The 57,671-nt window shown below is 45.0% G+C and carries 53 protein-coding genes and 4 pseudogenes (2 of these 57 cut by a window edge); 15 read left to right on the top strand and 42 right to left on the bottom strand.

The features are described 5' to 3' along the window. The 5 genes in view from QA442_RS05935 to mnhG are tightly spaced (at most 5 nt apart) and all read left to right on the top strand, a layout consistent with a single transcriptional unit that may run on beyond the window. Nucleotides 1-159, top strand: the end of a protein-coding gene (locus QA442_RS05935) for a Na(+)/H(+) antiporter subunit C (RefSeq protein ID WP_003220730.1). 183 nt of this gene lie to the left of the window's left edge; only the last 159 of its 342 coding nucleotides appear in the window; its start codon lies off the left edge, out of view; it ends in the stop codon at nt 157-159. Then, nucleotides 152-1,633 (top strand): Na+/H+ antiporter subunit D, encoded by a 1,482-nt coding sequence (locus tag QA442_RS05930; RefSeq protein WP_095431803.1) that lies wholly within the window; start codon nt 152-154, stop codon nt 1,631-1,633. Before QA442_RS05935 ends, QA442_RS05930 begins: the two co-directional genes overlap by 8 nt. A gap of 5 nt (nt 1,634-1,638) precedes the next feature. After that, nucleotides 1,639-2,115, top strand: coding sequence for a Na+/H+ antiporter subunit E (locus QA442_RS05925; protein ID WP_014665187.1), 477 nt, complete (start codon nt 1,639-1,641; stop codon nt 2,113-2,115). After that, nucleotides 2,115-2,399, top strand: coding sequence for a Na(+)/H(+) antiporter subunit F1 (locus QA442_RS05920; protein ID WP_003228814.1), 285 nt, complete (start codon nt 2,115-2,117; stop codon nt 2,397-2,399). The genes QA442_RS05925 and QA442_RS05920 overlap by 1 nt, the downstream gene beginning before the upstream one ends. Continuing rightward, nucleotides 2,383-2,757, top strand: coding sequence for a monovalent cation/H(+) antiporter subunit G (mnhG, locus tag QA442_RS05915; RefSeq protein ID WP_014665188.1), 375 nt, complete (start codon nt 2,383-2,385; stop codon nt 2,755-2,757). The genes QA442_RS05920 and mnhG overlap by 17 nt, the downstream gene beginning before the upstream one ends. A gap of 38 nt (nt 2,758-2,795) precedes the next feature. On the opposite strand, the gene QA442_RS05910 is transcribed toward mnhG, so the two are convergent. From QA442_RS05910 to degQ, 6 genes are all read right to left on the bottom strand, one after another. After that, on the bottom strand, nt 2,796-3,176 hold the full coding sequence (locus QA442_RS05910) for a hotdog fold thioesterase (protein ID WP_040081970.1): 381 nt from the start codon (nt 3,174-3,176) through the stop codon (nt 2,796-2,798). Nucleotides 3,177-3,194: 18 nt separating this feature from the next. Further along, nucleotides 3,195-3,839 carry a two-component system response regulator ComA gene (gene comA / locus QA442_RS05905; RefSeq protein ID WP_003220716.1) on the bottom strand — a complete coding sequence of 215 codons (645 nt, stop codon included), beginning with the start codon at nt 3,837-3,839 and terminating at the stop codon, nt 3,195-3,197. Nucleotides 3,840-3,919: 80 nt separating this feature from the next. Further along, nucleotides 3,920-6,220, bottom strand: coding sequence for a histidine kinase (locus tag QA442_RS05900; RefSeq protein WP_251198651.1), 2,301 nt, complete (start codon nt 6,218-6,220; stop codon nt 3,920-3,922). 11 nt (nt 6,221-6,231) lie between these two features. Next, nucleotides 6,232-6,396 carry a competence pheromone ComX gene (gene comX / locus QA442_RS05895; RefSeq protein WP_014665191.1) on the bottom strand — a complete coding sequence of 55 codons (165 nt, stop codon included), beginning with the start codon at nt 6,394-6,396 and terminating at the stop codon, nt 6,232-6,234. A gap of 12 nt (nt 6,397-6,408) precedes the next feature. Beyond that, a complete protein-coding gene (locus QA442_RS05890; protein WP_095431805.1) occupies nt 6,409-7,269 on the bottom strand; it encodes a polyprenyl synthetase family protein in 861 nt (286 codons plus the stop codon). Nucleotides 7,270-7,452: 183 nt separating this feature from the next. Further along, nucleotides 7,453-7,593: a degradation enzyme regulation protein DegQ gene (degQ, locus tag QA442_RS05885; protein WP_003220708.1), complete on the bottom strand. Its 141-nt coding sequence runs from the start codon at nt 7,591-7,593 to the stop codon at nt 7,453-7,455. 221 nt (nt 7,594-7,814) lie between these two features. Here degQ and QA442_RS05880 point away from each other — a divergent pair, with 221 nt between their 5' ends. Then, nucleotides 7,815-7,940: a hypothetical protein gene (locus QA442_RS05880; protein ID WP_128422565.1), complete on the top strand. Its 126-nt coding sequence runs from the start codon at nt 7,815-7,817 to the stop codon at nt 7,938-7,940. A 114-nt stretch (nt 7,941-8,054) separates the two neighbouring features. Then, nucleotides 8,055-8,423, top strand: coding sequence for a YuzC family spore coat inner layer protein (locus QA442_RS05875; protein ID WP_014665193.1), 369 nt, complete (start codon nt 8,055-8,057; stop codon nt 8,421-8,423). Here the strand turns inward: QA442_RS05875 and pdeH are convergent. From pdeH to QA442_RS05840, 7 genes and pseudogenes are all read right to left on the bottom strand, one after another. Then, nucleotides 8,399-9,628 carry a cyclic di-GMP phosphodiesterase gene (pdeH, locus tag QA442_RS05870; protein ID WP_014665194.1) on the bottom strand — a complete coding sequence of 410 codons (1,230 nt, stop codon included), beginning with the start codon at nt 9,626-9,628 and terminating at the stop codon, nt 8,399-8,401. The genes QA442_RS05875 and pdeH overlap by 25 nt on opposite strands. Before the next feature lie 135 nt (nt 9,629-9,763). Continuing rightward, on the bottom strand, nt 9,764-11,236 hold the full coding sequence (locus tag QA442_RS05865) for a nicotinate phosphoribosyltransferase (protein ID WP_095431806.1): 1,473 nt from the start codon (nt 11,234-11,236) through the stop codon (nt 9,764-9,766). A gap of 15 nt (nt 11,237-11,251) precedes the next feature. Then, nucleotides 11,252-11,803 carry a cysteine hydrolase family protein gene (locus QA442_RS05860; protein WP_095431807.1) on the bottom strand — a complete coding sequence of 184 codons (552 nt, stop codon included), beginning with the start codon at nt 11,801-11,803 and terminating at the stop codon, nt 11,252-11,254. Between the two features lie 96 nt (nt 11,804-11,899). Further along, the gene (locus QA442_RS05855; RefSeq protein WP_095431808.1) at nt 11,900-12,298 is read right to left on the bottom strand and encodes a YueI family protein; all 399 of its coding nucleotides are present in this window, start codon (nt 12,296-12,298) and stop codon (nt 11,900-11,902) included. Nucleotides 12,299-12,369: 71 nt separating this feature from the next. After that, nucleotides 12,370-12,616, bottom strand: a pseudogene (locus QA442_RS05850) (YueH family protein). 72 nt (nt 12,617-12,688) lie between these two features. Then, nucleotides 12,689-12,910, bottom strand: coding sequence for a spore germination protein (locus QA442_RS05845; protein ID WP_040082522.1), 222 nt, complete (start codon nt 12,908-12,910; stop codon nt 12,689-12,691). Nucleotides 12,911-12,969: 59 nt separating this feature from the next. Further along, nucleotides 12,970-14,079, bottom strand: coding sequence for an AI-2E family transporter (locus tag QA442_RS05840; RefSeq protein ID WP_279473831.1), 1,110 nt, complete (start codon nt 14,077-14,079; stop codon nt 12,970-12,972). Between the two features lie 114 nt (nt 14,080-14,193). On the opposite strand from QA442_RS05840, the pseudogene QA442_RS05835 reads away from it, so the two are divergent. Continuing rightward, nucleotides 14,194-14,584 (top strand): annotated as a pseudogene (locus QA442_RS05835) (DUF2283 domain-containing protein). Between the two features lie 40 nt (nt 14,585-14,624). Here the strand turns inward: QA442_RS05835 and QA442_RS05830 are convergent. The 9 genes from QA442_RS05830 to QA442_RS05790 all read right to left on the bottom strand — a co-directional run bounded on the left by QA442_RS05830 (nt 14,625) and on the right by QA442_RS05790 (nt 26,816). Continuing rightward, nucleotides 14,625-14,861 carry a YuzF family protein gene (locus tag QA442_RS05830; protein WP_003220677.1) on the bottom strand — a complete coding sequence of 79 codons (237 nt, stop codon included), beginning with the start codon at nt 14,859-14,861 and terminating at the stop codon, nt 14,625-14,627. Nucleotides 14,862-15,038: 177 nt separating this feature from the next. Further along, complete coding sequence (locus QA442_RS05825; RefSeq protein WP_003244444.1) at nt 15,039-15,569, bottom strand: HD domain-containing protein; 531 nt, start codon at nt 15,567-15,569, stop codon at nt 15,039-15,041. A gap of 197 nt (nt 15,570-15,766) precedes the next feature. Next, the gene (locus QA442_RS05820) at nt 15,767-16,498 is read right to left on the bottom strand and encodes a (S)-benzoin forming benzil reductase (RefSeq protein WP_095431810.1); all 732 of its coding nucleotides are present in this window, start codon (nt 16,496-16,498) and stop codon (nt 15,767-15,769) included. 62 nt (nt 16,499-16,560) lie between these two features. Further along, on the bottom strand, nt 16,561-17,016 hold the full coding sequence (gene essA, locus QA442_RS05815; protein WP_095432020.1) for a type VII secretion protein EssA: 456 nt from the start codon (nt 17,014-17,016) through the stop codon (nt 16,561-16,563). Between the two features lie 31 nt (nt 17,017-17,047). Further along, on the bottom strand, nt 17,048-20,254 hold the full coding sequence (gene esaA, locus QA442_RS05810; RefSeq protein ID WP_095431811.1) for a type VII secretion protein EsaA: 3,207 nt from the start codon (nt 20,252-20,254) through the stop codon (nt 17,048-17,050). Beyond that, complete coding sequence (gene essC / locus QA442_RS05805) at nt 20,251-24,738, bottom strand: type VII secretion protein EssC (RefSeq protein ID WP_095431812.1); 4,488 nt, start codon at nt 24,736-24,738, stop codon at nt 20,251-20,253. Before essC ends, esaA begins: the two co-directional genes overlap by 4 nt. A gap of 60 nt (nt 24,739-24,798) precedes the next feature. Beyond that, on the bottom strand, nt 24,799-26,199 hold the full coding sequence (gene essB / locus QA442_RS05800) for a type VII secretion protein EssB (protein WP_095431813.1): 1,401 nt from the start codon (nt 26,197-26,199) through the stop codon (nt 24,799-24,801). A gap of 14 nt (nt 26,200-26,213) precedes the next feature. Further along, nucleotides 26,214-26,453, bottom strand: a complete 240-nt coding sequence (gene yukD / locus QA442_RS05795; RefSeq protein ID WP_014665210.1) for an ESX secretion system protein YukD — start codon at nt 26,451-26,453, stop codon at nt 26,214-26,216. Nucleotides 26,454-26,522: 69 nt separating this feature from the next. After that, nucleotides 26,523-26,816 carry a WXG100 family type VII secretion target gene (locus tag QA442_RS05790; RefSeq protein ID WP_003220661.1) on the bottom strand — a complete coding sequence of 98 codons (294 nt, stop codon included), beginning with the start codon at nt 26,814-26,816 and terminating at the stop codon, nt 26,523-26,525. A 508-nt stretch (nt 26,817-27,324) separates the two neighbouring features. Here QA442_RS05790 and adeR point away from each other — a divergent pair. The 3 genes and pseudogenes from adeR (at nt 27,325) to QA442_RS05775 (ending at nt 30,621) form a co-directional block, all read left to right on the top strand. After that, nucleotides 27,325-28,594 (top strand): annotated as a pseudogene (gene adeR / locus QA442_RS05785) (sporulation transcriptional activator AdeR). Nucleotides 28,595-28,695: 101 nt separating this feature from the next. Next, nucleotides 28,696-29,832 carry an alanine dehydrogenase gene (ald, locus tag QA442_RS05780; RefSeq protein WP_095431815.1) on the top strand — a complete coding sequence of 379 codons (1,137 nt, stop codon included), beginning with the start codon at nt 28,696-28,698 and terminating at the stop codon, nt 29,830-29,832. A 111-nt stretch (nt 29,833-29,943) separates the two neighbouring features. Continuing rightward, the gene (locus QA442_RS05775) at nt 29,944-30,621 is read left to right on the top strand and encodes a YukJ family protein (RefSeq protein WP_069840251.1); all 678 of its coding nucleotides are present in this window, start codon (nt 29,944-29,946) and stop codon (nt 30,619-30,621) included. Nucleotides 30,622-30,664: 43 nt separating this feature from the next. On the opposite strand, the gene QA442_RS05770 is transcribed toward QA442_RS05775, so the two are convergent. The 8 genes and pseudogenes from QA442_RS05770 to QA442_RS05735 all read right to left on the bottom strand — a co-directional run bounded on the left by QA442_RS05770 (nt 30,665) and on the right by QA442_RS05735 (nt 44,535). Beyond that, a complete protein-coding gene (locus QA442_RS05770; protein WP_095431816.1) occupies nt 30,665-30,874 on the bottom strand; it encodes an MbtH family protein in 210 nt (69 codons plus the stop codon). A 14-nt stretch (nt 30,875-30,888) separates the two neighbouring features. Beyond that, nucleotides 30,889-38,025, bottom strand: coding sequence for a non-ribosomal peptide synthetase DhbF (dhbF, locus tag QA442_RS05765; protein ID WP_095431817.1), 7,137 nt, complete (start codon nt 38,023-38,025; stop codon nt 30,889-30,891). Nucleotides 38,026-38,044: 19 nt separating this feature from the next. Next, complete coding sequence (locus QA442_RS05760) at nt 38,045-38,983, bottom strand: isochorismatase (protein WP_095431818.1); 939 nt, start codon at nt 38,981-38,983, stop codon at nt 38,045-38,047. Between the two features lie 27 nt (nt 38,984-39,010). After that, entirely contained in the window at nt 39,011-40,630 is a 1,620-nt protein-coding gene (locus QA442_RS05755; RefSeq protein ID WP_095431819.1) for a (2,3-dihydroxybenzoyl)adenylate synthase, read from the bottom strand. Between the two features lie 28 nt (nt 40,631-40,658). Further along, nucleotides 40,659-41,854: pseudogene (gene dhbC, locus QA442_RS05750) on the bottom strand (isochorismate synthase DhbC). Nucleotides 41,855-41,879: 25 nt separating this feature from the next. Then, a complete protein-coding gene (locus QA442_RS05745) occupies nt 41,880-42,665 on the bottom strand; it encodes a 2,3-dihydro-2,3-dihydroxybenzoate dehydrogenase (protein WP_040081956.1) in 786 nt (261 codons plus the stop codon). Nucleotides 42,666-42,856: 191 nt separating this feature from the next. Next, nucleotides 42,857-43,726 carry a ferri-bacillibactin esterase BesA gene (besA, locus tag QA442_RS05740; protein WP_095431821.1) on the bottom strand — a complete coding sequence of 290 codons (870 nt, stop codon included), beginning with the start codon at nt 43,724-43,726 and terminating at the stop codon, nt 42,857-42,859. 212 nt (nt 43,727-43,938) lie between these two features. After that, nucleotides 43,939-44,535, bottom strand: coding sequence for a sulfite oxidase-like oxidoreductase (locus QA442_RS05735; protein WP_014665221.1), 597 nt, complete (start codon nt 44,533-44,535; stop codon nt 43,939-43,941). Between the two features lie 101 nt (nt 44,536-44,636). Here QA442_RS05735 and QA442_RS05730 point away from each other — a divergent pair, with 101 nt between their 5' ends. Beyond that, nucleotides 44,637-45,239: a biotin transporter BioY gene (locus QA442_RS05730; RefSeq protein ID WP_040081953.1), complete on the top strand. Its 603-nt coding sequence runs from the start codon at nt 44,637-44,639 to the stop codon at nt 45,237-45,239. 71 nt (nt 45,240-45,310) lie between these two features. Here the strand turns inward: QA442_RS05730 and QA442_RS05725 are convergent, their stop codons facing one another. Together QA442_RS05725 and QA442_RS05720 are read right to left on the bottom strand one after the other, a co-directional pair. Continuing rightward, entirely contained in the window at nt 45,311-46,639 is a 1,329-nt protein-coding gene (locus QA442_RS05725; protein WP_014665222.1) for a Na+/H+ antiporter family protein, read from the bottom strand. A 143-nt stretch (nt 46,640-46,782) separates the two neighbouring features. Continuing rightward, nucleotides 46,783-48,285, bottom strand: coding sequence for a leucyl aminopeptidase (locus tag QA442_RS05720; protein WP_095431822.1), 1,503 nt, complete (start codon nt 48,283-48,285; stop codon nt 46,783-46,785). Nucleotides 48,286-48,442: 157 nt separating this feature from the next. On the opposite strand from QA442_RS05720, the gene QA442_RS05715 reads away from it, so the two are divergent. Beyond that, nucleotides 48,443-48,919: a divergent PAP2 family protein gene (locus tag QA442_RS05715; RefSeq protein WP_014665224.1), complete on the top strand. Its 477-nt coding sequence runs from the start codon at nt 48,443-48,445 to the stop codon at nt 48,917-48,919. Between the two features lie 29 nt (nt 48,920-48,948). On the opposite strand, the gene spsC is transcribed toward QA442_RS05715, so the two are convergent. The 4 genes from spsC to QA442_RS05695 form a co-directional block, all read right to left on the bottom strand. Further along, nucleotides 48,949-49,605 (bottom strand): stationary phase survival protein SpsC, encoded by a 657-nt coding sequence (spsC, locus tag QA442_RS05710; RefSeq protein WP_080488032.1) that lies wholly within the window; start codon nt 49,603-49,605, stop codon nt 48,949-48,951. Between the two features lie 102 nt (nt 49,606-49,707). Continuing rightward, a complete protein-coding gene (locus tag QA442_RS05705; protein ID WP_014665226.1) occupies nt 49,708-50,028 on the bottom strand; it encodes a YuiB family protein in 321 nt (106 codons plus the stop codon). 53 nt (nt 50,029-50,081) lie between these two features. Then, a complete protein-coding gene (locus tag QA442_RS05700; RefSeq protein WP_003243733.1) occupies nt 50,082-50,225 on the bottom strand; it encodes a YuiA family protein in 144 nt (47 codons plus the stop codon). A gap of 172 nt (nt 50,226-50,397) precedes the next feature. After that, nucleotides 50,398-51,618, bottom strand: a complete 1,221-nt coding sequence (locus QA442_RS05695) for an NAD(P)/FAD-dependent oxidoreductase (RefSeq protein WP_095432021.1) — start codon at nt 51,616-51,618, stop codon at nt 50,398-50,400. Between the two features lie 331 nt (nt 51,619-51,949). Between QA442_RS05695 and yumC the strand changes: the two genes are divergently transcribed. Further along, the gene (gene yumC, locus QA442_RS05690) at nt 51,950-52,948 is read left to right on the top strand and encodes a ferredoxin--NADP reductase 2 (protein ID WP_003220618.1); all 999 of its coding nucleotides are present in this window, start codon (nt 51,950-51,952) and stop codon (nt 52,946-52,948) included. A 40-nt stretch (nt 52,949-52,988) separates the two neighbouring features. Here yumC and QA442_RS05685 read toward each other — a convergent pair whose 3' ends face one another. Then, the gene (locus QA442_RS05685; RefSeq protein ID WP_003228723.1) at nt 52,989-53,129 is read right to left on the bottom strand and encodes a hypothetical protein; all 141 of its coding nucleotides are present in this window, start codon (nt 53,127-53,129) and stop codon (nt 52,989-52,991) included. Between the two features lie 278 nt (nt 53,130-53,407). On the opposite strand from QA442_RS05685, the gene guaC reads away from it, so the two are divergent. Next, nucleotides 53,408-54,388, top strand: coding sequence for a GMP reductase (gene guaC, locus QA442_RS05680; RefSeq protein ID WP_069150234.1), 981 nt, complete (start codon nt 53,408-53,410; stop codon nt 54,386-54,388). Nucleotides 54,389-54,458: 70 nt separating this feature from the next. On the opposite strand, the gene QA442_RS05675 is transcribed toward guaC, so the two are convergent. From QA442_RS05675 to QA442_RS05655, 5 genes are all read right to left on the bottom strand, one after another. Continuing rightward, the gene (locus tag QA442_RS05675) at nt 54,459-55,082 is read right to left on the bottom strand and encodes an FMN-binding negative transcriptional regulator (RefSeq protein WP_095431824.1); all 624 of its coding nucleotides are present in this window, start codon (nt 55,080-55,082) and stop codon (nt 54,459-54,461) included. After that, entirely contained in the window at nt 55,082-55,624 is a 543-nt protein-coding gene (gene paiA / locus QA442_RS05670) for a spermidine/spermine N(1)-acetyltransferase (RefSeq protein WP_095431825.1), read from the bottom strand. The genes QA442_RS05675 and paiA overlap by 1 nt, the downstream gene beginning before the upstream one ends. A gap of 317 nt (nt 55,625-55,941) precedes the next feature. Then, on the bottom strand, nt 55,942-56,304 hold the full coding sequence (locus QA442_RS05665) for a HesB/IscA family protein (RefSeq protein ID WP_003244166.1): 363 nt from the start codon (nt 56,302-56,304) through the stop codon (nt 55,942-55,944). 78 nt (nt 56,305-56,382) lie between these two features. Beyond that, complete coding sequence (gene dapF, locus QA442_RS05660) at nt 56,383-57,237, bottom strand: diaminopimelate epimerase (protein ID WP_014665235.1); 855 nt, start codon at nt 57,235-57,237, stop codon at nt 56,383-56,385. Nucleotides 57,238-57,358: 121 nt separating this feature from the next. Next, nucleotides 57,359-57,671, bottom strand: the 3' portion of a protein-coding gene (locus QA442_RS05655; protein ID WP_014665236.1) for a NupC/NupG family nucleoside CNT transporter. The gene runs 902 nt beyond the window's last position; 313 of the gene's 1,215 nt are visible here — the last part of the coding sequence; the start codon falls outside the window, past its right edge; the stop codon is at nt 57,359-57,361.

The following is a 57,671-nucleotide window of genomic DNA, read 5'->3' as shown; positions in this document are numbered from 1 at the left end:
AAATCATTTGTCGATCCGCTTCCGCAAGCCCTGATTTTGACGGCAATTGTCATTTCATTTGGCGTTACATCATTCATCCTGGTCATGGCCTTTCGCGCTTATCAGGAATTGAAATCGGACGATATGGATCAAATGAGGGGAAATGATCAACATGAATAATTTTGTTATTTTGCCAATCCTGATCCCGCTTCTGTCGGCCATTCTGCTGATTTTCATGACAAAAAATCTTATGCTCATGCGGATCTTCAGCACTGCGGCATCGGCTATCGGGATTGTGATCAGCGGCATACTTGTACAGACTGTCTTCACAAAAGGTATCCAAACACTTAGCCTAGGCGGCTGGACAGCACCGTACGGCATTGTGCTCGTCGCAGACCAATTCGCCAGTCTGCTCGTTCTCACAACAGCGGTCATCGGTTTATTGGTTGGGCTTTATTCCTTCCGTTCCGTCGGTGAAAAACGTGAGCGTTCCTTTTATTACTCTGGCGTACAGTTCTTGCTTGCCGGCGTCAGCGGGGCGTTTTTAACAGGCGATTTATTTAATATGTACGTATTTTTTGAGCTTCTGCTTATTGCTTCCTATATGCTGATTGTATTAGGCGGCACAAAAATTCAGCTGCGGGAATCCCTTAAATATATTGTGTTTAATATCGTATCGTCTGCCCTGTTCGTCATAGGTGTCGGGTTTTTATACGCGGTAACAGGCACGTTAAACATGGCGGATCTTAGCGTAAAAATCACTGAATCTGGACAAACCGGGCTGATCACTGTGATTGGTGTCCTGCTGCTTTTGGTATTTGGCATGAAGGGCGGAATCTTCCCCCTCTACTTTTGGCTTCCAGGCTCTTATTACGCGCCTCCGGCGGCAATCTCCGCATTGTTCGGCGCTTTGCTGACAAAAGTCGGATTATATGCGATTACGAGGGTTTTCACATTGATTTTTATTCACGATACAGCCTTTACCCATCAGCTGATGATTTGGCTGGCGGCGCTGACTGTGATTTTTGGTGTAATCGGTTCACTCGCTTATTCAGATGTCATGAAAATTGTGATCTATAACATTATTACCGCTGTCGGCGTGATTTTGTTTGGTGTGGCAGTACACACCCCCGCATCCATTCAAGGCGCCATTTACTATCTGATTCACGATATGCTGATTAAGGGCGCTTTGTTTATGCTGGCGGGCACGCTGATCGCATTGACTGGAACTGCGAGCCTGCATAAAATGGGCGGACTGATCAAACGCTATCCTGTTCTTGGATGGATGTTTTTCATTTCCGCTATTTCTCTTGCTGGCATTCCGCCACTGAGCGGATTTGTCGGCAAATTTAAAATTGCGGAGGGCGGCTTCGCAGAAGGTGAATTTACGATATCCATGCTGATTCTGCTTTCGAGTCTGCTTGTCCTGTACTCTGTGCTGCGGATCTTTATACATGCGTTTTGGGGCGAAGAAAAAGAAACGCCAAAACCAAATCATCGAACAGCTAAAGGGCTTCTTTATCCGGCAGCTATTTTTCTCTTGCTGTCTCTTCTCTTCGGATTGGGTACAGAATGGGTGTCGCCTTACGTTGATCAAGCGGCCGAGACGCTGCTGAATCCGGAAAAATATATTGAAGCTGTTCTGAAGGAGTAGATCGCATGGCATTTCAAATTTTATTAAATGTGTTTCTCGCTTTTTGCTGGATGTTCTTAAGCAACAGTCCAAGCGCCGCAGGATTCATTACAGGCTATATTCTGGGAATGCTCTCTCTCTTTTTCTTCCGGCGCTTTTTCACTCGCCAGTTTTATCTATGGAAAATGTTTTCTATCATCAAGCTCTGTTTCATTTTTATAAAGGAACTGTACCTTGCCAATGTCAGCGTGATGAAGTCCGTTTTATCACCAAAAATGAATATCAGACCGGGCATTTTTGCTTTTAAAACTGAACTGACGAAAGATTGGGAAATCACCCTGCTTTCCCTGCTCATTACATTAACGCCGGGAACCTTGGTGATGGATATTTCTGATGACAGAACAATACTTTATATTCATGCAATGGATATCGAGGATGCGGAAAAAGCGATTTTTGATATTCGGGAGTCTTTTGAAAAAGCCATACAGGAGGTGAGCCGCTGATGTTTACGCTGATCCTGCAAATCGCACTCGGCATTATGGCAGTGTCTACCTTTTTGTATGTCATTCGTGTCATTAAAGGGCCGACTGTGCCCGACCGGGTCGTGGCTCTGGATGCTATCGGCATCAATCTGATCGCGATCACGGCGCTTGTCTCCATTTTGCTGAAAACAAGTGCGTTTTTGGATATTATTTTGTTGCTGGGGATTTTATCATTTATCGGAACAATTGCATTTTCCAAGTTCCTGGAGAAAGGAGAGATTATCGAAAATGATCGAAACCGCTAAGGTCGTTGTGGCTGTATTCATATTGCTTGGCGCTCTTGTATGCCTCATTGCATCATTCGGAGTGCTTCGCCTTCCAGATGTGTTTACACGCTCTCATGCTGCTTCTAAAGGCTCAACATTGGGGGTCAATATGATTCTGCTCGGTGTCTTCTTCTATTTGTGGTTTGTGTCAGGGGAACTCTCCGCAAAAATCCTGCTTGGAATTCTCTTTATCTTTATTACGTCGCCTATCGGCGGACACTTGATCTGCCGTGCTGCGTATAACTCCGGCGTCAAGCTTGATGAGAGAAGTGTACAGGATGACTATAACGGAATCAGAAACTTTGTGATAAAACGAAAAAAGGATTCTTATTTATAAAAATAAGCAGCCGGACAGGCAGAGTTCCGGCTGTTTTTTTATTTCTTGATGACAGCCAGCGTGCATCTGGATATACAGATTAACCTCTCTTGCTCGTCATATATGTGAATATGATAGACAATCGTCGTTCTGCCTACATGAACGGGCTCGGCTACCGCCTTTACCGTTCCTTCCTTAACAGATTTTAAATGGTTGGCGTTAATCTCCAAACCGACACAAGCTTGCGTTGTATGATCAATCAGGTTCTGTGCACCTGCGCTCGCCGCGGTTTCCGCCAGGGCCACTGAAGCGCCTCCATGCAAATATCCGAACGGCTGTACCGTCCGATGATCCACCGGCATGACCGCAACGCATCGTTCCGCTGTGTTTTCAACAATCTCAATACCAAGCGCTTCAAGCAATGTGTGCTTCATATCCATCTCTACACCCCCCAACATTTAAAGTACACCGTCTGATTTCGCAATCAAAACCGCTTCCGTCCGGGAACCGACATTCAGCTTATTGAAAATCGATGTCAGGCTGTATTCAATGGACCGCTTGCTCAAGTGAAGGGCATCTGCGATTTCTTGGTTTGTAAATCCTTTTTCAACTTCTTGCAGAATCAGGCATTCTCTAGGTGTGAGCACATCTTGTTCTTTTTGAGAGGAAGGAGCCGGCTTTGTTTTTTGCTGAGTCATCAGCTGTTTAAAGTAAGCAAAATCGACTAAAATTTCTCCGTTGAGTACGTGGTATATGTATTGGGTGATCTTTTCTTTAGATTCCGTTTTGCTGATGGCACCGTGCAGACCCGCACGAATCGCTTCCTCAAAATAATCCTCGACCTCATAACCGGTATACACGATAATTTTACAATGAGGATTCTCTTGTAAAATCTGTTTAGAAAGCTCCATCCCATTGACCTCGCCGCCTAAATTCAGATCCATTAAAATGAGATCATATGACGAGAAATCATGCTGCTTGATAAACTGTTCACTCGGTTCAGGACTGAGACAATCAACAGACAAATTCGAATCCGTTTCCAAAATTGTCTTGGTGCCTTCCATGACAGCCGGATGGTCATCAATCACTAGTATCTTTTTCATGTTTTCCTCCCTTTTACTCACTCTTTTCCATTTTATAAAAAAGACTTGGCCTGTGCCAAGTCGTTTCCGTTATAAATCCATTACAATTCGATTTCAATATCAGCCTTAAAGCCCTTTCCTTCACTCGTTTCAATCCGAAGGCGCCCATCTAAAGCCCTGACTCTCTCCTTAATGCCAGAAAGCCCCATGCTCATGGAATGTTCAGTATTTTTTTCAAGGTCAAACCCTACGCCATCGTCCTCATAATGAAGAACAATTTTGTTTTGTATACTGATGAGCATAATCAGCACATCCGTCGCCTGAGAGTGCTTGACCGCATTAGACAGAAACTCTTGAATGATCCGGTACAAATTCAGCTGCGAATCCAGATCAAGGGAAGCCGTAAATCTCCCGGTATTTAAACGAATATGAAACGGAACCCGCTCCTGCTGCTGCGCCACCAGCTTCGACAGCGCCTTCACCAATCCAAGATCATACAGAAGCTGCGGCCGCAGCTCATGACACGTCTCCCTCGTCATCGAAATCACATCTGACATCTGCTCATTCATCTGTACAAGCTTGTCCTGCACTTCTTCACGGCACGGATTGTCATCCTTTTTAAAATCACCCAAAAACAGCTCACACTGGCGTTTTAAGGAAATCAAGTCCTGAAGAACCGAATCGTGGAGATCGCGGGCGAGATCGGAGCGTTGTTTTTCCTCGATCGTGTACATGAGTTTTTTGAGCCATACGGGGTTGGATTCTTGTTGTTTTATTTCTTCTAAATGACTCATCAGTTCTTCAATTTTCATGACGTTTTCGATCGATACGTTTGTATAAAAAGCCAATGTTTTCAGCCAAGAAAGTTCTTCAAGTGTAAGACGGGGCGTATTCATTTTAGATAAACAAAGCATTACAAATGATTTCCCACCGCGTTCACCTATCTTCATGACAAAACCTTTATTAAATTCAACGATTTTCCCTATTTCGGATGTTACTTTTCTAAATTCTTTTTGATAGACTTTTTCAAATGAATTTACGTTCGCATCATCATATAGTTCAATACTTGCGTCAGCTGAAACTTCATATACATGTGCTCGGCTAACAAGAGAGACTTCAAGTATAGTATTTTTCAGTTCTTCAAATACTTGAGTCAAGGAAGTTGAGTCTCTAATCATCTGCGTGAATTTATATATACTGTCTTGATAATTGAATTTTTCCGAGACCCTTTTTAATCTAAATCTGAAATCAAGTACTTCTTTATAATAAAAAACAGCCACCATAATAATATATATCAGAATCGCCAGTCTAAAATAATAGAAATCTCCAGCTGGATTTCCTATTAACTCAAATACCGTAACTAAAATAATTGTGGGCGTTAATGCTAATATTCCATAATATTTTAACCTACTTAAAATAAAATCCACATTATAAATTTTATTTGTCATAAATTGATAAACCAAAGAAAATGGTATTAGGAACATAAATGAAGCAGCTATAAAAGAAGAAATTCCATCAGTGCTTAAGAATACATAAGGTATTATATATAAAAACAAAAACGGCGAAAAAGATAAGATATTAATTATGGTAAGAACTTTTATAATATGTGCTTGTTCAGTATCCTTACTTTTAATTAAAATAGATCCAAAATATACGCTCACGATTATAAATGAAATAAAGAACGAAAGTAAATTTATTTTAGGCACATAATGTCTAAAGAAAAGCTGAGTTCGCAACAATTCAAAAACTAGATTTAGTATTGGAATTGCATATAGTATAAAAACTTTTTTGTTAAATAACACAGTGCCTAGTTCTTTAAAATACTGATACAAGAAAAGAAGATAGTTAAACATTACAGATGTTAAAGTGAATACCATTATACATCTGCTTAACCAATCCCCCTTTGCAGATCCGCCCGCACTTAAGTATGCTAAAGAAGCTGATAACAAGAAAACGATTAAAATCAAAGCAGATAGTAGTTTTTTCGATTCATTTATTTTTAGAATGAAGAAACAACAAAATAGACAGGCTATATAAAATATTAGTGGGATAACAAAAGTAGTAAAATTCCCATCATTCATTAAATCAGGCTTAATTCTAACCTTTTCTCCATCTCTCTCGACGACTATTGAACTCACATGGTTTGAATTATATTTTTGAACTTCAAGAGGACGCTTAACTTTTTGATTATTGATACTTTTGATGACGTCCCCTTTTTGTATGCCTGAGTAATAAGCCGTAGAAAATTCCTCAATATTTGTTATTACGACTTCATTGTCTTGATTTTCGGCTACTGCTGCACCAACTAAAAGTTTACTCGAACTTATATACGTTAAATAAGTTACATAGACTAAACTGACTAAAATCAAAATAATTGAAACTTTGTTGTACCATGCCTTCATTTATTAAAGCCTCACGAAGGAACCCAATTACCGTTTGTATAAATTTGCAGCCCTCTAAAGGCATCAACTATACTTTTCAATTGTTCCTTATCTATATTTAATAAAGAGGCTCTGCCTTCCATGACCTCATCTAAAACTTCTGGATTTTTTACTAAGTATCCGACTATTTCCTGCATATAAATCCTCCTTTATTTTATGATTCCTGTTATTAATTTTTTTATTTTATTCTCTTGCAATTCTAATCTAGCAATTTCTTTCTTTAGTTTTTGTAATGACAAGTGTTTCATTACAAGTAAATATTGCACTACGCCTGCCTCAGTTAATTTTTCTTTTATTTGTTTGGGATTCAATGATAAGAACAACTCAGCATTTTCATACCAACTCAAGATTTCTGCAGAAGCTGAATTAAAACGTTTACTTAAATATAAGTATGCCAATGTGTTTTTCTTCTGAATAAAATCGTTATTTAAATAATATAAACCTTGGTAATCATTCTCAATTTGTGCAATAATCCCAAGTTCATAAGAATAAGAAGCCACGATGGGATGGTATTTGCCTGTTGCCAGCATTACTCCCATTACACAAGGCAATGCCGTTAGCGCTCCTGATTTATTTTTGATCATGTCAAGACAGGCTTCTTCAGTTTGCGGCGCATTCACAATATCATCATGCTGGCCTTGAATTGATTGTAACGCAAAATTCAATATCTCTTGTGAAAATTCTGGTTCATGACTAGCTTGACACATCACTTGTATACTAAGGGTGTAAAGAGCTGTAACTGCATTTAAAGCGATAGACGAGTCAATCTTCATCCAGACAGCATTTCCATTATCTTGATCCTCTAAGTCATCATAAATATCGAATGAGAGTATAAGCAATTCAATTCCGGCAGCAAGCCATTCGATTGCTTTTTGATCCTGACCGTTAAAAGCTAAATAATGATGAAGTGCCAAATCGGCAAACTCAAAAGTATCCTTAGACTCAATAAAATTCTGAAGATATCGTTCCAAGTCCTGATTCTTTATTTTTTGGCTTACAATCTCCTTCATTTTCTCCTTGATCCGGACTGAATCTAAACATATCTGCTCAATAACGACTTCCCCCCTCCCATTCCATTTTACTAAATGGAACATTTAAAGGACAGCAGGTTTTTCGTTTTTTAACAATCATATAATACTTTATCCATTAATTGTATGGATAGAACGAAAAAAAGACTTGTTTCCAAGTCTTTTTCACGAAATTTTCATTGCATAATTGTATTTATCGAGTTGATCGATGCTTTTGTTAATGTTTCGTAATGAATCTGTCGTTTCTTTAATATCAAGTTCGAGTCGGAATAACAATTGTTTTACTTCTTCAAGTTTCTTTTCCATCGTTTCCACACTCCTTTTTTTGAAAGATCAATGAATTGTGTATGGTGAACGAGTCCTAGGTATTTGATCTGTTACTAATAGTGTATCTGCTTTCGGCTCATTTTTCACCGAAAAGTATGCAAAAAGATCCTGCGTGACACCGCAAATATCAATAGGTCCTTATACTCAAAGAGATCACAACAAGAACAGGACTATTTTTCTATGGGCAAGAGCGGATATTTCTGCTCAAATTGAGAAAGATTCTTAATTCCCTTGATTTTAACGTGTTTCACATTTTTATTAAGCAAGACTATAGTCCTTCATACCGTATTTTCAAAATTGAATATGCGATTCTTGGCGTTTCCTGACCGACAAACACCGAAAAAGACCGCAACGCTAAAGTTGTGGTCTTTTCGCTTTGTCATATTCAGCAAATGGGGATCTATACATATAGAAACACCACTTTTGTGTGAGGTGCTCCCATGAGATATCGTTATCCCTGGTTTTACGTGTATCCGTATGAGATACGCCGTCCGCCCGCTCCTGCCTCCAATATAGATACTTTTATCCGTTCAGCGAAGCAGGCCGCAGGGATTTTTGCGGATGCTCAGCTGGTGCTCAGCCGCATTGCGGGCTCGCGGGAGCTCTCGCGCCGCATTCTGACCGCAGCCGAGCAGTCCGATAAACAAACCATAAAGCGCCTGATCAAACAAATGGGCGTCCGGCATGAAGTGGATACGGTCTTTAATCCCGACGGCATCTATATCAGCCTTATCGGCACGCAAAGCCGAATGATTCTTGCTTTGCGGTGGTCAGAGGACCGCAATCATTTTGCGTCCATAAGATTATGACACCATTCCAGAGCCTCAAGATAACATTCATACGCTTCTTCTTTGTCCAGTTGATTGCCTAATTCCGAGCAAGTGTCCCAGTTGTTGCTTTCAATTAATTTCACAAGCTCAAGCATTTGGTAGTAGTCATTTTGATGGCCTAATAACGCTTGCCCGACTTCATCTTTCAAAGGCAATTCTTGTACAATTTCCTCTATTTCTCTATGCAGGAGCGTGTCTATGAGAGAAAACATTCCGATCAGCATATAAGAAGCAGGCTGCGGCCGGGATGCCTTCCTCGCCAGCAGCTCGCAAAGCTTTGCTCTTATCAAAGAAATCTTAATGATTTCGTGCTTGCTGGAATGCCCTTTTCTGCTTAAATCCTTAAAGGAAAGAATATAGATCCACCGTTTGATTTCATTAAATCCAAGCAGCATAATGGCCTGCTGAATGCTTTCAATTTTCTGGCTCAAACGGCTGTGGGATGAGTTTAAAAATTTTAAAATTTGATAGGACAGTGATAAATCCCGCTCTATGTACTCTGTTACACGCTTTATGTTAGGCTGCTCTTTGCTCAGTTCGTTAAGCAGTTCATAGTAAGAATAAAAATGAGTCGACAGGTCATGCCCGCTGATGATGCGCGGCTCGCTGAAAAAGTAGCCTTGGAATAATTGAAAGCCATCTTGAACTGCCTGTTTATATTCTTTTCGGGTCTCTACCTTTTCTGCTAAAAAAATTAAGCCGCTGCAGCTGTAGGTTTGCAAAATTTTTCTGCGTTCCATTCGTGTTGTTTTGAGAAAATCAATTTTCAATATATCAATATAGCTCATGAGCTTTTCCAATAAGTCCTCATTTTGCGGGTTTATTGCATAAAAATCATCGAGCGCCAGCATATACCCCATTTTTTTCAATTCTTTGCATCTAGAAATGAGGGCCGGCGTGATCGGTATATCTTCAAGGATTTCAATGACAAGCTGTTTCGGATTGAAGGAGGTGGGAAGATTCGAAAACATCAGGCTTTCCGTAAAATTAACAAAACAGCGTTTTCCTTCCGTCAGCTTCTCAATTCCGATGTTTAAAAAGCTGTTGATCACCAAATCTGTTGTTGCCTGATCGCCGTCTTTAGCGCTATATACGTTCTCTTCGCTTTCTCTATACAGCAGTTCATAAGCAACAACCTGTTCTTTTCTATTAAAAATAGGCTGTCTTGCAACAAACACCCTCATTGATTAATCCCCCTTACAATACGCGCGGCTTTCACCCCTAAGTATATCAAATATTTTGACGAAAATTGTCTAAACATGAAAAATAATATATTCATAAAAAAACTGGCCCTTCGCGAACGAAAGGCCAGTTTTTATTTATTCTTCCTCAAGCTCTTCTTCAATTCTGCTTTTCACTTCGTGGATCCGCTGCATTTTATTGCTCCAGCAGTCCTCGCTTAAATCAACCGGGTATTCCTCCGGCTTGCTGATTCTTTTATATTCCTCCCAAAGCAGGCTGAGGTTATCCTGCACATACTGCTGTATGTCTGAAATCTCAGGGTTTTGGTAGCAAAGAATACCCTTTTCAAAAATCAGCTCATGAAGATCCTTCGCATAAAAATTCGTGACAAATTTGCTGATGAATGTATGAACCGGATGGAACATTCTGAGCCGCTTCTGATCATTCACCTGCTCATCATAAAGCGCGATATAATCGCCTTCAGAATGATGGTTGGACTGATTGATAATTCGGTAGACTTTCTTTCTGCCCGGTGTCGTCACTTTTTCAGGATTGGATGAAATTTTGATCGTGTCGACCATTTTCCCGTCTTCCTCAATGGCAACGAGTTTATAAACTGCGCCGAGAGCCGGCTGGTCATAGGCAGTGATCAGCTTCGTACCGACACCCCAGATATCAATGCGCGCTCCCTGAGCCTTTAAATTCATAATGGTGTGCTCATCCAAATCGCTTGAAGCAATCACCTTCGCATCTGTAAATCCTGCTTCATCAAGCATTTTACGGGCTTTTTTTGACAGGTACGCCAAATCGCCGCTGTCCAGGCGGATGCCAATGAAATTAATGCGGTCGCCAAATTCCTTGGCAACCCTAATCGCATTCGGCATGCCTGAACGAAGCGTGTCATACGTGTCGACTAAAAAGACGCAATCCTTATGCGTTTCTGCGTATTTTTTGAAAGCTGTATATTCATCGCGGTAAGCCTGCACAAGCGCATGCGCATGTGTGCCGGAAACCGGGATATTAAAGCGCTTTCCGGCTCTTACATTGCTTGTCGCGCTAAAGCCGCCGATTAAGGCTGCTCTCGCTCCCCACATGGCCGCATCCATTTCATGTGCCCGCCTTGTTCCAAATTCAAGCGCAACTTCATCACCGATGACGCCTTTAATCCGGGCAGCCTTTGTTGCGATTAATGTTTGATAGTTCACAATGTTGAGCAGAGCCGTTTCAATCAGCTGCGCTTCAACCAGGGGCGCCTCCACCCTCATAATCGGCTCATTATTAAAAACAAGCTCTCCTTCTTTCATGGAGTAAAGTGAACCTGTAAAAGTCAAGCCGCGCAAATATTCGATAAAATCTTCTTGGTACCCCAGTTCATCTTGTAAATAACTCAAATCGCTATCCGTAAACTTGAAATTTTCCAGATACTCTATGGCTTTTTCCAAGCCCGCAAATACGGCATAGCCATTTTCAAACGGAAGCCTTCTGAAAAACAGCTCAAAAATCGCTTTCTTTTCATGAATGCCGTCTCTCCAGTACGTTTCCGCCATATTGATCTGATAAAGGTCTGTATGCAATGACAGGCTGTCATCTTTAAATCCGTACTCTAACACTGTTTTTCCCCTTCCTTACTCTGCCACTCGCGCTCCGATGCTATTTGCAAAATGGGAAAGAGCCCATGCGTGCCCCTCCTGATTAAAGCTGGCAACAGCCTGTTGATGCACAACAATCTGAAAACCTTTGTTGTATGCGTCAACGGCCGTATGTAACACACAAATATCTGTGCAGACACCGGCAAGATGCAGTTCGCCAATCTGCCGCTCTCTGAGTTTGAGCTCTAAATCAGTTCCCGCAAAAGCAGAATATCTCGTTTTTTCCATGTAGTAAACATTCGGTTTATGTTCATGTTTCTGATATAGAGGCAAAAGCTTTCCGTACAGATCTTTTCCTTCCGTGCCTTTTATATTATGCGGAGGAAAAAGACGGGTTTCGGGGTGATATTGATCCCCTTCATCATGAGAATCTACTGCTAATACGACGTAATCACCGTTTGTGATGAATTCTTCGGTTAAATTGACGATCGCCTCTTCAATCATTCTGCCGGGCTCCCCGCAGGTCAATTTTCCGTCACTCGCCACAAAATCATTCGTATAATCAATACAAATAAGTGCTTTTTTCATAGCCGGCCTCCCCGCCATCAGTATGAGAACATTATATCTTATCTCCAGTTGTAAGTGAATTGCCATGAATAAAAAGACAAACGGCCCGTTTGTCTCTTAAGATTTCAGCACTGACCGATTATAAATGTCGTCCTGAATATATATCAATTCACGATTCACAGCGATGTCAGCCGCAATGACGAGGCCTAAAGGCGTATGAAACTGAAGATCAGATACAATCTTGAAGGGCACTCCGTATCGATTCGCCATTTGGATATAAGGAGAATAAGACTGGTACTGAAGCTCTCCATTAATCAAAAGGGTGACGTTATTGCTGTTTTTCAGCTCTTGTTCCGCCTCTTTATACGGTTTGCTTCTAAGCACTTGTCCTTTCGTCAATGCCAAAACGACTCTTTCTCTTAAAGAGCCTAAAAACAAATGGCGCTCGTCAGGCTTTGTCTCCAAAGGCCCATACATTCCTTGCTGCAAATAGAGATCCATTTTATCTTCACCCAAAAGCCTGTCCTCCCGTCTTGTTTGTTTTCATTATCACCTGATCAGGCAGGAGCTAAACTTTCAAACGCGGTTTACATTTCTGTTACCCAATGAATGATTTTTTTGGCCAGCTCACCAGCAGGGGCTTCCTCTGTATCGGCGCAACGAAGCTTCCAGCCGTTCAGGCAGAGTTGCTTTATCTTCTTCATAGGAAATGATCGTGCTCCACTCCAGTTGCGGGACCGCTACAAGCGTGCGCAGTTCTTTTCTGTTTTCATGCAGATACACGTCCGTGATCATTTCGGTTTGCGTATTGATATTTGCTTTTCTGATTTTCATAACATGACCTCTCTATTCAAAGACTACCCATATTATACAATAAAAAAGCAACAGCCTCTTGTGAAAAGGCTGTTACCCGTTAAACGAAACTGTTTCATCAATGATATCGGCATCTTTGAAAAGAGTTTTACTCGTTTGGTTGTTAATCTTCACAAAGTCACCAAGCTGAAATGTGCCTGACCCCGCCCCTGAATGAGCGACGCTTTTGGGCGAAATCGCAAATACGTCTCCAAAGCTTGCCGCGGCATTACCCGTAACTGACATGATATAAATCGGCCCCACAATTGCAGGCATTTCCCCACCTCCGCATTGATTTACAGCATCATATGCAAAGAGCCGCAAATGGTGCCCGCCTATTCAGCGGGCTTTGCGTTTTCTTCGAGGCGTGACCGCTGGCGCAGTTTGATCAAGCGGACAATATTCAGGAAGAACGCCTTCACTACCGCATAAACCGGCACCGCTAAAATCATGCCGAGAATTCCGCCGAAGCTTCCCGCACCGATTAACAGCAAAATAATCGTAAGCGGATGCGTATTCAGCCGTTTTCCGATCACAAGAGGAGACAGCAGGTTTCCGTCCACCTGCTGAACGATGACAACCACAATAATCGCAAACAGCGCTTTAGCCGGCGAGTCCATAAAACCGACAATGACAGCCGGCGCGGCACCGAGAAAAGGCCCGACATAAGGAATGATATTGGTAATCGCCATGACAATCCCAAGAATCAGGGCATACGGCAGTCCGGCAATTAAATAGCCGATAAAGCACGCTGTCCCGACAAATAGACAGATTAACAGCTGTCCCTGGAAATAAGCCGCAAGCGTATCTGATAAATCTTTAAAAATCTTTAAGCCTTCTGTCCGATAAGAAGCCGGAAGAATTTTTACCGCCAAATGCGGAAAGCGGTGTCCGTCTTTCAGCATGTAAAAAAGGATAAATGGAACAGTAATAATAACAAGCGTGACGTTTGTCACGACGCCAAACACCGCAGATAAACTGGACGTGATATTTTGCGGCAGGTTTTGGAGAAAGCTTGTCAATGACTGTTCAATTTTTGATATTGATACATAATCCTGATTCATCATCCAGGTAAACCATTGGGAATGAGACAAATCCTTTGTCAGCGCCTGAATCTGTTTTATGTAATCAGGAAGGTTGTTGAACAGCCCGGTCACCTGCGATGTGATGACAGGCCCGACTGACGCTGAAACGAAGGCAAGCAAACCGATAAACAGTAAATAGATCAATAGAATGGATAATGTCCGCGGAATTTTTTTCTCAAGCAGGCGGACGACCGGATTAAATATGAAATACAAAATTCCCGCAATCAGCATCGGGAAAAACAATGTCGAGATAAAAACAATGAACGGCTGAAATACAAATGAAACTTTTGTTGCTACATAAATAATCAGCAAAACAAATAAAATCTGCAATGTCCAAAAATGGACTTTTGATTTCAACAAGCTTTGTTCCTCCTAGTTTTTCTTTGTCTGTCAGATAAAAGAACTTATACCCCATCATTGTAACAAAAATGAACTCATATCAGAACTCTTAATATAATGAGAGGAGTGTTGGTGATGAAGGCCGTGACATACGATACAGATTCAGAACTGGCTTATATCTATGTTCTTCCTTTGAAAAAAGAACAGGAATGTACGGACTGCGGAGCTCAGAGTCAATGATTGTCTCCTGCTGGATATCAGCCAAGACGGCAAAATCGCCGGATTCGAATGTTTTGGTGAGGCAGCACGCCTCTGTGCCCCATTTGCCGGGAAATCCCGGCTGTATGTAAAAGATTCAGACGGTTATCAATTTCGGGTCTGCCAGCATGCTTCAGTCCGTTCCTGCTATACGGTGTACGGCGGCACTTTCTGTTTTTTAGATGGTGACTATCAGGAATTTGCCGGTTTTGACCTTGATGGAACAATGTATCCCAGTGCGTTTTTACAGCGCTTAACTGAAAAATAGGACGTCCCGGTGTACGCCTATTTTTCATGCGCAAGCACTGTTAGACCCGCTCACTGTAATCTGGGGTGACGGAAATCATGTGCTGGATTCTGATCAAACAAACAGAATTTCGGGCTCCTTCAATTGTGATATGGTCAGGTTTTACATCGATCAGTCTGCCTCTGACCGTATCTCGTACTGTCTGTATAACGAACCTTGAGCCGATGAGCTTTTTAATGGTCTGATAGACATAAGGATCGACTAAAGAGACCAGTTGCGGACTACCTTGGTTGACCATACTTTTATCCCCTTTGTGTGTTTTATCTCAGCTTATGCCGCGCTTATGGATAATGACACAGGCTTCCCTGATAAAACAAAGGGGTGCGGAGATTTTAGAAGAATACGTTTGGAAGCGGGTGTAAAGGAAGTGTCGATGAAGCGGAGACAGCGAAGAAAGCTGGCCGCTGTTCCGTACTTATACAGGCTTTATCACGGATGCCTGGGCTTGGTCGATTAATTGGTCCAGCTTTTCTATTTTTTTTCGTGCGGTTGAAGGATCAATTTGGCGGTAATGATGGTGGCCACCCGGCTCTTCATCCAGTTCGTCCGCTTTTTTGACAATCTGCTGCAGCGTGTTTTTATCTAATTCGCCTTCAGGCAAATAGGAATCTGTATGAAGCAAAATGGCTAGGGCAATCTCTTTTGCCGCTTTCGGTTCCTCGCCAAGCCGAATCAGAAGCTTATGCGCCCGTTCTGCCCCTTTAATGGCATGGATGTCATTTCTTTTGTATTTCTCATAATCCCACTTTCCGTCTGTATACCATTCATAATGGCCGATATCATGAAGCAGTGCTGCTTTTGCTGCTAAATCAGGATTGATGTCAGCCTTCACAGACAGCCTGTATGCATGATAAGCGCAGGCAATCGCATGTGCCACGCCGGAACGCTGAAGATATTTTTGTGCAATTGGATGGGTGAAAACATCCATTAATGTAACCTTTCTCATGGAAACCCCTCCTTTAGATATTTTTAGAATCCTAACATAATTTGCAGAGAAACTCAATTCTTATGTCACATCATTTTGATCTTCTTATCATCATTGTTATACCCTAAAAGCAGCGTTTCAGTCAGTATATGCCGCTGTTCAATAAATGCTCTGGCTGCAGCCTTTTTTTATAAAAAAAAGAGCAGAAAATATCTGCTCTACAAAAACTCTTTCATATCATAAATTCTTCCGTTTTCCGTCCCTTTTTCTAATAAAGAAAGCAGCGTGCCGGCAATAAAGTCCGGACTGCGAAGGCTTCCTGTTTCATTTAATTTCAGGAATCGTTCAATGTGGTGGAAATCCTTTTTCGATGAAGAACGGATGACGGCCTGCATCTCAGTGTCCATCACACCTGGTGAAAACGAAATCATGTGCACTGGCAGCTCTTCATCCTCCTGTTCAAATCCGAATGTTCTCGTAAACATGTCGAGCCCGGCTTTTGAACTGCAATACGCGCTCCATCCCTTATATGGATTTTTGGCGGCTCCAGATGTAATGTTGACAACCGTTTTTTTGCCGCTGTATGAAGCAAACCGTTTTGTAAACAGCTGACTCAAAAGCACGGGTGCAGTCAGGTTCAGCTGATAATGCCGCTGAAGCTCGTCAAGAGACGCTTCGCCGGCGCGTTTGATCGGCGTTACCATTCCGGCGTTATTGATCAGGGTAATACCAGAATAACGATCTGGATCGATGGATGAGAGCAATGTTTCAAATTGCTGTTCAGCTTCTTCAAGATTGATGAGGTCTATTTGATGCTGCGTCAGTTTTTCGTGAGACACATCCGCTTTCGTTCTGGATAAGGCATGGACTTCATGGCCCTTCTCTAAAGCATGTGATGCAATGGCTTGACCCAGCCCTTTTGACGCTCCGGTGATGATATAAAGTTCCATTAGAAACCTCCTTTTCCGTTATTATTGTACGGCACCGCTTTTACACAACACAAGCACGCGGCCTATGCTTTCTTGTTTTCCTGCGCTGTGACTTTTGGGATGAGGAACACGATACCTGCAATTCCGAGCAGGATCAGTACGACATAGATCATCGGCAGCAGCAATGATGATGTTTCTTGTTCATTCTCTGTTTCCGTTGATGACGCCTTTGTCATTGGCTTTTCAGCAAATGTAATTCCAAGCTGTTTGGACTGGGCCGCAATCGTGTTGGAATCCTGGGCATTTGTTGATGTAAACAAACCTTTTATCAGCTCGGCGTCCTTGTCCTTCGGTTTATCAAAAGAGATATCCTTCTGTTCCTCAGGCAGTTCTGTTTTCTCTTCATAGTAGGTATCTTCATGTAAATAATTCGTATCAATTTCGATGTCTTTTTTCTGATACTGGTTTGGGGCGACATCTGTATTTTCTTCGGTTTGGGCAGCGGCGGCAGAGGGTATGAAAAGGGAAAAGGAGAGCATACAAATCATGATCCCCTTTTCCATGCTGCGATTACGCTTCATACGTTTCATCGCTTTCTGCTGTGTGTTCAGCCATCAGCCGAATAATCAGCGGCAGAGCCGCGGCAATCACCGTAATGATTAGCAGAACTGTTATTCCCATTGTAAACAAGTGCCCAGTACCGTACTGGATGTCGATATATACTTTCGAAACCGGATCTTCAAATGTAAAGTTCGGCATGATCAAATCAATAAGCGGTGCAACATAGAATAGAATCATTGCCGCTGAAGCAACCCATCCAGGGATCGATCCGAATCTGAACGCCGTCCGGATGAAGGCAGAGCTTGCGACCAGCAATAGAATCGTAAACACTGACCACTTAATCGTCTGATCGTCCGGCAGTGAATAAATATTCAAACCGAACAAGCTGATCATGAGTCCGACAAGGATATTCAGAATTCCAAATAGCGCTCCTTTGACGAGAAGCGGCGCGTTTTGGTAATACGAGCTAAAATAGCCGATTAACAGACTGCTGATCATCACAATGACAAGGATGACAACCGGCGGTACCGTCTGAGTTTTCTCTTCCGGAACCTCTCCGCTGATTTTAAGCGGATTCGCCAAGTAATCATACACATAGCCATTGTTTTGCCCGTCTACTAATGTATTTCCGAGTATGCCGTATACGTCATTGCGCACGAGTTTCGTGGAGGCGACATTTTTCCCCCAGTTGTTGTTTAAGGTGTCGGCTTTTGCTTGAACATCATTGACGCTTTGCTGCATATTGGTTGTGTAATCAATGATGCCTGACTGGCGATCAGACAATGAACCCATCATGTCTGACATTTGCAGCACTTCCTGACCGACCGTATCTTGGACATTCAGTGCCATTGTGCCAGACAGTCCATCGTTGCTGAACGTCGCAGATTCCTGCGTTGCGCCCGTTACCAGCTGTTCTGACGCTTTTGCGGCACTTTCAGAGATGTTCGTCAGTTCGTCGAGAACACCTGCTTGAGAGTCGCGGATATAGCCGCTGTAGTCGTCCGCAAATTTGGTCATTCCGTCGATGAAGCTGTTAATGTCTTCATCAGTTTGCATCGTGTTGTTTTTGAGAGCTTCCCAGCTGGCTGATTCTTCAGGTGTGAGAGCCAGTACGGATTTGACGTTGCCCTGCTTGCCTTCAATGGCATTGGTTTTCGCAGCGCTGTCTATCGTGCCGGATAAGACAGAGTCATAAACAGATAGATATTTATAATATCTCATTGCTGCATTTATATTTTCTTTATTTATATAGATTGCTTCGGTAAATGGCAGCTGAGCTTTATTTTCAAGTTCTTGAATGGCATTATACATATCTCTATAAATACCTTCAAGTTCTTGCTTGCGTTTCGCTTCAAGCTTTTTAAGTTTATCTTCGAGCGTTTTCACTTGGCCTTTGAGATCATCTATTTCATCGTTGAGACCATCCATTTGCTCTTTTAGTTCTTCTAGTTTCTTTTTCAGCTCTTCATTATGAGCCGTTTCTTTTTCTTCGAGCTCTTCTTCGATCTGTTTGATTCGCTCAGACGCTTTGCTGAGCTGTTCTTTTGCTTTTGCAATATCCGAAACCTCACCGTCATCTTCAGGCTGAGTCGTGCCGCCGTCGTCTCCTGAATCTCCGGTTCTGTCTTCATTTGCCAGCCGGATCAATTGAAGGGCTGAATCAGATGAAGCAGTCTGTTCAGCAGATGTACCCGTTTCGGTATGTCCGCTGTTCGACTCGCCATTAGAGGCATCATCGTTCTGCTTCTGACCGTCAGTTCCCTGCTGCTGGTCCTGATCCTGAGTATTGCCGTCCGTTTGTCCGTCATTACCGGTATCACTGCTGTTATTGTCTTCTCCAGAATTACCATTTTGATCATTTGGAATTGTCCCGTCTCCATCATTATTTCCGGAATTTGTATCCGGCTCTGGAGTAGAGTCCTCTTTTTCAGGCTCTTTCAGATTATCTGAAATGTCCTGGATATCAGCGGCAATGCTTTTCAGTTCTTCACGCTGTTTTTCAAGATCGATTTTCAGTTCTTCAGGATCTTCTTCTTTCGGATCTTTATCTTGATTTTGATCATCGTTGTCAGAGCCATCTTCTTCCGTTGGGTCTTCCCCTTTGTCAACTGTCAATGCCCGGCGTGCCGGGACAAGCAATTCATAAACCTGATTTAGTGCTGCCTGTCTTGATGCGGCCTGATATTGATCGATTAAATCACTTTGGATCTTCGCCATGCCAAGTTCCTGCTGAGGCACTTGGCCCTCCCTGACTCTCTGGGCGTTTGCCAGCACATTGCTGGTTTGTCCGAGCTGTGTCTTCGCTTGGCTGATCCCAGTTGCCAATCCGCTCATGCGTTCGCTGAACTGATTCGCCTTTTGCTGTGCCTGGATGGCGTCTAGGCCTGTCCGGATTTGCTGCTGTGTTGAATCCTGGGCTGCCAAAAGCAGCTTTTTCTGATTCTCTTGATATTCTTTGTATCTTTCAACTGTATCAATGAATTCTTTCAGCGTGTTTTTGGCTTCCTCCGCTGTAGAAGCTTTTTCTTTTGTCGTGCCTTGCGCTTCATTCATTGATTTCTTCAGCTCATCGATTAAGTCTTTTTGCTGTTTGATTTCACCTGCTAAATCATTAGAGCTTGGTTTGTAAAAGTTGTACATGACATTCTGGAATTCAGATTCTTTATTGACGATTTTGTCAAATTCTCCTCTGATGTTGTCCACTTTTTGCGACACAAAGTTCCAGTATAAGGCCGACATTTTTTTGTTCATTGTCTTTTGGGCATCCTCAAGCTCACGCTGAACTTTTTCTTTGTTGACCGCATTCAGATTATCTTGAATGCTGAATTCCAGCGTTGCTTTTTGTGGATGGTCTTTGTCATAGCTCAAAATGTTTTTTGAGAAGTCTGAGGGAATGTAGACGATCGCATCGTATTTCTTTGAAGCGAGACCGGTCTCAGCCGCGCTTCGGTTTACGACCGTCCACGAATAATCAGGACGTTCCCCCAGAACAGCCGCTACTTCCTTGCCGAACTGGGCGGATTTGTCCTCTTCATCAGACTTTACCTCATCACTCAATACACCAGTGTCTTCATTCACCACCGCGATTTGCCGGGTGGAATTGACTGCTTTTTTCGTCGGATCGTCTCCAATAAATCGGAAAAACAAAACCGGCAGCAGCAAAATGATGATGACGGCGGATATTAACTTGATCAAGCTTTTTCGTTGTTCTGTCATCTAGCACTCTCCCTTTCAGCAGAACATAAAGGAATTTGAACTTTTTGCTCCTTCCCGTTTTCCACAACATATCCGAAGCCCGGCTGAATCTCAGGCTCCTGTCTTTGGTACGGGAGAGGAATGACATTTTGCTCAGATTTTTTCATCAGCAGAATCGCGTGGCGGATTTGCTTCATCTCAGTCGTCAAGGAGTCATAGCCTTTTGAGAATTCGCTGTGGTTACCACCCGGGATAAAACTGAAGCCAAGATGAGCGTATGATTTCATGAAGTTAGCGAGACGGTCTTGTATTCTCGTATCAATCGTCTGCTGGAATCTCGTTATCCCGTCAATCATCAGCACCACTTGTGAGAATCGCAGATTGTGCGCGTCTCCTTGGCGGACGGCTTCTACATACATGGCTTCTCTTGTTTTGAAAATATCTTCTGCTGTTTCAATCCACTGCTCAATATCTTCTTTCGTTTCCAAATATGAAACATCTGATTCCTTCGCATAATGAGATAAGCCGCGGTCAATCGAGTCAAACAGGCCGATCATTTCGGTTTCATCATCAATCAGATGTTCGAGCATTACTTTTAAGACGTTTGTTTTTCCACGCTGAGTTTGGCCTAAAATCAGGCAGTGCTTATGCTTGCCCAAATCAAAATAGACTGGGCTGACTGTTTCTTCATGAAGCCCGATCGGTACAGATAAAGGCTTGCGTTCCAGCTTGAAGCGGAGAGAAAATTCTCTCGTCGACAAGCTCTCAGGCAGCATCGGAATCGGTGCCGGCTGCTCCATTGAAGCAAAGCGCTCTTGAAGTTTCTGAACGTCTGATTTCAGCCCATTGAACATGCCGATATCATCATCAGCGTCAACAGGCAGGAACATTTGCGCGAAATAAAGCTCTTCTTTTTGAATGATGACGCGCCCCGGGATCGGCTCAAGATTGAACTTCGGACGGCCATAAATGGAATATCCCTCAGATTGATCCATGAGATAATGGACAACCTTTGTTTTCAAGTTATTTAACAATGACTGGCGGACAGCATTCACCCTCGTTGCCGTCAGCATGAAGTAGATACCCAAGCTCTGTCCGTCTCTGGAAAGCTGGACAAATTCCGATTCAAGCTCATGCATCTCATCCTTGACGATGTCAAAGTTGTCAATGGTGATGAAAATGAATGGAAGCTCTTCTTCGCTAAGCGCATTGTACATTTTGATGTGGCTGATTTCTTTTTCCCTGAACAGACGTTTACGTCGGTCAATTTCTTCTTTGATTCGAATCATGAACTTTTCAATTTTTCTTGACTGGTCCATCAGGAAGTAATCCGCGGTATGCGGGAGCTTCGCTAATGGCAGAAGCGTTCCGTTTCCGAAATCAAAGATATAGACATGAAGCTCTTCAGGTGTGTACACGTCCGCAAAGCTCATCAGGAACGTCGCGGCTGCAATTGATTTTCCGTAGCCCGAAGAGCCGAATATGCCGATATTTCCGTCTTCCATCATCTTATAAGCAATCGGCGCCTGTCTTTGCAAATCAGGTTCATCGACATAAGCGAAATGGAAATGGTCTTTTTCGTCTGAAGGGAAAAGAGTGCGCGGAATACGTTCCGCAAGCGGCGGCAGCCAAGGGCTTGGCAGCTTCTCGATTCCCATTTCATCTTGGATGCGTTCAATTTCGTCAACGACAGCTTCAATTTCAGTATGAACGTCTTTTTTCGCAATATCTTCGGTATCAACCTCAGAAAGCGGAATCAGACCCGTATCTGTGACGATCGCGATTTCATCCTCTGTTCCGTAGACTTCCTCTAAGTAAGGCGCCCCGCTCCATGCAGATTGGAACAGCTCATACACTTCATTGTTTCCGACCTGCAGATAGCCGCGGCCTGTTACGGTAATGTTTGCGGCATCGCTGTTTTTCAAAATTTCTTTACTGTCAGTGGCATCCTGGACCTTGAGCGCTACTTTAAAGCGCGAGTTACTCCAGATCTGGTCGTCGATGATGCCGCCTGGCTTCTGTGTCGCCAAAATCAAGTGAACGCCGAGGCTTCGCCCGATACGTGCGGCGCTGACAAGCTCCCTGATAAAATCTGGCTCCTCGCTTTTCAGCTCGGCAAACTCATCAGAGATTAAGAACAAGTGAGGCATCGCCACTTCTGCTTTCCCCTGCTTGTACAGCTTTGTATAGTCATTGATGTGATTGACTTGATACTGGTCAAACAGACGCTGCCTTTTTTTTAGCTCGCTTTTAATGGAAGCAAGCGCACGCATACTGAAGTTTTTGCTTCCTTCAATATTAGTGATCGTGCCGAGGAGGTGGGGAATGTTGCGGAACGGCTGCGCCATTCCTCCGCCCTTATAGTCAATTAATAAGAAAGCCGCTTCGTGCGGATGAAAATGCACCGCAAGGGACAGGATGTAAGTCTGGAGAAATTCACTTTTCCCAGATCCCGTTGTCCCGGCAAGCAAGCCGTGCGGACCGTGTGCTTTTTCGTGAAGGTTCAGATACACAATGTCATCTTTCCCTTTATAGCCGATCGGCACTGACAGCGACTTCGACGATTCGCTCGTCAGCCATCTTTGCTGAATGCCGATTTCTTTTACTTCCTTCGCATGAAAAAGCTCCAGGAACGATACCGTTTCCGGAATGGAATTCGTGATGCCGACCTGGTGGTTCAGTGTCCTCAGCGTGCGTGAGAACCGTTCGTTGTCCTCACGCTGATGATGATCGAGACGGAACGGGATTCTTACCGCTTTTTTCTTTTGAATTAAAATGTCGCCTTCATGCTCATTGATGTAGCGGACAAGGGTTGTAATGTTTTCCGACAGGCTCTCCTTTGTTTCCGCAGCGACAATTGTCGAGATGCCCAGATGCTCATGCTGTCCTTCTAAATATTCGAGAATGACATGCTCAGAGATCAGCTGCTGATTCGTGATAACAAATACAAAATGCGGTTTGAACTGCAGTTTTTCTTTGTCATCTTCGAGATCGCGCTCTCTGATCAATTCGTAAAGCGAAGACAGAAGCTGATCTCGCGTTTGCTCATTATAAATAAATCCTTTTGCATAAATATGGGGCATTTGAAATTGCGGAAGCCACTTCATCCACTCCCAGTCTTTATACTCTTCTTCATGAAAAATAAAAACGAAACGCAAATCGTGATAGCTGTTAAAGAACGACAGCTGTCCGATCAGCTGGTGGATCTCATTTTTCACAATTTGGGATTTACCGACAAGCCCCATCGGACCTTCCGCCAAATCGACCGTCACCGGCGCATTGCGGATGTCCTTATAGACACGCTGCATGTGCTGTGATTTCTCCATGAGGTCATCGATATCACGATTCGCCAAGTCTCCGCCGCTCATATTGATTTCATAGCTCGAAGGGACTGTTCCCGTCCCAAGCCGCAGCTGAAGATAATCCTTGCTTTCAAGTGATTTTTCCCAGATTCGGTCACTGATTTCACTTGTTAAGTATTTCATTTTTTCAAATGAAGGAAAGTGAAATTCAAGAACCTGCTTTTGCTTCTCAGCAAGTGCCTGAAGCTCTTTCCGTTTATTGTCTAAGTAAAGCTTATATACACGCTCCCGTTTTTCCTCGCGTTTTTTCCGCTGATTCTTATCCCGGAAATATTGCACTGTCGAGGTAATGAGAGTCATCATAAACATCGCCAAAGAAACGAGGATAAATATGCCGCGCGGCTGGATGATGGCGACTACGCCCATCACGATCAGCATCACAAGCGGAGGCAGGATGACGAGCCACAGCCCTCTGTTGGTTTGATCGCTCTCCTGAGAGGGAAAACTAAAGGAAACGCGGTCATCCGGCAGATCGTACACCATCCGCGGTGTTCTTCTGTACTGAGGATATTTTTTCTGCATCTCTGTACTCGGTTTGACTGTTTCTGTTAACGCTGTTTCAAACTGGGCAAAATGGACGATTTCTAAAAGGTCTTGTTCCATCACACTCATTTGCGTGAAGTTCCAGAAGATTTCATCCCCCGGCTTGAGCGGCGTATTGGCGTTGATCTTTTCTCCGTTCAAGAAGATCGTTCCGCTTTCAGGGCGAACCGACCAGTTGCCGCCGGCACGAAGCAAAGAAAACGTGCTTTGTTCTGCAAATGCAAAATCTTGCGGATTCAGATAAATATCTGCATTCGTTTTTTCCGAGGAGCATACAATTTCATCCCGGTTTCCCGTAAAATACACGGATTTCTCAGGTTCACTGCCCAACAATATCAAGCGTATATCCTGCTGATCCGTTTGAAGAGTAAATGATGTATCCGTCTCAATCGTGCCGAGACAATCATTTCCCAGGAAAACTTCGTATTGGCCGCCGGATTCCTTTCTTTGAAGAGAAATGACTTCGCTATTAAATGGAATGGCGCTGATCGTAACGGAATCTTTCACATCAGGCCCAATGGTCACCGGATGAGACGACGGGAGGTTAGACAGATTTAATTTTTGAACGTTATTTTGGTAAAAAACCCATAATAGACTCAAATGGCGAACCCCCTAACGGCCGAATAGCAACATGCGATGACCTGCGCTTCATGTCTCACGTTATTTGTCATCTTTTTTCTCATCTTTCTTTTCTGTTTCTTTTTTCTCTTGTTCTTCTTTTTTCTTCTGTTCTTCTTTTTTCGCTTTTTCCTCTGCTGCGGCTTTTTCTTCTGCTGCGGCTTTTTCCTCTGCTGCGGCTTTTTCCTCTGCTGCGGCTTTTTCTTCCGCTTGTTGTTTTTCTTCGTCTGTTTGTGTCTGTTCTTCGCTAGTATCGACTAATGATGTATCAGAATTAGACTGTTTATTGTCTTGACGTTCTTTTTGCGCTTTTTCAAGTTCACTATTTACTGAATCAAGTTCTTTCTGTATGTCTTCATCATTTGTATCCTCAGATAAAAGCTGCTGTTTGTATTTAGCAAGGGCAAAGTAAATATAATCATTGTATTCAAGCTTACGGCCGATACTGATCGCTTCTTTGTATTCTCCTCGACCATAATCAATCCAGTACAAGAAATGCTGAGGGTCTGATTGAAGGGTGACTAAATTATTTTCTATATTTTTAGTTTTTGCACTCCCCAGATTTTCGACCTCAACATAAGACGTCGCCAGCTGATACTGCACTGATTCAGGCAGGCTTTCCGCATCGTACTTGGACAATGTGCTGATGACTTCACTGTACTGCTTGTTTAAGAAAGCACGGTTGCTGTCCACTATCGCCTGGTGCTTTGGCTGCGCGAAAAATAAGGCGTACATCGAGTAAATAAGGGCCGGTACAAGCAAAACAATGAGCCCCAGGCCGATATATCGCTGGATGTTCCACTTCTTTCTCGGGATATGTATGTATGTTTTGGCTTTAGCTTCGAGCTCATCAATATGGGTTTGAATCAGCTCAAGCAGGCCATCATAGGATTCCGCATCCAATATCGCTTTAGCCTCTGGGGAGAACGTCAGCGTTTCATTGAATTTCAGATAGTCTTCAAACGCAAAAGCGCCGTCAACTGCCAAAGCCGCTGCCGCTTTCAGCTCCCGCCACACTCTTTCCTCATCATGCTCGTAAGGAGGGATGCTTTCTTTTACTCCATAATGGAGAAAATAAGGCGTCAGCCCTTTATCGAATACAATGTTTTCCGGAGCGACAATCACATTCAGCCTCGACAAATTGTGCTGCTGCACGGCTTGAACAAGCTGATAGGCAAACTGCCATTTGCTTTTTTTATCCTTAGCTTTCATGAAGCGGAATGCTTTATAGGAGGAGGGAGGTTGGATTGTGATGATGACCTCATCATCTGTCACGTCGATCTCTTTATGAAAAAATGGATTTACATCTTTGATCACATTAGCTTCAAAACCGTCCAGAAGCTTTATTTTTTCCCGCTGAAAGGTAAATGTATAGCCGGCATCTGTTTTCTCGGCAACGGCTTCTAATTGGTTTTCTAAATATGATTTTTGTTTACCTGACATTCAACCAGATCCTTTCATAATATTTCAAGCCGGTCTCCGTTTGTAATGCCGCAATCAGACAGCTTGCATTCTCCGGAAAACACCTTATCCTTGTTAACCACTCTGATCCAGTGCCCTTCGCGCGGAGGCATAGATACGCTTTGGGCCTGCCAAGCAATATCAATTACTTTTTTCACCGGGTGGAAATCTGACAATCTGAGATCAAAGACACTGCCGTTATAATGTTTCAAATCTATAGTAATATCAATATACATTTAGGATCACCCTTACATAGAAAGAGCGCCGTCTTCTTCTGAATCAGGCGCTCCTTCCCTTTCATACTGTTATCCGCGGATTTGATTTGCGATGTCTTGGTCAGTAGACTCAAGTGTATTTGCTGTTTGATCAAGCTGCTGATTCACATCTTGAAGCAAATCTGACATTTTGATAAATGAAGGTTTGAGCTGCTCGTATTGATCTGCGAACGCTTCGCTTGAAGCACCTTCCCACATGCTTTTCAAATCAGAGATCATTCGGTTTAAACGATCAACCTGATTTAATACTTCTTGGCTTTCAACGCCGTATTGCTTCGCCATCGCTCTTAGCTCTTCGGGTGTGACACGAATTAATCCTGCCATATTCCTCATTACCTCCTGTGCCATCAGCCTAAATATGGGCTAATTCACTTATTTTTAGAACGTCATTATTATAAAAACAGTTTTTCGGCATAGTCAAACAAATATGTTTTAATTTTACAAAATGAGTCCAATGGTTTACCTCGAACCACTTAAAAATAACATATATTGTAAAGTAAATAGGTTTATTTTCTTAATCTTCTTTTCATCCTTCGAATAATCCAAAAGACCCAAATGATTCTCCAACTCCCAAAAAAAACCTTTCAGAATATTTGATGCTACAGCACCATTTCTGAAAGGTTCAGTTTTTTCTTTCCTTAATCAGTCCCGCCTCCGATGACTCTCTTAGAAGATTAATAGGATAAGCTTTCGTACATATAAGGCATACAACTGTACTTTAAAAAGGCGATTCACCGCCACATGTATATAGAACGTTTCTCTCATGTAAGTGTTTTTCTTTGTTGTTGATTTTCACAAACAACAACAATCATAATAAAAGGAAGGGGATGAGATGTCAAAGAGAAATCAAGCACGAAAAAGTAGGGAGATTTATGACCATGCCGAATGATCCGTTTAAATATAGTTTTGACAGACTTGAAGATGTGGCTGATCATATCAGCGACGTTCTGCGGTGCCCGATCACCATAGAGGATGTTAACCACAAGCTGCTTGCCTACAGTACACACAGCGACTGCACAGACCCTGCCCGGACGTCTACCATTATTGGCAGAAGGGTACCGGAGAAGGTGATTAACAAGCTGTGGAAAGACGGGACAATTCCTGCTCTCTTAAAAACGGACCAGCCGATCAAAGTCAAGCAAATCGATGAAGTCGGGCTGAGCAATCGCGTCGCTATTTCGATTTGGAAAAACAACCAAGTGCTTGGCTTCATATGGGCGCTTGAGATCCAAAAAACATTGTCTGATGATGACCTGATGACATTGCAAATGGCGGCAAAAGCAGTGAGAAACAAACTTCTTAAACTTCAAATCAGAAAAACAAAAAATGAAGAACGCAGCCAAGAATTTTTCTGGAAAATGCTGACTGGACACATCCATCAGGAGGACGACATGGCGGATGGGTTCCATAAGCTTGGAATGGCCGCTCCTTCAGAATTTTCCGTTATGATCATCCGCATAAACGGTGAGCTGACTGAAAAAATCGAACAGCAGCTGCAATATTTACAGGAAACGACCCAGCAGGTTTACGTGTTGCTGGCGACCGTAGATTCTAATGAACTGATTATATTAACCGCACCCAAAACAGATCATCCTTTTCAAGATTTAAAACAGTTTGCTTTCAGTACGCAAAAACAGCTGAAGGAGCGGTATAAAATAGAAGACGTTTCTATCGCTTTTGGCGGAATATACAGCTCTATTTCTTTTGTCTCCCGCTCCTATCAGGAGGCATTGTCCGTCTTAAAAGCGAAGGAACGGTTCGCGGAAGAGACCAAACATCTTTTCAGCTTTTCTGAGTTAGGCATTTATCAATACTTAGATGTCTTATATGAAAAACGGAAACTGGCGGGCTATGATAATTACTCGCTTTCCAAACTGGAACAATATGACCGGGATCACCAGTCAAACCTGGTAGAGACGCTAGAGCGCTTTATTGAAGCAGACAGCAGCGTGAATACGGCTTCCAAGCTGTTAAATATACACGTTAATACGCTGAATTACCGTCTCAAGCGAATCAGCCAGATCGCTGAAATCGATTTAAAAAATGTGAATCAAAAATTCACCATCTATTTAGATATTAAACTTCGGCACATGGATTTGTGAAATTTCACAAATCCATGTTTTTTTATTTTCTTAATCAAACAAAGAATTTTCCAAAATATCGAGCTACACTAAAAATATCACAGATACAGGAGGAGACAGATATGATCATAGGGGTTCCTAAAGAGATAAAAAACAATGAAAACCGTGTCGCTTTAACACCTGGAGGCGTTTCACAGCTCATTTCAAACGGCCACCGGGTACTGGTTGAAACAGGCGCGGGCCTTGAAAGCGGATTTGAAAATGAAGCCTATGAGTCAGCAGGAGCGGAAATCATTGCTGATCCGAAACAGGTCTGGGACGCCGAAATGGTCATGAAGGTAAAAGAACCGCTGCCGGAAGAATATGTTTATTTCCGCAAAAGTCTTGTGCTGTTTACGTATCTTCATTTAGCAGCTGAGCCTGAGCTTGCACAGGCCTTGAAGGATAAAGGAGTAACTGCCATCGCATATGAAACGGTTAGTGAAGGCCGGACATTGCCTCTTCTCACGCCAATGTCCGAGGTTGCGGGCAGAATGGCAGCGCAAATCGGAGCTCAATTCTTAGAAAAACCTAAAGGCGGAAAAGGCATTTTGCTTGCCGGGGTGCCGGGCGTTTCTCGCGGAAAAGTAACGATTATCGGAGGAGGCGTGGTCGGGACAAACGCGGCGAAAATGGCTGTCGGACTCGGTGCAGATGTGACGATCATTGACTTAAACGCAGACCGCCTGCGCCAGCTTGATGACATCTTCGGCCATCAAATTAAAACGTTAATTTCTAATCCGGTCAATATTGCTGATGCTGTGGCGGAAGCGGATCTTCTCATTTGCGCAGTATTAATTCCGGGTGCTAAAGCTCCGACTCTTGTGACTGAGGAAATGGTAAAACAAATGAAACCTGGTTCAGTCATTGTTGATGTAGCAATCGACCAAGGCGGCATCGTCGAAACGGTCGACCATATCACTACACATGACCAGCCGACATATGAAAAACACGGTGTTGTGCACTATGCTGTAGCGAACATGCCGGGCGCTGTTCCTCGCACATCAACAATCGCTCTGACTAATGTTACTGTTCCATACGCGCTGCAAATCGCGAACAAAGGGGCAGCAAAAGCGCTCGCAGACAATGCGGCACTGAGAGCGGGTTTAAACACCGCAAACGGACACGTAACTTATGAAGCTGTAGCGAGGGATCTAGGCTATGAATATGTTCCTGCCGAGAAAGCTTTACAGGATGAATCATCTGTGGCGGGCGCTTAATTCACATTGAGCTTGCAGAAAGATTTCTGCAGGCTTTTTTTATCTTTTAAAAGGAAAAAGAGATCATTTCACGAATTATGATTATGAAGTTGATCATAAAGGAGGATTCATATGGCTGTTCAGCAATATGGCGTGTTAAAAGGCATTGTCTTAGACATGAAGCGGGAAACAGATGATGACAGTCCTCATTTCCAAGTCAAAGTGCTCGGTGAAGAGAATACGTATTACAGGTGCGCCATCAATGTGATGTCCAGTTCTGAGGAATCTGAAGTATTGTATTTGGCTGACGATCAGTTTGATTCGAGCTCGATTACCATCCTTCCGAACATGCCGTATGGATATACACGGATCAATGAGGCAAACCGTGAAGTGGCGCTTGATTACGTGCGGGGCAATTTGTTTGACCCGGGAGAAATGAAGCCTTTGCCGCATGAAATCACGGGGCCTGATAATGATTTAAATGATTTTATTGAAACGTATATGAAGAAAGCGCAAGATGAGAAAGCGCCGGTTTATATATTCGGTTCCAAATTCGGACCTGAACAGGCTGCAGATAAAATATTCGGCTTTACCCCGACCAACGGCATGCACAATATCCATATGAATCAAGGGAATGCAATGGATACCCGCTGGAAAAAAGACAACGGTTCTTGGCATGACGGGGGCATTCTGATTCAGTTTGCCGATCAGTGGGCCGCTGTGTTTTTAGCGTTTTTATCCCAATCTTGGTGTACGGATGAAAACGGAAACCCTGTCAGAGATTGTGACCATACCCAAACGTCTGCGTAAAAATAGAAAAAGAGACTGCTTGCCGCAGTCTCTTTTTATGCGATTACACATTTTCAACAGTCTTTAGGCTGTTTGGCCTCATGTCTCTCCAATGTGATTGGATATAGTCCAGACAGGCTTCACGCCCTTTTTGTTCATGAACGACTGTCCAGCCGCTCGGCACATCTATAAAACCGGGCCATAGGGAATATTGGCCTTCTTCATTGATCAGCACCAAATAGGTGCCATCCGCATTTCCAAAAGGATTTGCCATCTATTTCTCCTCCCTTATTGATTTAACTCTTTCAGTTTGACAGCGAGAACCTTGCCGATTTGAGCTAGCGGTTCCGGCTGACATAAATCTTTATGACGGCAGTTGATGTCGATTTGTTCAATCTGTCCGTTAATATAAGGCTTCCACGAATCAGGTTCAATCGGATCAAACCATTCAGGAATGATTGTTGATCTGAAAAATAAAACATTTCCACGGAAGGTTTTCGGCTTATAGGAGCCTAAAATGCCGACAGAATTGACATACGTATTTTTCAGATTTAAAATGACCGTTTCATCCAAGCTCGCAAGCGCACTGCCGTCACTGCGAAGAATCTCAATTGCTGCTTCAAAATCTAGCGGTTTGTCCCCTAAGCTGTCTGGATCGTACCCGCCTAACGCCAGAAGGGCAATAAGCGCTTCCTCATCATCCGGCGCCTCTTTTATAGGAAGGAAGTGGTTTGGATAGGCATCCAGCATCACCAATAGGGCAACTTCTTCTCCTTGATTTTGCAGCTGGGTGGCCATCGCTTGAACGACGTTCCCGCCCAGGGACCAGCCCAGCAGATGGTACGGTCCTTTCGGCTGGACCGTTCGTATTTGTTCAATGTAATCGGCCGCCATGTCATCAAGTGTTTTCGGAAGCTCCTCGCGCTGCCCGATTCCCCGTGCCTGCAAGCCATAGATCGGATAATCCGTTCCTATATTCGTCATCAAACCGGCATAGCACCAGCTGAGCCCCCCTGCCGGATGCACACAGAATAAAGGAAGCTTGTCTCCGCTTGTTCGGAGCGGCAGCAGAACATCAAGAGCGCTTTGGCTTGATCCCATTTCAAGTCTTTCAGCAAGCCCGGCAACAGTCGGCGCTTCGAATAGGTTGCCGATGCTGAGTTCAACGCCGAGGGATTCGCGGATGCGGCTCATGAGCTGTACAGCAAGCAAGGAATGTCCGCCTAAATCAAAGAAACGATCATCAATGCCGACACGCGGCAAGTGAAGCACCTCCATAAACAAGTCACAGAGAATTTCTTCCTGCGGCGTTCTCGGTCCGCGTCCTGTCACTGACCCTGCGAAATCCGGAGCGGGCAGCGCTTTACGATCAAGCTTTCCATTCGGTGTCAGCGGCAATTCTTTCATCGTCACAAAGGCAGCAGGCACCATGTAATCCGGCAATCTCTCAGCAGCATATCTGCGCAGTTCCGCCGTATCAAATGTTTCTTCCGAAGGGATGACATAAGCTGCCAACCGTTTATCTCCCGGCTGATCCTCACGAACGATCACTGCCGCATCTTCAAGCTGCGGATGCTGAATGAGCGCTGCTTCAATTTCTCCCAGTTCAATCCGGAATCCCCGAATTTTCACCTGATGATCGGCGCGGCCGACATAGTCAAGAGAACCATCAGCGCGGAGGCGGGCCACATCCCCAGTGCGGTACATCCTAGTGCCTGGAGGACCGAATGGATCAGCTATGAAGCGTTCAGATGTTAAACCAGGCCGGCCTAGATAGCCTCGTGCTAACCCCGCTCCTGATACATACAACTCTCCGGCAACCCCCGGCGGCACCGGCTGCAGGCGCTCATCCAGCACATATACACCAAGATCGGGAATGCCGCAGCCGATCAAGCTGTTTGCCCGTAAAGCTGCCATGCTTCGGTCTAATTCGATATAGCTCACATGCACGGTTGTTTCTGTAATACCATACATATTGATAAGCTGCGGGCTATTTTCAGGGTGGCGGTTATACCAATCCTCTAAACGGCTGAGTTCAAGCGCTTCTCCGCCAAAAATGACATAGCGCAGGCTGAGCGCCTGTCCGAGATCCGGCTGTTCCCGTTCCGCCTGCATAAACTGATAGAAAGCGGACGGTGTCTGATTCAGAACGGTCACACCCTCTTTGACAAGCAGGCGCAGAAATGCTTCTGGCGATCTGCTGACGTGATGAGGCACGATCACGAGACGCCCGCCATGCAGCAGAGGACCCCAAATCTCCCACACTGAAAAGTCAAAAGCGTAGGAATGGAACATGGTCCAGATATCGTCTGAGCTGAAATGGAACCAGTGCTCGGTCGCTGCAAATAAACGCGTTACGTTTTGGTGAGGAATCATCACACCTTTTGGAACACCAGTTGAGCCGGATGTATAAATGACATACGCCGTATTCAAAGGCGTAAGCGGCTGGATCCGGTCCGTATTATCCGGATTATCAGCTGGGTATGTGTTTAGTTTCTTTTCCAGTTCGAGATCATCCAGTACGATTTTCGGCACGTTGTCCGCTGGCGGAATGTGTTCTGCGGCTTTAGTGTTCGTCATGATAAACGCGGGCTGTGCATCTTTTAGCATAAAAGCAATTCGATCAGCCGGATAATCCGGATCAAGAGGCAAATAAGCTGCTCCGGCTTTCAGCACCGCCAGTAGCCCGACAGCCATTTCCAATGATCGGGGCAGTGCCAAGGCCACAAATTGCTCCGGCCCGACACCTTCACTAATCAGCATGCGGGCAAGCCGATTTGCTCTTTCATTCAGCTCTGCATAGCTCAGTGCCTGATCTTCATAAACAACGGCAATGGCATCAGGACATAAAGCAGCCTGTTTCTCAAACTGCTCAGGTAAACATGCGTGCGGAATCTTTTCAGATACACCTTGCCAATCTGTCACCATATTGCTGCGTTCCTCATGTGCCAGAATATCCAGATTTCCGATTTGCTCGTCAGGATCAGACTCGGCAGCCTCCAACAGGCGCATCAATCGGTCAGTAAGAGCCTGAGCCGTTTCCCGCTTGAAAAGATCAGTGCTGTATTCAAGCAGTCCTTCCATCCCGTTTGGTGTCCCGTCAGCAAGACGATCTTCACTGATTTCCAGCGTCAAATCAAACTTGGCAGAACCGACACTGTTGATTCGCAGGCTGCTCTCCATGTCAGGAAGTTGCAGTTCAGCATCCGGTGTGTTTTGGAACGCAAGCATGATTTGGAACAAAGGATGCGTCGCACGCGAACGAGCCGGATTGAGCACCTCTACAAGTCTCTCAAACGGCAGATCCTGATTGTCATAGGCTGCCAGATTCACTTCCCTCACTCTGTCTAGAAGCTCACGGAAGCTTGGGTCACCGGACGTATCGGTTCTGAGCACCAATGTATTGATAAATAGCCCTACAAGATCGCCCAGCGCATCATCATTCCGTCCCGCGATCGGACTGCCGATCGGAATGTCGGTACCCGCCCCGAGCCTTGTCAATAAAGCGGCGAGACCGGATTGAAGCACCATAAATAGGCTCACCCTATTTGCGCGAGCCAGCTCCTGCAAGCGCTTGTGAAGGCCGGGCTCAATACGAAAATGAATCGTATCCCCATCATGGCTCGGCTCAGCCGGACGTGAATAATCGGTTGGCAGTTCAAGCTGATCAGGCAGGTTCTTCAAGGTTTCTTTCCAGAAAGCAAGCTGTCCGGCAATCAAGCTATTTGGATCATTCTCGTTTCCAAGCAGTTCTTGCTGCCAAAGCGCATAGTCCGCATACTGCACAGCAAGAGGCGCCCATTCGGGAGCTTTTCCGTGGCAGCGAGCCGCATAAGCCGTCCCAAGATCTCGGGTCAGCGGCGTTAAGGACCAGCCGTCCCCAACAATATGATGCACGAGAAGAAGCAGCACGTACTCGTCAGGACCGATCACAAAAAGCTCGGCACGAAAGGCCGGTTCAGCTGCAAGATCAAAGCTGTAGCGTACAGCTTCGGCAAGCCGCTCAGAAAGCTCCTTCTCAGCAATTTCAGTAACATGTAACTCAGGACGGGCTTGGTCGGCATCTAAAATATGCTGATAGGATGTCCCCTGCGATTCAGGGAAGATCGTCCGCAGGCTTTCATGACGGCAGACGAGGTCATAAAGTGCCGCTTTCAGCACTCCTTGATCCAGCTCACCCGACAAACGGACAGTAACCGGAATATTATAAGTAGGGCTCGGCCCTTCCAGACAGTGGAGGAACCATAGCCGGCGTTGGGCAAAAGATAGCGGAATTTTTTCAGATCGCTCAGCTCTTTGCAAAACGGGACGTGCACTCTGCGCCTGATGAAGATGGGCAGCGAGACCGGCTACTGTCGGTTCGTCAAAGAGCTTGGCGATACCAAGTTCGGCTCCCATTACCTCGCGAATGCGGCTCATCAGTCGGGCTGCGAGAAGAGAATGACCGCCAAGCTCGAAGAAACTGTCATCGATACCGACACGTGCCAAACCGAGAACCTCTGCAAACAAGTCACACAATATCTCTTCCTGAGGAGTCCGCGGGGCCCGACCACTGACAGATGTGCTGAAATCTGGCGCCGGCAGTGCTTTCCGGTCAAGCTTGCCATTAGGTGTTAACGGCAGCTCATCCATCTCTACAAACGCCGCCGGCACCATATAATCAGGAAGACTGGCCCCCATATAACGGCGAAGCTCGGCAGTATCAATAGCAGAATCAGCGACTACATAAGCCGCCAATCGTTTGTCTCCCGGCTGATCTTCCCGTACGACAACTGCTGCCTGTTCAATGTGCGGGTGCTTGGCAAGCACGGCATCAATTTCTCCAAGTTCAATTCGGAATCCGCGAATTTTGATTTGATGATCCGCCCGCCCGATATAATCCAAAGACCCATCAGCGCGCCAGCGAGCCTGGTCTCCGGTCCGATACATCCGAGTCCCCGGCGGTCCGTATGGATCTGCAACAAAACGCTCAGCCGTTAAATCAGGGCGATGGAAATAACCTCTGGCCAAGCCGGTTCCTGCGATATAAAGCTCGCCGACAACCCCCGGCGGCACCGGCTGCAGACCGTTATCAAGCACATACACCTGCGTATTCCAAATCGGTTTGCCAATCGGCGGAACGCCCTTCAGCCCTTCATCAAGAAAAGCTGCTGCAGACCAAATCGTTGTTTCAGTCGGACCGTATAAATTCGTGACTGAACAATGAAGGTCATGAAGCGCCTGCAAAAGACCGCTCGGCAGCGCCTCACCTCCGACAAGCACTCTAAGCCCCCGAAGTTTCTCAGGTTCACTCGTCACCAAAGCATGCCATAGTGTCGGTGTTGCCTGCATGATATTGATATCGAAATTTTCAATCATTTGAGCTAATGCCTGTGGCTCTCGGATCGTTTCTTTCTTTGCGATCACGATTTGCGCACCGCTAATCAGCGGAAGATATAACTCCAATGCTGAAATATCAAAAGCGACAGTCGTCACAGCCAACAGCCGGTCTTCTTCTCCTAGAGAAAATGCCTCCTGCATGGACAGCAGAAAATTGCTTAAGCTTTTCTGTGTCACAACGACACCCTTCGGTCTTCCGGTTGATCCTGATGTATAGATAATATACGCAGGATGGTCAAGAGAAACCGATACATTCGGATTGTCAGGCGAATAGCGTTTTAAAACCTCCTGGGTAACAGCCTGATCAAGCACTAGCTCCGGTACAGCCAGATCATCAGGCAGACTGGCTGCTATTTCCTCAGTCGTTATGATGCATGAAGGCTTCGCATCCTCCAGCATGTAAGAAATACGGTCGGCAGGAAACTTCGGATCAAGTGGGAGATACGCCGCACCAGTCTTGAGCACAGCAAGCATTGAAGCCACCATCTCTGGAGAACGCGGCAGCGCCAAAGCGACAAATTGCTCTGGACCAAGGCCTTTTTCAATCAACAGATGCGCAAGGCGATTTGCCTCTTCATTGAGCTTTCGATAATTGAATTGAATGTCATCACACATAAGAGCGATACGCTCAGGCGTAAGAACTACCTGTTTTTCGAACATGTCCTGGAGTCTGACCAGCTTCTCGGATTTTTCCGTATGGTTCCATTTATGAATGACTTGTTCTTTCTCCTCTGGCAGCAAAACCTCCATTTGCCCAATCAGCATGTCCTCCCCGGCTGAAGCCGCTTGCAGCAGCTGCAGGATACGCTGCTGATGATGCTTGATATCAGACTCGCTGTATACCTCGGGATTCGCATCAACATCAATTCGCAGCCCGCTGCCATCTGTTCTGTCATATACATTGATTGATAGATCATCAACAGGACCGGCTGAAAGATTATGCGTTATGCCGCGGGCCCCGGCAAAGTCGAGACCATAATCAAACGGCATGAGATTGATTTGAGGGCCAAATAATCTATGATTTTCTCCTATCAATTTCAGATCACGCCGAAGCTCTTCATGGCGATACTTATGATGTCGCCGAATGTTGCGGATTTCCCGGGAAATTTGCTGAATCAGTTCAGATAAGCTCATCGAAGAGCTGACAGTCAGCCGAAGCGGGAGAAGGTTCATCACCATAGCCGGTACATTCAGTGATGCGGAACCTATCCTTCCCATCATGGGCAGGCCGAGCACAACATCCTCAGAGCCGGTCATACGGTGCACATAAACAGCTGACACCGCAATCATAACTTCATGCCAGCTTCCTGAGAAATAACGCGCCGCTTCTTTTAACGCGTTTATATCAGACGGAGGCAGATATGCCGTATGACGAAGAAAACTGTTAGATGTTCTTGGCGCCCGATCAGCCAAGCTCACAACTTCAGGTGCATCTACAAAACGGTCCAGCCAGAATTGACGATCCTTCTCATACTGCTCTGATCCGCGATAATCTGTATCCTCCTCCAAAATAGCTTGGAGAGACCCAAAGGAACGATCCTTAGCTGTTTGTCCTTTTATAAGCTTGGTATATGTACTTGCCACACGCTGGGCTATCAGTGAAAAACCGAAGCCGTCGATCGCTATATGGTGAATGCGCTGATACCAAAAGAAACAATCAGGCCCGGCAATAAACAGAGCTTCATTGAACAAAGGGTCATCTCCTAAATCAATCGGCTTTGCCAAATCTGCTTTCATCCAGTTTAATGCTGTTTTTTCCGGATCAGGCTCAGAGCTGACGTCAATGACGTGCAGCTGTACATCCCGAGACGGGTTTATCATCTGCCATGGCCCGTCCATATTTTCACCGAAGTGGACATGCAGCGATTCCGCTTCCTTGATCACGTGCCGCAAAGCTTCTTCAAAAAGAGCAATATTGATGGGTCCATTGATTTCTATATATTCTGCCGTATTGTAGATTGGATTGTCCGGATCAAGCTGTTGAGCAAACCATATGCCAGTTTGTGCCCCGGTCAAAGAATATTGAAGATCTTTTGTATCAGGCATCCGTTTGTTTACCCTCCTTTTATAAATAATCCGCGTTTGGCAGCACTTGCTGGCTGCGGGTTGTGAGCAATTTCTCCCATTCTTCGATCGTTGGGCGTTCAGCCAATTCCACGAAAGTCACCTCTGCCCCTTCACGGCGCCATTGTTCCACCAATGTCATGATCCTTACCGAATCTAGACCACGATCGAGCAAATCCTCTTGATCTGTAATGTCTTCCGGTGTTTCTAGCAGAAGCTCAGCAATTTGTTTACGGATATTCTCACATGTAAATACTTCTTTTTTGCCGGTGTTTGCTGACGTTTTTTGAACGTCTGACGGCGCATTCTGCAGCTGATCAAGAAGACTATCAGTCATCACGGTAAATGCACAGCGTCCAGCCGCATAGTCCAGCGCCATTTGATGTTTTTCTAATGAAAAATCAGCAACTGCATCTCCCACGAAAAAGGCTTTCACATCCTCCATAAATGCTTCACATGCTGTAACGAGACACCCAATATGGGCGTAAATTCCGGTAATGATCAGCTGATCGCGTCCCTCTTTGCGCATAATGTCGAGCAGGTTCGTTCTCTTAAACGCGCTGTATCTCCATTTTGTCAGCACAAGATCATCATTCTCCGGTGCCAGCTCGGGTATAATTTTCTCCTCATAAGGACCGCTGTTTAATCCCGGGCCCCAAAAATCTGTCAGCAGCGCCCGGTCAGCCGGATTTTGGCTTCCCGGCTGCGCGGTATAGACAACAGGAATCCCAAGCTGAACACATTGATCCTTCAGCTTTCGTATATTCGCTGAAAGCTCTGTTACCGGGGACGCTCCTGCTGTGAAAGCATCGACAAAATAGTTTTGCATATCGTGTATTAGCAAGACAGCCCGATTTGGATCGGGCACCCATGATACTTTGTTTTGCGGCATATCAGACGCTGTCGGCATTTGATACGGCTGAATGGCAGGTATAGCCATTGGAACACTTCCTCTCAAATTGTTGTTTTATTTTTTTGCCCCTGCAAGAAGCTTCTCAGCAATGGCTTCACGAAGGGCCTTTTTGCTTACCTTTCCTACCCCTGTCTGCGGGAAGGATTCGACAAATTCTATACGGTCGGGAATTTTATATGCCGCCAGTCCGCGCTCTCTCAAAAAGGCTTTGAGCTCTGCGGATTTCGGGGCTTCATCCCGGGGAGTAATGAACACACACGATCTTTCGCCAAGAAATTGATCAGGCATGGAGACCATTGCCGCATCATGGACAGCCGGGTGCGCCAGCAAATGATTTTCTACCTCTTCAGCCGCAACCTTTTCTCCTCCACGGTTAATTTGGTCCTTCGCACGGCCTTCAACGACAATATAGCCGTCTGGTGTCAGCCTGACGATATCACCCGTACGGTAAAAACCGTCCTCAGTAAATGAAGCAGCATTATGCTCTTCCGCCTTATAGTAACCTCGAATTGTATACGGTCCCCGCGTTAGCAAGTGGCCTGCTTCACCAGGTTTTACATCGCGATCCTGATCATCCCAAACACGCACTTCATCATATGGGGACATCGGTTTTCCTTGGGTGTTGACAATGATCTCCTCAGGGTCATCCAATCTCGTATAATTGACAAGCCCCTCTGCCATTCCGAACACCTGCTGCAGCGTGCAGCAGAAAACAGCTTTTACCCTTCGCGCGGCTTCAGCATTGAACTTGGCACCGCCGACCTGCAGCACTTGAAGGCTGGATAAATCGTCACGGCGTGAGGATGCCGCATCCATCCATACCATCGCAAGAGGCGGAACAAGAGCGGTTATCGTGACCTTTTCGCGTTCAATCAAAGGAAATGCGTCATCTGGACTTGGAGAAGGAGATAAAACCACTCTTCCTCCAGCGTATAATACGCCGAGAACCCCCGGTGAGCTCAGCGGATAATTGTGCGCCATCGGCAGAGCTGCCAAGTACACCGTGCTGTCGTCGAGCCAGCAGACCTCGACACTTCGCTTCAGACTGTAAATGTAGTCGTCGTGAGTCCTCGGAATCAGTTTCGATAGCCCGGTGCTCCCGCCAGAAAGCTGGAGGAACGCCACATCTGAAGATTTGACTTCAGGCAGTTTTACAGGTTCTGTATGCAAATCGTTCAGCGGCAAAAATTCCTCTGCCTCACCCGCGACAATGACGTGTTTCAACGTCGGCAGCTTGCTTTGAACCTGTCTGGCAAGTGAACGGTAGTCAAAACCAGAATAAGAATCGGGAATGATATATGCAGCCGCTTCAGCAAACTCGCAAAAGTATGTAATTTCACTGCTTCGATGTGAAGGCAGTGCAAAGACTGGGAGCGCCCCCAGGCGGAAGAGCGCGAAAATGACTTCAAAAAACTCTTTGATATTTGGCAGCTGCACCACGACACGATCCTTCTGTTGAATGCCAAGCTTCTGAAATCCGGCAGCCAGACGATCAACCCTTGTGTCAAGCTCTTGATAGCTCCAATGGGTGTTCCCGCATGTAATCGCAATGCGATCGCCATATTTGGCTGCCCGGTCTCTTAACAAATCTCCAAACGTCTCGCCGGCCCAGCAGCCATTCTTTCGATAGGTCTCAGCTAACTCATCAGGCCAAGGAGTAAATCCATTCAGCATATTGTATCCCTCCAGCAATTCATTCTGATCATAAGTGATTCACACCCATTGCCCGCAGCATTGTCCGAAACTTTGCGGATGTCTCCTGAAGCTCGTCCTCTGGCTTTGATCCGGCAACAACACCAGCTCCCGCATACAGGCGGAGTGAGCGATCTTCTGCCTCTGCACAACGGATCGTCACGATCCATTCTCCGTCACCCGCATCGTCGCACCAGCCGACCATGCCGAGAAGAAACCGCGGTCGAACGGCTCAATGCTGAGAATCGCTTCTCTTGCAAGATCAGTCGGTGTTCCGCAGACCGCCGGCGTCGGGTGAAGCGCCGCCGCCAATTCAAGTGCGGTTACAGATGGATCGGAAAGCTCTCCCTTAATCACGCTGGACAGGTGCCACATTGTTTCTGTTTTGATCAGTGAAGGCTTCTCCGGAACATCCAGCGTCCGGCAGAAAGGCCTTAGCGCTGCCGCAACTGCGTCAGCCACAACCGCGTGCTCATGAAGATCTTTTGCGGAAGCAAGCAATTCAACTGCCCGGCGCTGGTCTTCAACAGGATCATCACTGCGCGGCCTTGAACCGGCTAATGGATTGGAAACGACCTGAGTTCCCATCCTTGAAACGAGAAGCTCCGGACTTGCACCGAGCAATGTTCGGCGGGGAGATGTTTCCGTCTGACTGGACACGTCCGCGGCAAATGTGTAGCCATGCGTGTTATGCTGAGCCAGATGGCGAAGCAGCTCATCCGTCTGAATCGGTTCAGGCGATGTCAGCTGCAGCGACCTGGACAGAACGATTTTGCTGAGTGTTCCATCGGCAATGCGAGCCAGCCCTTGTTCCACACCATTTTTATAATCCTCCGGTGCCGGAACAGGCTCTATGTGATATGTATGCTCACATTGCTGCTCCTTCTCCGCATAGTCAAATTGAAGCGGTTCTGACCAGCGAACTTCCTCAGGAACAACGAGCCGCGCTGCTTTTACTTGATCAAAAGGAACGGCCCCGACAACAAGCGGACGGCTTTGGCCCGATCGCTTTGCCTGACGCAGCGTCTCTGCAATACGGACGGAAAGGGTTTCCATTTGATTTTGTCCGTCTGCCCCCGGTACGATTTCACATATGCCTTTCGCTAACAGTACGCGATGAGGAGAAGCTAAGAAAAAGGCACCCGGCTGATACTCACGAAGCAAATGCTCCGCTTTTGTTTCTGGTATTACGTTTTGTTTCAACATTCTCATGAACCTCCTTTAAATTCAGTTACACGCCTAACGTTGCGCCGCCATCTACGCATAAATTATGCATCGTAATATGCCCTGCCTGGCCAGAAACCAAAAAGAGCACCGCATCCGCAATATCCGAAGGCTGGGCTAATTTTTTGAGCGGGATCCCTGTTTTAAATGTCTCAAGTGATCCTTTTATGACTTGCTCCGCTCCATTCTCATCGGCCCATAATGACCACTGCATGTCTGTTTCCGTTGATCCGGGAGACACGATGTTGCAGCGAATATTGTATTCTGCAAGCTCAAGGCCAAGACATTTCGTAAACATCACAGCCGCAGCCTTTGAAGATGCATATGCCGCCATAGATGTTCTTGGCACACCCGCAGCATTTGATCCGACCGTTACGATCGAACCAGATCTCCGGTCCATCATATATTTGCTGACTGAACGCGAGGCGTTAAATACGCCAGTCGAATTCACTGAGAACGTCGCTTCCCATTCCTCATCACTAAGCGAATGGATGAGACCCGGGCGAAGGACACCCGCTACATTCACCAAAATATTAATCGGCCCCATCTCGCGTTCGATGCGCGCCGTGATCTCGTCAATCGCCGCGCTGTCTCTCACATCCGCAGGAAAAGCTTCCGCATGGTGCCCTTCCGCTTTGAGGCTGTTCACAACCTTTTCCAGCTTTTCAGGATTATAATCAACTGCCGCAATATGTGCGCCTTGACCGGCAAGCGTCCGCGCAACAGCTTCACCTATCCCTTGGGCTGCCCCTGTTATAAAAGCAATTTTGCCCTTTATATCCGTTGCATTCATATCATCAATTCCTTTCTTCACTCTAGATGCCGAACAGAATCCAGAGAAAAAGACTGCCGCACTTTGAAAAGCGCCATTTATTGATAATGATTATCATTATCAATTATAAAAATAATCATATCCAAATGTCATGTGACAGTCAAATATAATTTCAGTGACAACTATTTTTTAGAAGCAAGGCTGAGTATGTCTCAGCCCATTGAAAGATGCGGTCCTTCAGGATGAAGCGCAAAACGCAGCGCCCGGCTGATCAAAACAGGAAGAACCGAAATATGCCCTTCTCCTGAAAACTCGCAAAATTCTGCCCGTATGCCTTGTTCAGATAAAACGGCCAGCCGCTCGTAAAGCTCCCTCGCATTATCATTCATCCGGCTTTTATGATGCTGCTCCAATTCCCCTGCGGCAAGCAGGATATTGATAGGCTGATTGTTTTTCTTAGTGAGGGAGGCGAAATGATCCGCTCTCTCGAGAATAAACGGTTTATTCCAATGAATGGACGGACTTCCCGCAATATAAGTTTGAAACGCCTCCGGCTTAGTGAACAGCACCTGCAGCACGAAAAGCCCGCCAAGCGAGTGGCCAAAGATTGTTTGTCTATTTTTGTCAATCTGGTAATCTCGTTCTATCTCCGGTTTCAGATCCTCCTCAATAAACCTGATAAAGCTCTCTGCTCCGCCATGCTCCGGCCATTCTTTGCCGTCGGGCCGTTCCGGCAGCTTCGATTGGGCTGTCGGCATTGTAAAATCCCGGTGACGCACTGAGGAAAACGGCTCCGCTGTCTCATAGCCAATGCCGACGATCACTGCAGGAATTACCCCTGTTTTTTCAGGTCGGCGCCCCTGTATTCGAACGGCTTCCGTCATCGTTCCAAAGACAGAATTGGCATCCAGCAGATAAATCACAGGATAGCCAGCGGGTGGCGGCGGCGTATTCGGTTTCGAGATAAAAATATGATAGGTACGGTTTTCAATGCGAGAAGACATCATACGCACTTCCGTACCAGGAATCGTATATGCGTTTGGTGTTCCGCCTTTCGTCCGGTCTGTTGTTTGCTCTTTCATGCAGTACGACATTCCTCTCCTTAAACTAAACGCAATGTATGATAATGATTTTCACTATCAACTAGACAACTCAAATAATAGGTTTTCTTCCAAAGAAAGTCAACTTTTTCCCGAATAAAAAAGGCACCTGTATCAAATAAGGTACCTGCAGACTACCAATATGGAAATAAAAACCTGATAAAGATGCGGATGGTCCTGTTTGAAATAGAACCTTAATCCCATGTAAATCGTTGATTTTGCCAAGGATCCCCTCTCATGTGATAGCCATTCCGTTCCCAAAAGCCCGGATGGTTTTCTTTCGTAAATTGGATGCCGCGCAGCCATTTGGCGCTTTTCCAAAAATACAGATGCGGAAATACACCCCGCAGCGGGAAGCCGTGTTCAGGCGTTAATGGCTCGCCATTATGCGCATAAGCCAGAAGGGAAGTTTCCGCTAAGAAATCATCAAGCGGCAGATTGGTCGTCCAGCCTTCTTCCGCATGTAAAATAACGTAGCCAGCTTCTTCTTTCACACCCGCTTTTTCCGCTATATCACGAGCACGCACGCCTTGCCACACATTATCAAGCCTCGACCAGCCCGTGACACAATGAATGTCATTTTTCGATTCGTACTTCGGAAAGGCTTTGACATCTTCAAAGCTCAGCAGCATCGGTTGGTCAACCAAACCGTATACTTGAAGATTCCATCTCGTCATATCTTCGTAATATGGGACACTTCCCGTATGAAGCACAGGAAATGAAGTGGTGACATTTTGATTTGGGGGCACTCTTCCAGATTGATCGGACTGTTTTGTTTTTCCAAAATACATATGGAACCCTCTCTTTTGTTAACCTTGTTTTAATTTATGTTGACAATATTTCCGTTCTTTATTACTCTATGATTGTGTATGTAAACCTAAGGGGGACAACTATGAAACAACGTAAACTTCGCGCGGCCGATATGGCGCTGATCGGCATGTTCGCCGCACTTATGGCTGTCGGAGCCAACCTTACCTCAGTAGCACCCTTTTTACAAGTTGCCGGCATTCCGCTTTCGATGCAGCCGTTTTTCTGTCTCTTGGCAGCCTTGCTTCTCGGCAGCAAACGAGCAGCGATTGCCATGATTGTATATGCACTTGTCGGATTGGCCGGAGCGCCTGTGTTTGCTCAATTTTCTGCAGGCTTCGCACCGTTTGCAGGGAAAAGCGGCGGGTTTATTATCTCATACATCCCGGCAGCATTTGCAGCGGGATGGTTTTTAGAACGAAAAATTCAGCCAAGCAAAATTCGATTTCTCATTGCTTCACTTATCGGAACGGCAATCATGTATATCATCGGCACTACCTATATGTATCTTGCACTGAAGCTGTGGATTCATACGCCGGTAAGCTACGGCACAGCTTGGGGCTTTATGACTTGGTTTATGGTAAAAGACACGGCGCTGGCTGTCATACTGGCGTTTATCGCACCAGGGATATACCGGTCTATTCATAAAGCAACCGGCTTTAACAGAAATCACATATCGTCCACGTAAAAACCGTTCTATGGGAACGGTTTTTTTATGATAACGAGAAAAGGCTCCCCAGTAAAGGGGAGCCTTTTTCCTTATAAAACAAGCGCTGCAATCCATCCAAAGATAATAAGCGGGATATTATAAAATACAAAAGTCGGCACACAAGTGTCCCAAATGTGGTGATGCTGGCCGTCCGCACTTAAACCTGAAGTCGGTCCAAGCGTGCTGTCGCTGGCAGGTGAACCGGCATCGCCAAGCGCAGCAGCTGCCCCGATAATCGCAACCGTTGCCATCGGGCTGAATCCAAGCTGCAGGCAAAGAGGCACAAAGATCGTTGTGATAACAGGAATCGTCGCAAAAGAAGATCCGATTCCCATTGTAATGAACAAGCCGACAATGAGCATCAGCAATGCACCCACTAACTGACTGTGCCCCATGATGCCAGCTGCTGTTTTAACCAGTGACTCGACATCTCCGGTTTTCGTTAATACGTTTGAAAACCCGGCTGCAACAAGCATGACAAAGCCGATAAAGGCCATTAAGACCATTCCGTCAGTAATCAGTGAGTCCGCTTCATCACGCTTCATCACACCGCTGACAAACAGAATAACCAGGCCTGCCAGCGCCCCCATAATCATCCCTTCTACTCCCAAAGTCTGAGATAAGTAAAGCTGGACGCCGAGTGACACAACGATGGCAAGCACCGCGATAGCCAGGCTTTTTTTCGTATATGGAGAAGAGCTCGCACCAGAAATTTCTTTTGTTTCATATGTTTTCGGTTTACGGAATACGATGATTGATAAAATCAGACCTACAACCATACCAGCAACCGGAATCATTAACGCATAAGGAATATCACCGAGAGATACGTTTAATCCGGCATCTGCCATATTATCCTTGAGCATTCCCTGGAAGATTTGGCCGAAACCAACCGGCAGCACAATATAAGGCGCTGTTAAACCAAAAGTGATCACACACGCAATCAGACGGCGGTCCATTTCAAGTTCATTAAAGATTTTCAAAAGCGGCGGAATCAGCACCGGGATAAACGCGATGTGAACTGGAACGACGTTTTGGGAAAAACAAGATACAATTAAAATAATCAGCACAATCAGCACCTTAGACAGTGCTTTTTTGCGAGAATCTTCTTTATTTCCGATTAATTTAACGGAGGCTTCCACCATTGCGTCCGGAAGACCCGTTTTCGTCAAAGCGGCGGCAAACGCGCCAAGCATGGCGTAGCTGACTGCAACGGTGGCATTTCCGCCGAGACCGTCTGTGAAAGCTTTAACCGTTTCGCCAAGACCGAGTCCGCCTGTTAACCCGCCGGCTAAGGCGCCTATAATTAATGCGATAACAATATTGACACGCAGCAGGCTTAATACAAGCATAAGCAGGACTGCGATGACGACTGCATTCATGATACCCCTCCAAAAATCCTTTAGTTTGCTAATGTAGTAGATAAATAAAGTACGAACGTATCGTATCATAACCGATCCACTTTAGTCAACTAAAGATTTTGGAAGAAAAAATCCCCGCCGCAAGATGCAGCAGGGATTCAACATTATTCGCTTTTCTCTTCTTCCAATGCAAATCGCTCCGCAAGTGTAGCCAATGTTCTTGCCATAACACCGGTTGCACCGGACGGTCCAAAGCAGGTCGCTTTATTGGCAGTCGCTGTGCCCGCAATATCAAGATGAACCCAAGGTGTTGACTCAGCAAATTCTCCAAGAAACGTTCCTGCCATAATCGCATGTCCTTCACGCCCCGGCGAGTTGCTGAGATCCGCCATTTGGCTGCTTTTTACGCGCTTTTTATCCTTCTCTGTTATCGGCAGCTGCCAGATCGCCTCGCCGCACTCTTGTGCGGCATCAGCTACCTGCTGGTAAAAGCTTTGATCATTTGTCATTGCGCCGGTTGTTTCTGTTCCTAATGCCACAACGACGCCGCCGGTAAGCGTAGCCACATCAACAAGAACTGATGCGCCATGCTGTTTCGCGTATGTAATGCCATCTGCAAGCACGAGCCTTCCTTCAGCATCTGTATTGAGGATTTCAATTGTTTTTCCGCTTAAAGATACGATCACGTCATCAGGCTTCATCGCCCCGCCAGAGATCATATTATCGGTTGACGGAATAACGGCCAGCACGTTTTGCTCGGGACGAAGCTCTCCGATCGTTTCCATAGCGCCGAGAACCGCAGCAGCTCCCCCCATATCTGATTTCATGCCGACAATTCCAGATTTCGTTTTAATGGAGTAGCCGCCTGTGTCAAATGTAATCCCTTTCCCGACAAGTCCGACGACATCTTCCCATTCCTTTTTGCCCTGATATTTCAGCACAATCATTTTCGGCGGTTCGGCAGAGCCTTGGTTTACCGCAAGTATTCCGCCCATACCGAGCTCTTCCATCTCTGATTTCTCCAATATCTCACACTCAAAATCATATTTTGCCGCAAGCTCTTCTGCATATGAAGCGAGGTCAGTCGCGGTCAGCATGTTTCCTGGCATATTCACAAGCGTTCTAGCCGAATTTGTCCCTTGTCCGTATGCCTGGCCGACGCGAAGCCCCGCCTGCACTTCCTGTGTATCTTCATCTGTGACAGCATATACGGTTTCAATTTGTTTGTCAGGCTCATTTGATTTGTGCTTATAATCCTGCACCTCATAGGAAGCAAGCAGGCAGCTCTCAGCTAATGCATGAGCGGCATCGGCTGGAGGCACATCTTCCGAAATAAACGTATCAAGCAGGACAGCTGCTTCTTGTTTTCGGTCTTTATGAATAGCCTGAAAAACATGAGCAAAACGCTCCTTCGCCTGTTCAAACGTAAAATTTGCTTTTCTTCCCAGACCAATGAAATAAATTCGTTTCATACCCGCAGAAGCTGGGGGGAATACTTTTGATACTTGATTCGGTTTCGCAGAGACATCACCATCTTTTAAAAGCTGTGTCAGATGGCCTTCGAGCATTTCATCAATTTCCAACGCTTTTCCTGTCAGCTGGCTTTTTTGAAAAAGCCCGACCACAAGGGTTTCTGTATGCTCTAATTGCTGAACCGCATAAAACATGAGGCTTACACTCCTAACGTAATGGGTATTTGTAATGAACAATGGTATAATAGGAAAAACATTCTTTCCACTACACTTATTTTATCAAACAACAGTCTAAGACTTGCTTTTTTCTTTTGAAACACGAAGGATTTTTCAAATAGAAAGGATGTCGCCGATGGAACTTTTAACGAATTTTCCTTTATTATCAAGCCTGGCCGCAATTATTTTTGCTCAGGTCATCAAAGTGCCCATACAGTATATCGTGTCCAGAAAACTGGACTGGTCGCTGGTCACAAGCACAGGCGGCATGCCGAGCTCTCACTCCGCAGCGGTCACTGCGCTTTCTACAGGCGTAGCCTTGGAGCATGGATTAGGCTCCTCACTCTTTGCGGTTTCTGCCATTTTCGCCGTCATCACCATGTTTGACGCAACTGGCGTCAGACGTCACGCCGGTGAGCAGGCAACAGTCATTAATAAGCTTGTCATTGATTTTAACCGTTTTGTTAATGAAGCAAAGGACTTCCCTAAAGCTGAAGAAAAAGAAAAACAAAAAAAGCTGAAAGAGCTTCTCGGACATCAGCCGATCGAAGTCTTTTTCGGAGGCCTGACAGGTATTTTACTAACATTGGCACTCGCTTACTTTTTCATGTAAAAAACGCTCCTGCTTTCGCTGGAGCGTTTTTATTCTTTCACCGTTTTATATTGATTTCTGAACACTTGCAAAGATTTTGTTTCATTGAGCTTCTCAAGCTCATCCTCGGTAATCTTTCCCGTTCCCTTTTTAATCACATATACATCAAGGGTTTTTTTGCCCCATTCATTGTATACATCTTTGACGGTTTCAAAGTACAAATCAAGGCGGTTTCCCTTAATAGCCGATCCGGTGTCAGCTACAACTCCGAGACCGTAATTCGGAATGAATAAAATCGTGCCGATCGGGAAAACCGATGGGTCGGCAGCAACCGTGGAATACAGATCCCGTTTCACTTTCACGCCTGAATATGTAAGCCCGTATAATGGATCACCGGGATTTTTTCCCGTCGACTCAGCTCCTGCAGTATAGCCAGTTGCTGTTACTCTTTGAACCGGATACTCATCCCAGTCAAATGCTTCTTCTAACGGCTTTGTTTTATCCTTAGCCGCGGACGTCGTTTGTGTTTGTTTCTGCTGCAATGCTTTTAATGTCAGTCCTGCATGCTTCAAGTGCTTTTCTTGATGTTCCTGCACCCATTTTGACAAGTCCTTCGCTTCAATTCCTGACACTGATAAAAATGTCGTGCCAAATGCAAGCAGAAATAAACAGGTCATCAGCAAACGTCTGATCATATTCAACATCATTCACCTCTCCTCCGAATCATTGTTCCCAAGCGGAGAGAGCATTATTCAAAATGATGAATGAGCGAACATACAAAAAAAGCTTTCTATAGAAGAAAGCGGCAGTTAAAACATTTGATATCCTCTTTTTCTAAGCATATTGATCGCTATCCCTGACACAATGGCGCCGGCCAAACCGCTGGCTAAAATCAGCACATCGGCAGCCGCTAACGATAAGACACGATGAAACAGGCTGGCAAAGGATTCTCCCGGTGACTGGACATAGCTGACCAGCTTTTCTTTGCTGATAATGAAAAGACATACAACCGGATAAATCACAGCCATAATCCAAGACATTCTCAGCAGCATGTTTAATAAGAAACCGATTCCAAAAAACAAAACAAAAAACAAAACAATTGAGATGATTACGACTGGCAGACTAATCAACCTATTCCACCCCCCTGCGTTGCTTTTAGTGTAACGCGGGGGTGGAAATAAAGTCAACGGCTGGAAAATGAATGACTGTCTTTTCCTGTCCCCTGGCAAGACGGACAAGTCTCTGAACCGCCGAGAATCAATTGAAAATATCCTTTTCCTGAGCAAAATGGGCATGCATGTGAAGCGGTTGTCGTTGCAGTTTTCATCTGATCATCACCCTTTTTCTTAATTTTCTGATAATATAACATATCAGGCTGTCAACAATAAAGTCAGATCATGTGACAAATTTTTTCATGTAAGCGGAAACATACTTATTTTCCTCTCGTTCTCTTTTTATTTTGGCGTTTTTTAATAAAGAAAACCCGCTTCCGCGGGTTTTTAGAAAAACTTGAACTTGCCTTTTTTCAGTGTCAGTCCGAGTCCGCCAATCATAAACAACGAGCGGTTATCAATGACTTTTTTCATAAACGAAGCCGGCGTGCCTTTCAGCTTTCTGCCATAAACAACCCCAACCGCGTTATGCTCGCCAAGAGAAGCCACTGTCCCCTTAATGTCCGGCTTGAATTCCTCAAGCTCTCCGCCTTTAATAAGCCTGCCAAGGTTTTTAGCGACCGTTATGCCCTGCTGCATGGCAATTTGCGCAGTAGGCGGATACGGGCGCTCTGTATCTTCATTCATAAACAGCGAGCTGTCACCGAGAATAAAGACATTGTCATGTCCTGGGGCGCGAAGATCAGGGTTGACTTTCACCCGGCCGCGCATATTTTCAAAACCAGCTTCCTCCACAATCGGATGGCCGCGGACACCTGCCGCCCATACAACGGTTTGCGATTTGATCTGCTCTGGTTCCTCATCTTTTTTGCCGACTCTGACTCCTTCTGGTGTACATTCTTGTACAGCCGTGCCGATCTTGAACTCAATTCCGTTTTCCTCAAGATAATGTACGGCATAGTCAACAAGTTCCGGATCAAAGCCCGGCAAAACGGTCGGCGCTGCTTCCACACAAACGATGCGGACAAGGCTTCTGTCAACGTCATACTCCTTACAGAGCTCCGGCACGCGAGCCGCCAGCTCGCCAAGGAATTCAATGCCCGTAAATCCGGCGCCGCCAACAACGATCGTTAACCTGTCCGGCCTTTTTTCCGCTTCCGTATTGTAAGTCGCAAACTGCAGCTCAATATGTTCCCGCAGCAGGCGCGACGTGTTGATGTTGGCGATCGGAAACGCATATTCTTTCAAGCCTTTAATGCCGAATGTTTCAGGCACGGCGCCGAGCCCGATGACTAAATAATCGTACTGCAGTTCTCCATTCGCAAGCACAACTTTTTTCTCATCAATTTTGATTGCCTTTACGGTATCCTGTACAAAATTAACCCGTGACTGGTTGATTACATCTTTTATCTGATAACGGCAGCGGTCATGATGGAGCGTACCCGCGCTCGCTTCATGCATCCATGTCGTTTCATAATGATAATTGTGTTTATTTACAAGCGTAATGTCAGCATCATTCGGCCCGACATACTTCGTCAGCCTTGTCACCGTCATCAATCCGCCATATCCTGCACCTAAAATCACGATTTTGGGCTTATTCAATGCCATCACATCCACCTTCTCTTTTTTTGCTTTTGTTAGACCCATAATAAAATCATCATTTGTGTTAGCTTCAGCTTATTGGCGGGATTTTATGAAATATATTGAAAAGTTTTTTGTGAAGTCCTCACCCATAGCACTACTACCATGTTTATCCGGCTGGCTCAAGAAACATTCAGAAAAAGATCATTTCATTTGGTTATTATCGTAGCGGCCGGCGGAAATATTTTCAAGAATGGATGGGTGCGTTGTATCCTTACGATTTTTTCTGCTGACTCGTCAATTCGAACGGCAATATGGTATAATTAATAACAATTTTCATTTAGGAGGCAATTTTCGTATGCGAGAGGATACAAAGGTTTATGATATTACAATTATAGGCGGGGGACCGGTCGGCTTATTCACCGCTTTTTACGGCGGGATGAGACAGGCAAGCGTCAAAATTATCGAAAGCCTGCCTCAGCTCGGCGGACAGCTTAGCGCCCTATACCCTGAAAAGTATATATATGATGTAGCGGGATTCCCGAAAATCCGCGCGCAAGAGCTTATCAATAACCTAAAAGAGCAAATGGCGAAATTCGACCAAACCATTTGTCTGGAGCAAGCGGTTGAATCAGTTGAGAAACAAGCGGATGGCGTGTTCAAGCTTGTAACAAATGAAGAAACCCACTACTCTAAAACAGTCATCATTACTGCAGGAAACGGCGCATTCAAACCGAGAAAGCTGGAACTTGAAAATGCCGAGCAGTATGAAGGCAAGAACCTCCATTACTTCGTTGACGATCTGCAAAAATTCGCCGGCAGACGCGTTGCGATCCTTGGCGGTGGAGATTCCGCGGTTGACTGGGCGCTTATGCTTGAGCCGATCGCAAAAGAAGTATCGATCATTCACCGCCGCGACAAGTTCCGTGCGCACGAGCACAGTGTGGAAAACCTTCATGCGTCGAAGGTTAATGTCCTGACACCATTCGTCCCTGCGGAGCTGATCGGTGAAGACAAAATTGAACAGCTTGTGCTTGAAGAAGTGAAAGGCGACCGCAAAGAGATTTTAGAAATTGATGACTTAATCGTCAACTACGGTTTCGTTTCATCTCTTGGACCGATCAAAAACTGGGGCCTGGACATCGAGAAAAATTCCATTGTCGTGAAATCAACAATGGAAACAAATATCGAAGGCTTCTTTGCAGCAGGTGACATTTGTACATACGAAGGAAAAGTCAACCTGATTGCCAGCGGCTTCGGTGAGGCACCGACAGCAGTGAACAACGCCAAGGCTTACATGGACCCGAAAGCCCGCGTACAGCCTCTTCACTCAACAAGTCTTTTTGAAAATAAATAATAAAAAAAAGGAGTTTGTGTCAGGTGACACAGCTCCTTTTTTATTTGAAGATATTTATATAATTCAATGCAGTTCCTACAACCAGCGCAATCACAAGGGCTGCGACTACCCAGATCATTGCCATAATAATGCGGTCCTGAATCTTTTGGGACTTCGGTGTTTTTTCTTCGTTTTGGGCCATCTTATTCGCTCCTTTCCCATGTCCATGCCATAAAGAAAGCCTGGTGCTGAACGACCAAGCTTTGCTGAACGTATATCATTCGCGTTTTGATCCGCTCTCTAAGACCATTCGTTAAAACTATGATACCTAAACTCATTCTGCATGACAAGCTTCGGCACTTGCACCACACCTGCCAGAAAATAATATTGTTTGACATCCTAAATAAAACAGAGTACATTATATAAGGCGAACATTTCATATAATATACTTTTAAATATTCGTTTTTAGGAGTGAAAACCATGGAAAATGTGTTTGATTACGAAGATATTCAGCTAATTCCTGCAAAATGTATTGTAAATAGCCGTTCAGAATGTGATACATCCGTACGTTTAGGCGGACGCACCTTTAAATTACCCGTCGTCCCTGCCAATATGCAGACGATTATAGATGAAAAGCTTGCGATTCAACTAGCCGAAAATGGTTACTTTTATGTCATGCACCGATTCGAGCCTGAAACACGAATTGATTTTATTAAAGACATGAACGCACGCGGATTATTCTCTTCTATCAGCGTGGGCGTTAAAGAGGAGGAGTATGAATTTGTCCGCCAGCTGGCAGAAGAAAATTTGGCTCCTGAATATGTGACAATTGACATTGCTCACGGTCACTCAAATGCTGTCATTGAAATGATTCAGCACCTCAAAAAACATTTGCCGGACAGCTTTGTGATTGCTGGCAATGTCGGAACGCCCGAAGCGGTCAGAGAGCTTGAAAATGCGGGGGCGGATGCCACTAAAGTCGGCATCGGACCGGGAAAAGTATGTATTACGAAAATCAAAACCGGCTTTGGCACAGGCGGCTGGCAATTAGCGGCGCTGCGCTGGTGCGCCAAAGCTGCGAGCAAACCGATTATCGCCGATGGCGGCATCCGCACCCATGGCGACATCGCAAAATCAATCCGATTCGGCGCGACGATGGTCATGATCGGTTCACTATTTGCCGGACACGAAGAATCGCCAGGCCAAACGATCGAAAAAGACGGAAAGCTTTACAAAGAGTACTTCGGCTCAGCCTCTGAATTCCAAAAAGGCGAAAAGAAAAATGTCGAGGGCAAAAAAATGCACGTGGCCCATAAAGGCTCAATTAAGAATACATTGATTGAAATGGAGCAGGATCTTCAATCTTCCATTTCTTACGCAGGCGGAACAAAGCTTGACGCCATCCGCAATGTGGATTATGTAATTGTAAAGAATTCGATTTTTAACGGGGATAAATATTAATCATAAAAAACGCCAAGTCAGCGGCGACGCTTGACTTGGCGTTTTCTGTTACTTCTTCAGCAAAGTATGCTTATATTCGCTTTTTGAATGTATCTTTCATCAGTTCTGCCATTTGTTTTGCATTTGGATTTTCTTCATGTTGCAACTGATCAATGATGTTCATATAATCTTTTTCATTTCGGTTCTGGCTTAATTTATATGCCGCCTGAATGTCTTCCACCTTAATCTTAAATCCAACAATACCTTTCAATTCACGTTCTAAGAGTTTTGGAGAAAGCTTATCCCATAAAACAGGATGATCACGATGTTTTTCGTATTTCTCCAGCATGATTGTTAATTCTTCTGCTAGTTCATCTTTCTCTAACATACTTGCTTTTCCATACATGTGGACAGCCTGATAATTCCACGTCGGAACATTTTCGCGTGAATACCAGGAAGAAGAAATATAAGCGTGCGGTCCCTGAAACATCACAAGCACATCTTCACAGGCTTCAAACGTTCTCCACTGAGGATTTCCATAAGCGAAATGCCCCGTAATATAGTAATGATCGCCTTTTTTATGAAATCCTAACGGCAAATGAGTGGCAATTGGTTTTCCTTGTTCTGTTGTGACAATCGTACCAAAGGCGTTTTCTTGTACAAAATTCCAAATGTCTTCAGCATTTGTGACCTTAAAATATTTTGGAATATACATCAACATCCACCCTTTGAAAAATATGATGTGAGCGTTTTGGTCATGATTAAGTCTGTTTGTTCTTCATCCCCCATATAAAATGAGTGGGCGCCAGTCTGAACAAACCCCCTTTTCTTATAAAAGGCAATGGCATTTTCGTTTTTTTCCCATACACCTAGCCAAATGTTCTTTTTATTACGTTCCAGCGCAATTTCTATCGCTTTATTCAGCAGATGTTTGCCAAGCCCATGCTTTTGAAAGTTGTTCTTTACATAAATTCTCTCGATTTCAAGTGATTCAGCGCCCATTTCTTCAGACTGCGCATCATCGATGTTGACTTTTACATATCCAGCGACTTCATGATCAAAGTAAACAAAAAAGAATTCCGAAGACATATTGGATAATTCCTTTTCCAACTGCTTCGTGTTAAATGCCCTTTCTAAATAGGCTTTCATATTTTCAGGTGAATTCTGATCTTTAAAAGTGTCGTTGAATGTTTCGATACTCAATTGTTGGAGTATTTGTAAATCTTCCCGGCTGCATTTTTTAATGTTTACGCTCATGTTCGGACTTAGCTCCTTTATATAAAATCACGGAACAGATACTGACCTTGTTACCATTCCACCAAAAATCTTCTCCATCATCAACTCCTTAATGTTATTTTTGTTGCAATTGCAATAAAATACTATGTATTAAATATAGCGTAACTTCGCTGTATTTACAACAAAATACAAAATAACGACAATACAGGATTTCTCTGTCCGAAACACTCGGACCTCTGCTTCATTTTTAAAATGCAGAGCATAATAAAAACGCCTCCCTTAACGATAATTTATCGCTAAGAAAAGCGTCAGTAATAATTGCTATCCGTTTTTAGTGCTTAGCACTCTTCAGGCTTGCCTGCATTCGTTGCTGTTCTGAACGAAGAACCGCAGCCGCATGAAGCGATGGCGTTTGGATTGTCGATGGTGAAGCCGCCGCCGAGCATGGATTGTTTATAATCAATCACGGTGCCGTTCATGATGTCGAGGCTTTCTTTGTCAACTAGAACAGTGATGCCGTGCTGATCAAACACACTGTCTGATTCACTTTTTTCATGCTCAAAGCCCATGCCGTAAGAAAGCCCGCTGCAGCCGCCGCCTTTGACGCCTACGCGCAGAAATGCGTTTTCTTCCTCATGCTCTTTCATCATATCTTTTATATGCAAAGCTGCTGCTTCTGTAATTGTTACCGGGTTGCTCATCATTGTGAACCTCCTTTTAAAAACCGGTTGCTGTCTTTTATTATAAACATGATCGTCCCAATTCTCAAACAAGGTGTTTTACAAGAAATAGACACCCTCACAAACGGTTTCGGCAGGCCCTGTCATCATCACATGGCCGTTATCTTTCCAGTTTATCACCAAATCACCGCCTGCTAAATGCACCGTGATGTCTTGATTTCGTTTTGATACGCCGTTCAACACAGATGCGACAGCCGCTGCACATGCCCCTGTCCCGCATGCCTGTGTAATGCCTGATCCCCGTTCCCAGACGCGGAAATGCAGTTCTTGTTCATTCACGGTTTCGACGAATTCCACATTGACGCCTTCCGGAAATCTCGGGTCTTTCTCAATCACCGGTCCCAGTGTCGTTAAGGGTGCCTGTTCGATGTCAGCGATCGGAAAAACGATATGCGGATTTCCCATTGAAACGGCAGTGCCTGTTAGCTCAACTTCACCAAATGCCATGGTTTCATTGATTGTGTGCTCTTCCCCGCCGTCAAGCATCGGGAGCTCGGATTTTGATAAGCGCGGTTCGCCCATATCGACAGTGACCACATTCACTTTTCCATTTTCAACTTGAACCTCCGCTTTCACAAGCCCGGAGAGGGTTTCAATCAGAAAAGATGTTTCCTCAACCAGCTTATGCTCATATGCGTATTTTGCGACGCAGCGCAGGCCGTTGCCGCAGTTTTTCCCTTCAGACCCGTCATTATTAAAAATCCGCATTTTAACAGGCGCTTGATCTGATGGGCATATCAGGATCATTCCGTCAGAACCGATCCCTGTATAAACAGAAGAAACCTGAATTGCAATCTCTGACAGTTTTTCTTCAGGAAGCTGTTCTTCAAATTGATTCACATAAATATAATTGTTTCCCAGGCCGTGCATTTTGGTAAATCGAAATGAGTTCATAGGTGCCTCCAACTTTTTTCTTTTTCTTAGTATAAAAGCTATTATAAACGGACACAATACAATTATCCCCCGTTTTTCATACATAAAAGCTCCTTGCACTGACGCAAGGAGCTTTTATTGTTTATATAAACATGCCGGCAATAGCTGCGCTGAGCAGATTGGCTAATGTTCCCGCAAGAACAGCCTTCAGGCCGAGACGTGCGATATCCGAACGGCGGCTGGGCGCTAATCCGCCAAGCGTACCAAGCATAATCGCTATTGAGGAAAAATTGGCGAATCCGCATAACGCAAAACTAATAATGGTAGCCGTTTTCTTAGAAAACTCGCCGATGTGCGGACCGAAATTAGAATAAGCGACAAACTCATTCAGCACCAATTTCTGGCCGATATAGCTTCCAGCCTGCAATGCTTCATGCCAAGGCACGCCAATCAAA

Source organism: Bacillus stercoris, assembly GCF_029772985.1.
Taxonomy (GTDB): Bacteria; Bacillota; Bacilli; order Bacillales; family Bacillaceae; genus Bacillus; species Bacillus stercoris.
The sequence above is the reverse complement of the archived record's forward strand: the minus strand, read 5'-3'. Positions and strand labels throughout refer to the sequence as shown.

What these genes read in the sequence shown, in the direction of transcription:
- QA442_RS05930 (WP_095431803.1), top strand. Translation starts at nt 152, where the DNA reads ATGAATAATTTTGTTATTTTGCCAATCCTGATCCCGCTTCTGTCGGCC.
- QA442_RS05925 (WP_014665187.1), top strand. Translation starts at nt 1,639, where the DNA reads ATGGCATTTCAAATTTTATTAAATGTGTTTCTCGCTTTTTGCTGGATG.
- QA442_RS05920 (WP_003228814.1), top strand. Translation starts at nt 2,115, where the DNA reads ATGTTTACGCTGATCCTGCAAATCGCACTCGGCATTATGGCAGTGTCT.
- mnhG (WP_014665188.1), top strand. Translation starts at nt 2,383, where the DNA reads ATGATCGAAACCGCTAAGGTCGTTGTGGCTGTATTCATATTGCTTGGC.
- QA442_RS05910 (WP_040081970.1), bottom strand. Translation starts at nt 3,176, where the DNA reads ATGGATATGAAGCACACATTGCTTGAAGCGCTTGGTATTGAGATTGTT.
- comA (WP_003220716.1), bottom strand. Translation starts at nt 3,839, where the DNA reads ATGAAAAAGATACTAGTGATTGATGACCATCCGGCTGTCATGGAAGGC.
- QA442_RS05900 (WP_251198651.1), bottom strand. Translation starts at nt 6,220, where the DNA reads ATGAAGGCATGGTACAACAAAGTTTCAATTATTTTGATTTTAGTCAGT.
- comX (WP_014665191.1), bottom strand. Translation starts at nt 6,396, where the DNA reads ATGCAGGAAATAGTCGGATACTTAGTAAAAAATCCAGAAGTTTTAGAT.
- QA442_RS05890 (WP_095431805.1), bottom strand. Translation starts at nt 7,269, where the DNA reads ATGAAGGAGATTGTAAGCCAAAAAATAAAGAATCAGGACTTGGAACGA.
- degQ (WP_003220708.1), bottom strand. Translation starts at nt 7,593, where the DNA reads ATGGAAAAGAAACTTGAAGAAGTAAAACAATTGTTATTCCGACTCGAA.
- QA442_RS05875 (WP_014665193.1), top strand. Translation starts at nt 8,055, where the DNA reads ATGAGATATCGTTATCCCTGGTTTTACGTGTATCCGTATGAGATACGC.
- pdeH (WP_014665194.1), bottom strand. Translation starts at nt 9,628, where the DNA reads ATGAGGGTGTTTGTTGCAAGACAGCCTATTTTTAATAGAAAAGAACAG.
- QA442_RS05860 (WP_095431807.1), bottom strand. Translation starts at nt 11,803, where the DNA reads ATGAAAAAAGCACTTATTTGTATTGATTATACGAATGATTTTGTGGCG.
- QA442_RS05845 (WP_040082522.1), bottom strand. Translation starts at nt 12,910, where the DNA reads ATGCCTGCAATTGTGGGGCCGATTTATATCATGTCAGTTACGGGTAAT.
- QA442_RS05830 (WP_003220677.1), bottom strand. Translation starts at nt 14,861, where the DNA reads ATGGTCAACCAAGGTAGTCCGCAACTGGTCTCTTTAGTCGATCCTTAT.
- QA442_RS05825 (WP_003244444.1), bottom strand. Translation starts at nt 15,569, where the DNA reads ATGAGAAAGGTTACATTAATGGATGTTTTCACCCATCCAATTGCACAA.
- QA442_RS05820 (WP_095431810.1), bottom strand. Translation starts at nt 16,498, where the DNA reads ATGGAACTTTATATCATCACCGGAGCGTCAAAAGGGCTGGGTCAAGCC.
- essA (WP_095432020.1), bottom strand. Translation starts at nt 17,016, where the DNA reads ATGCTCTCCTTTTCCCTTTTCATACCCTCTGCCGCCGCTGCCCAAACC.
- esaA (WP_095431811.1), bottom strand. Translation starts at nt 20,254, where the DNA reads ATGACAGAACAACGAAAAAGCTTGATCAAGTTAATATCCGCCGTCATC.
- essB (WP_095431813.1), bottom strand. Translation starts at nt 26,199, where the DNA reads ATGTCAGGTAAACAAAAATCATATTTAGAAAACCAATTAGAAGCCGTT.
- yukD (WP_014665210.1), bottom strand. Translation starts at nt 26,453, where the DNA reads ATGTATATTGATATTACTATAGATTTGAAACATTATAACGGCAGTGTC.
- QA442_RS05790 (WP_003220661.1), bottom strand. Translation starts at nt 26,816, where the DNA reads ATGGCAGGATTAATTCGTGTCACACCCGAAGAGCTAAGAGCGATGGCG.
- ald (WP_095431815.1), top strand. Translation starts at nt 28,696, where the DNA reads ATGATCATAGGGGTTCCTAAAGAGATAAAAAACAATGAAAACCGTGTC.
- QA442_RS05775 (WP_069840251.1), top strand. Translation starts at nt 29,944, where the DNA reads ATGGCTGTTCAGCAATATGGCGTGTTAAAAGGCATTGTCTTAGACATG.
- QA442_RS05770 (WP_095431816.1), bottom strand. Translation starts at nt 30,874, where the DNA reads ATGGCAAATCCTTTTGGAAATGCGGATGGCACCTATTTGGTGCTGATC.
- dhbF (WP_095431817.1), bottom strand. Translation starts at nt 38,025, where the DNA reads ATGCCTGATACAAAAGATCTTCAATATTCTTTGACCGGGGCACAAACT.
- QA442_RS05760 (WP_095431818.1), bottom strand. Translation starts at nt 38,983, where the DNA reads ATGGCTATACCTGCCATTCAGCCGTATCAAATGCCGACAGCGTCTGAT.
- QA442_RS05755 (WP_095431819.1), bottom strand. Translation starts at nt 40,630, where the DNA reads ATGCTGAATGGATTTACTCCTTGGCCTGATGAGTTAGCTGAGACCTAT.
- QA442_RS05745 (WP_040081956.1), bottom strand. Translation starts at nt 42,665, where the DNA reads ATGAATGCAACGGATATAAAGGGCAAAATTGCTTTTATAACAGGGGCA.
- besA (WP_095431821.1), bottom strand. Translation starts at nt 43,726, where the DNA reads ATGAAAGAGCAAACAACAGACCGGACGAAAGGCGGAACACCAAACGCA.
- QA442_RS05735 (WP_014665221.1), bottom strand. Translation starts at nt 44,535, where the DNA reads ATGTATTTTGGAAAAACAAAACAGTCCGATCAATCTGGAAGAGTGCCC.
- QA442_RS05730 (WP_040081953.1), top strand. Translation starts at nt 44,637, where the DNA reads ATGAAACAACGTAAACTTCGCGCGGCCGATATGGCGCTGATCGGCATG.
- QA442_RS05725 (WP_014665222.1), bottom strand. Translation starts at nt 46,639, where the DNA reads ATGAATGCAGTCGTCATCGCAGTCCTGCTTATGCTTGTATTAAGCCTG.
- QA442_RS05720 (WP_095431822.1), bottom strand. Translation starts at nt 48,285, where the DNA reads ATGTTTTATGCGGTTCAGCAATTAGAGCATACAGAAACCCTTGTGGTC.
- QA442_RS05715 (WP_014665224.1), top strand. Translation starts at nt 48,443, where the DNA reads ATGGAACTTTTAACGAATTTTCCTTTATTATCAAGCCTGGCCGCAATT.
- spsC (WP_080488032.1), bottom strand. Translation starts at nt 49,605, where the DNA reads ATGATGTTGAATATGATCAGACGTTTGCTGATGACCTGTTTATTTCTG.
- QA442_RS05700 (WP_003243733.1), bottom strand. Translation starts at nt 50,225, where the DNA reads ATGAAAACTGCAACGACAACCGCTTCACATGCATGCCCATTTTGCTCA.
- QA442_RS05695 (WP_095432021.1), bottom strand. Translation starts at nt 51,618, where the DNA reads ATGGCATTGAATAAGCCCAAAATCGTGATTTTAGGTGCAGGATATGGC.
- yumC (WP_003220618.1), top strand. Translation starts at nt 51,950, where the DNA reads ATGCGAGAGGATACAAAGGTTTATGATATTACAATTATAGGCGGGGGA.
- QA442_RS05685 (WP_003228723.1), bottom strand. Translation starts at nt 53,129, where the DNA reads ATGGCCCAAAACGAAGAAAAAACACCGAAGTCCCAAAAGATTCAGGAC.
- guaC (WP_069150234.1), top strand. Translation starts at nt 53,408, where the DNA reads ATGGAAAATGTGTTTGATTACGAAGATATTCAGCTAATTCCTGCAAAA.
- QA442_RS05675 (WP_095431824.1), bottom strand. Translation starts at nt 55,082, where the DNA reads ATGTATATTCCAAAATATTTTAAGGTCACAAATGCTGAAGACATTTGG.
- paiA (WP_095431825.1), bottom strand. Translation starts at nt 55,624, where the DNA reads ATGAGCGTAAACATTAAAAAATGCAGCCGGGAAGATTTACAAATACTC.
- QA442_RS05665 (WP_003244166.1), bottom strand. Translation starts at nt 56,304, where the DNA reads ATGAGCAACCCGGTAACAATTACAGAAGCAGCAGCTTTGCATATAAAA.
- dapF (WP_014665235.1), bottom strand. Translation starts at nt 57,237, where the DNA reads ATGAACTCATTTCGATTTACCAAAATGCACGGCCTGGGAAACAATTAT.